The sequence below is a fragment of the Nitrincola schmidtii genome (assembly GCF_008973715.1).
Classification (GTDB): Bacteria; Pseudomonadota; Gammaproteobacteria; order Pseudomonadales; family Balneatricaceae; genus Nitrincola; species Nitrincola schmidtii.
This window is the reverse complement of sequence record NZ_WBOL01000013.1, coordinates 57,672-103,084: the sequence shown is the minus strand read 5'-3', so window position 1 is coordinate 103,084 and position 45,413 is coordinate 57,672. Positions and strand designations below refer to the sequence as shown.

General features: G+C 44.0%; 36 protein-coding genes. 18 read left to right on the top strand and 18 right to left on the bottom strand.

Annotation, left to right across the window (positions count from 1 at the left end; genetic code table 11):
• Positions 1-152 precede the first annotated feature (152 nt).
• A complete protein-coding gene (gdhA, locus tag F7R24_RS11980; protein ID WP_151671494.1) occupies positions 153-1,505 on the bottom strand; it encodes an NADP-specific glutamate dehydrogenase in 1,353 nt (450 codons plus the stop codon).
• A 579-nt stretch (positions 1,506-2,084) separates the two neighbouring features.
• On the opposite strand from gdhA, the gene nrdA reads away from it, so the two are divergent.
• The 3 genes from nrdA to yfaE are packed head-to-tail and all read left to right on the top strand — an operon-like array spanning position 2,085 to position 5,787.
• Positions 2,085-4,349 carry a class 1a ribonucleoside-diphosphate reductase subunit alpha gene (gene nrdA, locus F7R24_RS11975; RefSeq protein WP_151671493.1) on the top strand — a complete coding sequence of 755 codons (2,265 nt, stop codon included), beginning with the start codon at positions 2,085-2,087 and terminating at the stop codon, positions 4,347-4,349.
• A 35-nt stretch (positions 4,350-4,384) separates the two neighbouring features.
• Positions 4,385-5,515: a class Ia ribonucleoside-diphosphate reductase subunit beta gene (gene nrdB, locus F7R24_RS11970; RefSeq protein ID WP_151671492.1), complete on the top strand. Its 1,131-nt coding sequence runs from the start codon at positions 4,385-4,387 to the stop codon at positions 5,513-5,515.
• Between the two features lie 8 nt (positions 5,516-5,523).
• Entirely contained in the window at positions 5,524-5,787 is a 264-nt protein-coding gene (yfaE, locus tag F7R24_RS11965) for a class I ribonucleotide reductase maintenance protein YfaE (protein ID WP_151671491.1), read from the top strand.
• A gap of 329 nt (positions 5,788-6,116) precedes the next feature.
• Here yfaE and nth read toward each other — a convergent pair whose 3' ends face one another.
• The 14 genes from nth to F7R24_RS11895 all read right to left on the bottom strand — a co-directional run bounded on the left by nth (position 6,117) and on the right by F7R24_RS11895 (position 22,993).
• Positions 6,117-6,749, bottom strand: a complete 633-nt coding sequence (gene nth / locus F7R24_RS11960; protein ID WP_151671490.1) for an endonuclease III — start codon at positions 6,747-6,749, stop codon at positions 6,117-6,119.
• Between the two features lie 57 nt (positions 6,750-6,806).
• Positions 6,807-7,754, bottom strand: coding sequence for a sensor domain-containing diguanylate cyclase (locus tag F7R24_RS11955; protein ID WP_151671489.1), 948 nt, complete (start codon positions 7,752-7,754; stop codon positions 6,807-6,809).
• Entirely contained in the window at positions 7,751-8,752 is a 1,002-nt protein-coding gene (locus F7R24_RS11950; protein WP_151671488.1) for a response regulator, read from the bottom strand. The genes F7R24_RS11955 and F7R24_RS11950 overlap by 4 nt, the downstream gene beginning before the upstream one ends.
• A gap of 115 nt (positions 8,753-8,867) precedes the next feature.
• A complete protein-coding gene (locus F7R24_RS11945; protein ID WP_168926826.1) occupies positions 8,868-10,994 on the bottom strand; it encodes a mechanosensitive ion channel domain-containing protein in 2,127 nt (708 codons plus the stop codon).
• Positions 10,995-11,143: 149 nt separating this feature from the next.
• On the bottom strand, positions 11,144-11,848 hold the full coding sequence (locus tag F7R24_RS11940) for an electron transport complex subunit E (RefSeq protein WP_151671486.1): 705 nt from the start codon (positions 11,846-11,848) through the stop codon (positions 11,144-11,146).
• 11 nt (positions 11,849-11,859) lie between these two features.
• Entirely contained in the window at positions 11,860-12,591 is a 732-nt protein-coding gene (gene rsxG / locus F7R24_RS11935; RefSeq protein WP_151671485.1) for an electron transport complex subunit RsxG, read from the bottom strand.
• A 1-nt stretch (position 12,592) separates the two neighbouring features.
• The gene (locus F7R24_RS11930) at positions 12,593-13,651 is read right to left on the bottom strand and encodes an RnfABCDGE type electron transport complex subunit D (RefSeq protein ID WP_151671484.1); all 1,059 of its coding nucleotides are present in this window, start codon (positions 13,649-13,651) and stop codon (positions 12,593-12,595) included.
• Positions 13,642-15,348, bottom strand: coding sequence for an electron transport complex subunit RsxC (gene rsxC / locus F7R24_RS11925; RefSeq protein WP_151671483.1), 1,707 nt, complete (start codon positions 15,346-15,348; stop codon positions 13,642-13,644). The genes F7R24_RS11930 and rsxC overlap by 10 nt, the downstream gene beginning before the upstream one ends.
• Positions 15,345-15,944 carry an electron transport complex subunit RsxB gene (gene rsxB, locus F7R24_RS11920; RefSeq protein WP_151671482.1) on the bottom strand — a complete coding sequence of 200 codons (600 nt, stop codon included), beginning with the start codon at positions 15,942-15,944 and terminating at the stop codon, positions 15,345-15,347. The genes rsxC and rsxB overlap by 4 nt, the downstream gene beginning before the upstream one ends.
• A gap of 13 nt (positions 15,945-15,957) precedes the next feature.
• Positions 15,958-16,539, bottom strand: coding sequence for an electron transport complex subunit RsxA (gene rsxA, locus F7R24_RS11915; protein ID WP_151671481.1), 582 nt, complete (start codon positions 16,537-16,539; stop codon positions 15,958-15,960).
• Between the two features lie 220 nt (positions 16,540-16,759).
• A complete protein-coding gene (cysN, locus tag F7R24_RS11910) occupies positions 16,760-18,445 on the bottom strand; it encodes a sulfate adenylyltransferase subunit CysN (RefSeq protein ID WP_151671480.1) in 1,686 nt (561 codons plus the stop codon).
• Between the two features lie 100 nt (positions 18,446-18,545).
• Complete coding sequence (gene cysD, locus F7R24_RS11905) at positions 18,546-19,463, bottom strand: sulfate adenylyltransferase subunit CysD (RefSeq protein WP_420812985.1); 918 nt, start codon at positions 19,461-19,463, stop codon at positions 18,546-18,548.
• Between the two features lie 139 nt (positions 19,464-19,602).
• Positions 19,603-20,367, bottom strand: coding sequence for a uroporphyrinogen-III C-methyltransferase (gene cobA / locus F7R24_RS11900; protein ID WP_151671479.1), 765 nt, complete (start codon positions 20,365-20,367; stop codon positions 19,603-19,605).
• Positions 20,354-22,993 (bottom strand): nitrate reductase, encoded by a 2,640-nt coding sequence (locus F7R24_RS11895; RefSeq protein ID WP_151671478.1) that lies wholly within the window; start codon positions 22,991-22,993, stop codon positions 20,354-20,356. Before F7R24_RS11895 ends, cobA begins: the two co-directional genes overlap by 14 nt.
• 339 nt (positions 22,994-23,332) lie before the next feature.
• Here F7R24_RS11895 and F7R24_RS11890 point away from each other — a divergent pair, with 339 nt between their 5' ends.
• The 14 genes from F7R24_RS11890 to F7R24_RS11825 all read left to right on the top strand — a co-directional run bounded on the left by F7R24_RS11890 (position 23,333) and on the right by F7R24_RS11825 (position 38,321).
• Complete coding sequence (locus F7R24_RS11890) at positions 23,333-24,598, top strand: nitrate- and nitrite sensing domain-containing protein (protein WP_151671477.1); 1,266 nt, start codon at positions 23,333-23,335, stop codon at positions 24,596-24,598.
• Positions 24,599-24,907: 309 nt separating this feature from the next.
• Positions 24,908-26,257: a CmpA/NrtA family ABC transporter substrate-binding protein gene (locus F7R24_RS11885; protein ID WP_151671476.1), complete on the top strand. Its 1,350-nt coding sequence runs from the start codon at positions 24,908-24,910 to the stop codon at positions 26,255-26,257.
• A gap of 25 nt (positions 26,258-26,282) precedes the next feature.
• Positions 26,283-27,155, top strand: a complete 873-nt coding sequence (ntrB, locus tag F7R24_RS11880) for a nitrate ABC transporter permease (RefSeq protein WP_151671475.1) — start codon at positions 26,283-26,285, stop codon at positions 27,153-27,155.
• Between the two features lie 39 nt (positions 27,156-27,194).
• Entirely contained in the window at positions 27,195-28,052 is an 858-nt protein-coding gene (locus F7R24_RS11875) for an ABC transporter ATP-binding protein (protein ID WP_151671474.1), read from the top strand.
• 38 nt (positions 28,053-28,090) lie between these two features.
• Positions 28,091-30,610, top strand: a complete 2,520-nt coding sequence (gene nirB / locus F7R24_RS11870; protein ID WP_151671473.1) for a nitrite reductase large subunit NirB — start codon at positions 28,091-28,093, stop codon at positions 30,608-30,610.
• A complete protein-coding gene (gene nirD, locus F7R24_RS11865) occupies positions 30,607-30,972 on the top strand; it encodes a nitrite reductase small subunit NirD (protein ID WP_151671472.1) in 366 nt (121 codons plus the stop codon). Before nirB ends, nirD begins: the two co-directional genes overlap by 4 nt.
• Positions 30,973-31,111: 139 nt before the next feature.
• Positions 31,112-32,770, top strand: a complete 1,659-nt coding sequence (locus F7R24_RS11860; protein WP_151671471.1) for a nitrite/sulfite reductase — start codon at positions 31,112-31,114, stop codon at positions 32,768-32,770.
• The gene (locus tag F7R24_RS11855) at positions 32,754-33,275 is read left to right on the top strand and encodes a DUF934 domain-containing protein (RefSeq protein ID WP_151671470.1); all 522 of its coding nucleotides are present in this window, start codon (positions 32,754-32,756) and stop codon (positions 33,273-33,275) included. Before F7R24_RS11860 ends, F7R24_RS11855 begins: the two co-directional genes overlap by 17 nt.
• A 4-nt stretch (positions 33,276-33,279) precedes the next feature.
• On the top strand, positions 33,280-34,038 hold the full coding sequence (locus F7R24_RS11850; RefSeq protein ID WP_151671469.1) for a phosphoadenylyl-sulfate reductase: 759 nt from the start codon (positions 33,280-33,282) through the stop codon (positions 34,036-34,038).
• A 39-nt stretch (positions 34,039-34,077) separates the two neighbouring features.
• On the top strand, positions 34,078-35,478 hold the full coding sequence (gene cysG / locus F7R24_RS11845) for a siroheme synthase CysG (protein WP_151671468.1): 1,401 nt from the start codon (positions 34,078-34,080) through the stop codon (positions 35,476-35,478).
• A gap of 66 nt (positions 35,479-35,544) precedes the next feature.
• Positions 35,545-35,796 carry a GIY-YIG nuclease family protein gene (locus tag F7R24_RS11840; protein ID WP_151671467.1) on the top strand — a complete coding sequence of 84 codons (252 nt, stop codon included), beginning with the start codon at positions 35,545-35,547 and terminating at the stop codon, positions 35,794-35,796.
• A gap of 100 nt (positions 35,797-35,896) precedes the next feature.
• Entirely contained in the window at positions 35,897-36,604 is a 708-nt protein-coding gene (locus tag F7R24_RS11835) for an MlaA family lipoprotein (RefSeq protein WP_151671466.1), read from the top strand.
• A 68-nt stretch (positions 36,605-36,672) separates the two neighbouring features.
• Complete coding sequence (locus F7R24_RS11830; protein ID WP_151671465.1) at positions 36,673-37,833, top strand: PP2C family protein-serine/threonine phosphatase; 1,161 nt, start codon at positions 36,673-36,675, stop codon at positions 37,831-37,833.
• Positions 37,834-37,835: 2 nt separating this feature from the next.
• Positions 37,836-38,321 (top strand): STAS domain-containing protein, encoded by a 486-nt coding sequence (locus tag F7R24_RS11825; protein WP_151671464.1) that lies wholly within the window; start codon positions 37,836-37,838, stop codon positions 38,319-38,321.
• Positions 38,322-38,330: 9 nt separating this feature from the next.
• Here F7R24_RS11825 and tal read toward each other — a convergent pair whose 3' ends face one another.
• Together tal and dusA are read right to left on the bottom strand one after the other, a co-directional pair.
• Positions 38,331-39,284 (bottom strand): transaldolase, encoded by a 954-nt coding sequence (tal, locus tag F7R24_RS11820; protein ID WP_151671463.1) that lies wholly within the window; start codon positions 39,282-39,284, stop codon positions 38,331-38,333.
• The gene (gene dusA / locus F7R24_RS11815; protein ID WP_151671462.1) at positions 39,285-40,325 is read right to left on the bottom strand and encodes a tRNA dihydrouridine(20/20a) synthase DusA; all 1,041 of its coding nucleotides are present in this window, start codon (positions 40,323-40,325) and stop codon (positions 39,285-39,287) included.
• A 597-nt stretch (positions 40,326-40,922) separates the two neighbouring features.
• Between dusA and F7R24_RS11810 the strand changes: the two genes are divergently transcribed.
• The gene (locus F7R24_RS11810) at positions 40,923-42,287 is read left to right on the top strand and encodes a GGDEF domain-containing protein (RefSeq protein WP_151671461.1); all 1,365 of its coding nucleotides are present in this window, start codon (positions 40,923-40,925) and stop codon (positions 42,285-42,287) included.
• 369 nt (positions 42,288-42,656) lie between these two features.
• On the opposite strand, the gene F7R24_RS11805 is transcribed toward F7R24_RS11810, so the two are convergent.
• Positions 42,657-45,227 (bottom strand): putative bifunctional diguanylate cyclase/phosphodiesterase, encoded by a 2,571-nt coding sequence (locus tag F7R24_RS11805; protein ID WP_206057540.1) that lies wholly within the window; start codon positions 45,225-45,227, stop codon positions 42,657-42,659.
• Positions 45,228-45,413: the final 186 nt, after the last annotated feature.

Genomic DNA, 45,413 nt, shown 5'->3' with positions numbered 1-45,413 from the left:
TATCGAAGGTAAGGACGGGTATCTTAGTCCCTGAATTGGGATAGTGGGTAGCATGAGCCGTGTACGAGGCCCGTACGCACGGTTCTGTGAGAGGGATGAGGAGGTAACTCCTCACCCTACTCGATTTTCAGTGGAAGCTGAGTCTAACAGGATTAGACCAGTCCTTGATCAATCATGGCATCCGCTACTTTGCGGAAACCAGCGATATTTGCACCCAAGACTAAGTTGCTTGGTTGGTTAAACTCTTTCGCTGTATTACTGCTACGGGTGTAGATACCCAACATGATGTCTTTCAAGCGGTGGTCTACTTCTTCAAATGTCCACTGAGTCATACTAGCATTTTGTGCCATTTCTAATTGGCTGGTAGCAACGCCACCGGCGTTGGCTGCTTTACCCGGTCCATAGCAAATCCCTGCTTCTAAGAAGAGATCAACAGCAGCAGCCGTTGAAGGCATGTTTGCCCCTTCACTGATGCAGTTAACGCCATGCTCAAGAAGAGTGCGCGCATCGGCTTCGGTTAATTCATTTTGCGTTGCACTCGGGAAGGCTGCTTGCGCAGGGAAACGCCAAACAGCATGACCATCTGCAGGGTATTCTTCGGTAGCAATATAACGTGCAGTCGGATGACTATCTAAGTACTCTTTCAAAGAGCCGCGTCTAACTTCTTTGATCTCTTTGAGAAGCGCAAGATCAATACCTTGCTCATGATAAAGTGTGCCTTGAGAGTCCGAACAGGTTACGGGTAGTGCGCCAAGTTCATAGAGTTTTTCGATGGTATAAATGGCGACATTGCCTGCACCTGAAACTAAACAGACCTTGTTCTTTAATGAGTCGCCACGATCTTGCAACATGTTTTCAGCAAAGTAGACTGCACCATAGCCGGTTGCTTCTTTACGGGCTAATGAACCACCCCAATTCAGTCCTTTACCCGTTAAAACGCCTTCATAACTTTTTGTCAGGCGTTTGTATTGACCAAACATATAGCCAATTTCACGCGCACCTACACCGATATCACCTGCAGGCACGTCGATAGTGTCACCGATATGACGATGCAGTTCAGTCATATAGGCTTGGCAAAAACGCATCACCTCCATATCTGAACGACCCTTAGGGTTAAAATCAGAACCGCCTTTGCCACCCCCGATAGGAAGGCCTGTCAGAGCGTTCTTAAAGATCTGTTCGAAGCCCAGGAATTTGATGATGCCCGCATTAACACTGTGATGAAAACGCAAACCACCCTTGTAAGGTCCAAGCGCTGAGTTGAACTGAACACGATAGCCTTTGTTAACTTGAACCTTTCCTTCGTCATCATGCCAAACAACTCGGAAGAAGATCTGACGTTCTGGTTCAACTAAGCGCTCAACAATTCCTTGCTCTCGGTAATGTTTGTCCTTGTCGAGTAACGGGCGGATTGAATCAAGGACTTCTTCAGCCGCCTGATAAAACTCTGTTTGAGCAGGACTGCTTTTTTGCAGTCGAACCAAGGTGTCATGTACGTATGGCATGATATTTTCCTTCAAAATAGACCTAAAGGCACAAAAATGTGACATATCTTACTGTTTACGCACCAAACTTGGGAGAATTTGTTGTTGTTGACAATTTGAAATAACGGATTATTTTTGCATGTATAACATAACTATATGAAATATATTGTTTTTACTGTGTATTAGACTTTTGTATAGAATCGGTTTTTTGATTTATCTTGGTGCATGCGGCGCACAATGATGGATCCCTGAGGTAAATGTAACGATTTAAGTACAGTTAAATTACCTCGCCTTGTTAAAGATCAAAGTTGATGCAATCCCTGTTCATTTAGAATGAATAAATATCACGTAGATTTTTTCACTCAGTAAATAGAAAAATTTAACCAACGAATCCGCGTGGAGTGCTTGTTTCAGCCCTACTAAGCAGTCGCTCTACACCTCATGGAAAACAAAATCAAGAGTTGAAATTGTTTTTAAAATAACTATATTTGGTGTCATATTGAAGTGCACACACTACATATTGTGTTTTCAGGCTAAAATCTAACCAGCTGTTTTAGTCTGTTAATCCTACAAATATTTGATATACGGAAGAGCGGTGTTATGCAGAAAAATCTGATGGTAACCAAACGAAACGGACGCCAAGAGCCCATAGATCTGGAAAAAATTCACCGAGTTATTATCTGGGCTGCCGAAGGGTTACAGAACGTGTCCGTATCCCAGGTTGAACTCAGCGCTCATATACAGTTTTACGAAGGGATCAAAACTTCCGACATTCATGAAACTTTGATTAAGTCTGCTGCTGATTTAATATCAGAAGAAGCTCCAGACTATCAGTACCTTGCTGCCCGTCTTGCAATCTTTCATCTGCGTAAACGTGCATTTGGCAAATTTGAAGCGCCAGATCTCTTTGAGCATGTGACGCGAATGGTTGCTGACAGCCGCTATGATAAGCACCTTGTTGAAGATTATAGCAAAGAAGAGTTCGATGAGCTTAATGCTCATATTGATCACAATCGTGATATGAACTTCAGTTATGCCGCGGTAAAGCAACTAGAAGGTAAATACTTAGTTCAAAATCGTGTGACCGGTCAGGTATATGAATCCCCTCAGATCCTTTACATGTTGGTCTCTGCTTGCTTATTTGCCAGTTATCCAAGAGATACGCGCTTAGATTTTGTTAAGCGCTTTTATGATGCTACTTCATTATTTAAGTTATCTTTGCCAACGCCAATCATGGCAGGTGTGCGGACGCCAACGCGTCAATTTAGTTCTTGTGTACTGATTGAATCGGACGATAGCCTTGATTCAATCAATGCTACAGCAGCTGCGATTGTTAAGTATGTTTCTCAGCGTGCGGGTATCGGTATCAACGCCGGACGTATTCGTGCATTAGGTAGCCCAATTCGCAATGGCGAAGCTTTCCACACCGGTTGCATACCTTTTTACAAGCATTTCCAAACGGCAGTTAAATCCTGCTCTCAGGGCGGCGTTCGTGGTGGTGCCGCTACCTTGTTTTATCCGATCTGGCACTTAGAAGTTGAATCACTGCTGGTATTGAAAAACAACCGTGGCGTTGAAGAAAACCGTGTTCGTCATATCGATTATGGTGTTCAGATCAATAAATTGATGTATCAACGTCTGATCAAAGGTGAAAACATTACCCTGTTTAGCCCGCATGAAGTACCAGGCTTGTACGATGCGTTCTTTGCTGATCAGGATGAGTTTGAACGACTATACCTTCAATATGAAAAGCAAGATGGGATTCGTAAACAGTCTATTAAGGCGGTTGAACTCTTTGGTATTTTGGCTGCTGAACGTGCGTCAACAGGCCGTATCTATATCCAAAACGTTGATCACTGTAATACACACAGTCCCTTTGACCCAGCGGTTGCCCCGGTTCGTCAATCTAATCTGTGTCTAGAGATTGCGCTGCCTACTAAACCACTGAATGATATCAATGACCCCGAAGGTGAGATTGCACTGTGTACGCTCTCTGCCTTTAACCTAGGTGCATTGCAGTCACTCGATGAACTTGAAGAATTAGCCGAGCTAATCGTGCGTGCATTGGATAGTTTGTTGGATTATCAGGACTATCCAATACTTGCCGCTAAACTAGCAACGGTCAATCGTCGTACCTTAGGGGTAGGGGTAACTAACTTAGCTTACTACTTAGCTAAAAATGGTGTTCGTTACTCTGATGGTTCAGCGAATGGGTTAGTACATCGTACCTTTGAGGCCATTCAGTATTTCTTACTTAAGGCATCAAATCAGTTAGCTAAAGAGATGGGTGCCTGTCCTAAGTTTAACGAAACGACCTATGCAAAGGGTATTTTACCCATCGATACCTACAAGCGTGATGTTGATAACTACTGTGAAGAGCCGTTGCACTACTTCTGGGAAACACTCCGAGAAGATATTCGTGAATTTGGTTTACGCAACTCAACATTAACGGCACTGATGCCTTGCGAAACCTCGTCACAAATCACTAACTCTACCAATGGTATTGAACCACCAAGAGGGTATGTTTCTGTTAAGTCGAGTAAAGACGGTGTAATGAAGCAAGTGGTACCAGAGTATCTTGAATTGCGTAATCAGTACGAGTTGCTATGGGATATACCCAGTAATGAAGGTTACTTACAGTTAGTGGGCATCATGCAAAAGTTTGTGGATCAAGCGATTTCGGCCAACACAAATTACGACCCAACTCGTTTCCCAGGTGATAAAGTACCTATGAAACAGTTGCTTAAAGATTTGCTTACAGCCTATAAGTATGGCCTGAAAACCCTTTACTATCACAACACCCGTGATGGTGCTTCAGATCAGCAGGATGATGCTGGTTGTGAAGGCGGAGCCTGTAAGCTTTAAGATATTTGGGATAATCAGGAAATAGAGTAAAACGTATGTCCTACTCAACGTTCACTACCAGTGATCATGATGCAACACTTGAACCGATGTTCTTTGGCCGTAGTGTCAATGTGGCGCGTTATGATCGTCAGAAATATCCTATTTTTGAGAAGCTAATTGAGAAGCAACTGTCTTTTTTTTGGCGCCCTGAAGAGGTAGACTTAACTAAAGACCGTAAAGACTTTGCGGATATGCCAGAACATGAAAAGCATATCTTTTTAAGTAACCTAAAGTACCAAACATTGCTGGATTCTGTTCAAGGTCGATCACCGAACATTGCCTTCTTACCGGTGGTTTCATTGCCTGAACTAGAAACGTGGTTTGAAACTTGGGCATTTAGTGAGACGATTCATAGTCGTTCTTATACACACATTATTCGTAATATCATCACAGAGCCGTCAAAGGTTTTTGATGAAATCGTGACGAATCCTGAAATTGTTCGTCGCGCTGAAACAGTGACTCGTCTCTACGATGAGTTTATTGAATTAGTCACCGTTTATTCGCTTTATGGACCGGGAGAACGGGTGGTAGAGGGTCGCACGCTGGATGCGACTCTCTATAACCTCAAGAAAAAGCTTTATCTGACGTTGGTTTCCGTCAATGTCCTTGAAGCGATTCGTTTCTATGTCAGTTTTGCTTGTTCGTTTGCTTTTGCCGAACGTGCAATTATGGAAGGTAATGCAAAAATCATCCGTTTAATTGCGCGTGATGAGGCACTTCATTTAACAGGCACACAGCAGATGATTAATATTTTAGCATCAGGTAAAGATGATCCTGACTTTAAAAAGATCGCTGTTGAGTGTCGTCAAGACGTGATCGAAATCTTCCGCGAAGCGGCACAGCAGGAAAAGGATTGGGCGGTTTATCTATTCAGCCAAGGATCGATGATCGGCTTAAACGCGCGCATTCTGGGTGACTATGTCGAATACATCACTAATGTCAGAATGAAGGCACTGGGTCTTGAGGATCTTTTTCCAACTAGACAGAACCCACTACCGTGGATGAATGCTTGGTTAATCAGTGACAACGTTCAAGTTGCTCCGCAAGAGTCAGAAATCAGTTCTTACTTAGTGGGTCAGATTGATAATGACGTTGAAACTGAAGACTTTGATGGTTTCGATCTGTAAGGATTAGCATGTCGGGCATACCTAGAATAAAGGTAAACAATTTCCATACCTTTTATTATCAGTATGAGTTTTCGTTGTTGGATTCACTTGAAGCTCAATCCATACCCGCACCTTATAATTGCCGCGGAGGATACTGCGGCACCTGTAAGGTACGTCTGTTGGATGGAAGCGTTGAGCAGGTGCAAGACGCTTTGGTTGACTTAAAAGAGGATGAGATTCTCACATGCTGCTGTCGACCAGCATCACATATTGAAATTGAATTACCGGACTGAGTCAGTCTCAGTCCATTCTTCTCACTTACCTATCTCTCTCTCTTCTCGTTAAGCGCTTGTCTGCCCCGATTTAGGGCAAAAATCAACCCTCTTTTTTAAACTTTTGCACAACTAAAGTGCTTGACATCATTTCTTTGATTCAGATCAATGCAAATAGTGATGTCACAGTATTGACTTAAATAAGTCATTGAATATAAAGATATTATTTGATTTGGTTGTTTTTGATTCAATTTGCTGGAGGCCACGTACTACGCTGAGTGCCGCCATTGATCCAAAAACTAATCACAGTTTTATCCACAGATCTTGTGGGTAAGGTGTCTTGTGTATAACTATTCAGTTTTCTGTTTAAATTCACACAAGTCTTCAATAATGCAAGCATTACATCTCGGTTTTCTGGCGACACACACATATCTTCCATGAAGAATTAACCAATGATGTGCATCGAGTAAGAATTCCTTTGGTACTAGCCTCATTAAACGTTTCTCAACTGCTAGCACATCTTTGCCTTTGGCAATATGGGTTCGGTTAGACACTCGGAATATATGCGTGTCAACGGCCATGGCAGGCTGCCTAAAAGCAGTGTTAAGAACTACGTTAGCGGTCTTTCTGCCGACACCCGGAAGCTTTTCCAGTTCTTCTCGCGTTCTGGGGACTTCACTTTGATGTTTTTCAATTAGCAAAGCACAGGTCTTGATCACATTCTCCGCTTTGGTATTGAATAAGCCAATGGTTCGAATGTGTTGTTTTACACCATCCACGCCTAAGGCTAATAAAGTCTCAGGGGTGTTGGCGATAGGGAAGAGTTGTCGAGTAGCCTTATTGACACTGACATCGGTTGCTTGAGCCGAGAGCATCACGGCAATCAGAAGTTCAAAGGGTGAGTTGTATTCTAATTCTGTTTTAGGTTCTGGATTTTGATCTCGAAGACGAGAAAAAATTTGATAACGTCTTTCAGCGTTCATGATCAGCTCGGAGAATAAATAACTTAAAGGGGTTAATTAACGTATCCTTCAAAAGGACTAAACCGTAACGAATTGATTACGTCCTGTTTGCTTCGCTTGATACAGGGCTTGGTCTGCTTTTTCTAACCAGTGTTGGTAGGAAAGATAAACGCTGTCTGCTGCTGCGATCCCAAGGCTGATAGTCACTAAGAGCTGTTCATTGGCGTAAGCAATAGGATGAGTTTCAATTTTGTAACGAAGGCGTTCAGCTAAAATTTCAGCATTAGCAGCCGGAGTATTCGGAAGGATAATGCCAAACTCCTCGCCGCCAAAACGACCAGCAATATCAGTAGAACGAATCATCTGTTGAATCACTTTGGCTAAATGAACGAGCACGGCATCTCCGGCTAGGTGTCCATAGGTATCATTTACCTGCTTAAAATGATCAATATCTAGCATGATAAGACTGGTAGGATGTTGTGTCCTTACAAAACGTTCATATTCTTGCTCTAAGCAGTGTTCCCAATAGCCACGATTATTAAGTTTGGTGAGTCTGTCTGTACGACTAAGATGACTCAACTCATGATTGGCAGCAGTGAGTGCTTGGTGACTGACGGCTTCATCCGTGACATCGTAAACAATAATGGCAACTTGTTTGGTAACACCAGACTCATCATTAAGCGGCAATAACGTAATGTTTTGATACATCATGGATGCGGTGCCGGTAATGGGTCGGTAGCTCTTAAATTGAAAGAGTCTTGGACGCTCTTCCCAAGTGATAAAAGAGGGGTTATGTAACGAAATAGTGGTGTTTAGTTTGCGACGAAACCATTGTGTATTTAATTCTGGAAAATGGGAAAAAAATGAAGATCCCAAAATTCGTTTGGGCATAATGCCAGAATGATTGGACATAAACTGATTCCAGAAAGTCACAGTGAAGTCACTTTCCAAAATAATTAATCCAACATCCAGCCCTTTTAGTAATGCAAGTTGAGCTTGAAATGAGGGTGTATTCTGAGGACTCATAAGAATCCCTCTAGCTGTTCAGTCAGTCGCGGAATTGAGTCTTCGGTAAATAGCAGTAATAGATCACAATGGGTGTTCTTGTCACCAAACTGATAATCAATTTCAATGCAGAGTAATTTCTGATCGGCCACTGGGCTTTGATCTAACTTGGGAGGTTCACAGTGAAACCCAAGAATTCGAGGAGTCCCACGGCTTAGAGAGAGTTTAAGCAGCCCGCTAATGTTCGCAAAAAAAGCGCCCGTTAAAACATTGGCGATATCCATCAGCACTTCTCGATTTGCTGTTTCACTGAGGTTATCTGGATCGTAATCAAGCAGTGCAGCCAATTCCGTAATTGAAGATTCTTGGAACACCAGCAAAGCTTCCCCAGAGACACCCGCGCCAGCAAAGCCTTGGCTAACCGTAGTGACGGGTTCATTACCCGTTGCTGCATTCAATGTCATCATTAGTTCCGGAAAGCTAATATGATCAACTCTAGGAACGGGAAGGTGGATAAAAGTATGTAACATGCTAGCAAGCTGACTGGCTGTTCTTCCCATGGCAATGTTGGCTATTTCACGAACATTATCGATCAAATTGATCTGAGTGGGCGAAGATTTAGAAACAGAACCTTGTTGCGGTTCAAGTTCTGATAGTAGGCCGTAGTCGCGTAATGAATTATGTAACAAGGAAGCACTGATTGGCTTTGCGATAAAGCCAATAGCGCCTAACGCTAGCACTTTTTCTCTGGCAGAGACTTGCACGTCACCAGAAACAACGATGGTAATGCAAGGAAGGTCATCACGTTTAATGCGCTCAAGCACTTCATAACCATCCATGATCGGCATGGTTAGATCAAGAAATAATAAGTGGCCTTTACCTTGTCTGATCGCTTCAAGTGCTTTGAGTCCATGTTCAGCGAAGGTTATATCAACATTCCAGTGTTCGAGTGCTCGACTCATCTGATTTCGCGCTAATTGAGAATCATCGCAAATAATAACTGGAATGGGCGCTGACACAGGGTAGGCTCCGTTAAAGAGTGAGTCACGTTAAAAGGTTGATAACTGAATCCTGAAGAGTAAATAAAAACAAGCCGTTATGCAATTAACAATAACGGCTTGTTTTGCGTCGCTTTTAAGCCTCGTCGAAATCACTGCCTGTATTGGCATTGCTGCGTGATGCATCAGGCTGTTTCGATAGACCCAGCTCCGCTTGCCTTGAGGCGGGAGTGCTGACTAGATTTAAAGGAGCGGGTGGTGCTGAGCCATCTTTATTTTGACCAAAGTAAATGGTTGTATGCGGGAATGGGATTTCAATTCCTGCCGCATCCAAATGTCGTTTCACTAAACGATTATAGGCTCTACCCACAGACCATTGCGAACCAGGTAATGTTTTGATTCTAATGCGAATATTTACCGAGTTATCGGCAAGTTCAACGACCCCTTGAACTTCAATATCGTCCATAATGTTATCGCGTTGGTCTGGATCGCTCATCAGTTCATCAAAGGCGGCACGAAGATGTACGATCACTTCATCGGTATCTTCACGGTAAGCGACACCATAATCACCGACATGATAACCATAGCCGCGCATATAGTTAGATACACTGGTGATGGATGAGAAAGGGATTAAGTGATAGGTGCCAAAACGATCACGAAGTCCTAATGAGCGTATGGTTAGGTTTTCGGCAGTGCCGGTAATGCCGTCAGCGGTCACAACATCGCCTGCATTTATTGCATTTTCAAGCTGAAGGAATATGCCAGTAATGACATCTTTGACAAGCGTTTGCGCACCAAAACCTATAGCCAGACCGACTACACCTGCACCCGCTATGAGTGGCCCTATATTGAGGCCAATTTCAGCAAGAGTGATCATCACGGTAAAGACAATCAAGGTAATCATCACTGCGTTGCTCAGTAGTTTGAGCAGTGTTTGTTGACGAGCACTAGCAGCTCCTCGGCCAGTCGCTGGATTAATCTGATGTTCAACCCAGCTTGCAAAAGCGATCCATAAAAGTTTAGCAATCAATAAGATGATACCTACAGATAACACTTTGCCAAGAAGTTGAGTACCTGTGTCTGAGGTAACCCATTCAGAAAAGTTAAACAGTGACCAAGCATCAAGCACAAAGGCAAATACCACAAGGATGATGAATAAACGTATCACTTTCAGTGTGGTTGGAATGAACTCATTCAGTCGACCTTCAAGCGCGGGAAAGCGCAATTTCAGATCATCGGATACTTTGAGTTGTCTTGAGATAAGCTGACTTAAAAACGCGGAAATCAGCAGTCCGGCAACGATAGCGACCAGTGTTTGCAGACTTGCTTGAAGCATCACAGGAAGAGCGTCTTCCGGACGAATGGCGGTAACCAGTACAAGTGCCGCGAAGTAGGTAATGGCCAGCAAATGCCAGCTTCTAGAAAGCATATTCAGTAACACAGAGGTAAACGCAAAATCATTCTCTTCAGCCTGTTTGCCAATGTTTACCGCTACTCGCTTTTTGTTCTGCATGATGATGGTGAAAGCATAGATAAACGCAATGACCATGATCAATAAGCTAATAAAGTGACCTAATGCGGGCGCGAGATGAAGACTGATCATGGGTACCACAAACAGCATGCCGTAACCGATGAAGCTACTCACGCGAGCAAGCCAGGTATTCCAGTAAGCTGCCGTTTCGCCACACATCGGTACCAAGCGTAAATTTTCATAGCGAGAAGAGAAAAAGAGCCTCACGATAGCTTTGAAAAGCTCAATAACCAAGAAGGCATTCAAAAAAAGTGACTGGGTGGTCTTCATCTCACTCATCTCACCGACAACAAAGAGAGCAATGCTATAGCCTATAATCCACGCTAGGCCGATGATAAGGATGTCTATAACGAAAGCAAAAAAAACAAACAAGAGTCGAGATAGTAATTTAGCCGCTCCAGGTGCCTGTGTTGCTCGGTTATCCGCAAAGTTAAATGCGGGAATTGCAAGTTTTCTTAAAAGAAAAAATGATACGAATGCTGCCAAGATAACAAAAACAAGTTCCAATGCCAGAGGAGCTAACGCTTGCCAATCTACGGTTTTTAAACCAGATGCTGCTTCAGCAGCGAAGACAACTTGAGAAGTCAGTTGCTGAGCGAAATCTTGAGTAGCCTCTGCTATTTGAGCGACGAGACTGTCCTCAGCAGTACTGCCTTCGACTGCTTCTGTTGCAGTGGACGCAGACCGTAATTCGTCGATCAATTGCTGGCGAGTTTCCGGATTTTCCAGCATATCTGCTAGGATTTGCGATGTGCTGGGTGTCGGATTTGTGCTTTCAGCGAAGCTGTAAGGTGAGAATAAAAGCGTGATTAAGATGGCGAAATAGAAAAAAGAGATTTTAAATTTACGGGTTAAACAACAAGTCATAATATCCTACAGTGTTACGTAATTCTGACGCGCTTACTGGCAGTGGTGACTGCTTGGCTGTCTTTTATTAATTCTTTTCGATGTTTTATTTTAGCATCTATGAGATTTTTTGCAGCTATCAGTAACCCCATACCCACAAACGCACCAGGAGGAAGAGCTGCAAAGAGAAATCCACGATAATCTTCGACTAAGGTGATTTTCCATGCACGAGCAGCTTCTCCAAAAATAAGATGCATGTTACTGAATAGCGTGCCAGCGCCCAGAACTTCACGCATGGCACCTAAAATAATCAACACAAGGGTAAAGCCAATTCCCATCATTAAACCATCAAGTACCGCGGCAGGAACCGGATTTCTGGATGCAAAAGCATCGGCTCTACCCATGATGGCGCAGTTAGTCACAATCAGTGGAATAAAAATACCTAAAATTAAGAAAAGCTCGTAAGTGTAAGCTTGCATTAACAATTCTATCGCGGTGACAAAAGCGGCAATGATCATCACAAAGATGGGGAGGCGGACCGCTTCAGGCACTTGGCGTCTAAATAAGGATACGGTTAGGTTAGAACCAATTAACACCACCGTTGTGGCAATACCTAGGCCAATGGCGTTAACCACACTGCCTGTTACAGCTAACAGTGGGCAAAGCCCTAAGAGTTGAACCAAGGCAGGGTTGTTATGCCATAAACCATCTAGACTGATTTTGCGATATTCAGTGTTCATTGGCTTCTCTTTTAAGTTTCGGGGTTTTCAGTTCTGAGGTTTTCAGTTCCGGGACTTTCAGTTTCAACGCTGTCAGTTTGAAAGCTCTCAGTTTCGTCGTCAGTTTGTTCAGCGCTAGCGGTCTGAGTAACAGGTCGCAATATTTGCGCTTTCCTTAATTCAAAGTAACTCAGCGTCGCGGCAACTTGTCGAACCACAGCACGAGGTGTAATAGTTGCACCGGTAAATTGATCGAAGTCACCGCCATCTTTGCGAACATTCCAACGTTTATCTGCTTCACCTAACCATTGCAGGCCGTTAAAGTCCAAAATCCAATCGGACTTTTCAATATCAATTTTATCACCGAGTCCCGGCGTTTCTCGATGGCCGGTGACACGAACACCTGCAATGCTGCCATCTCGCCAGATGCCTACCAGCATGTGAATATCACCACTGTAGCCTTCTGTAGCGGTGACCGGAATAATAACAGCCTGAACTTCGCCATCAAGGATGCTTTGAAAAATCGGTATGGGTTCACGATAGCCGAGTTCTGGGGCTGGTACCATGATAATTTGCTGGTGCAAGTTAGCATCTAAGGACTGAGGCAATATTTGATATAAGGTGCGTGCTTGGTGGGCTTCTTGGTTTTCTATGATGCGGTCAGCAGTGATCACTTGTGTGGCTGCAATCAGTCCAGCAGTCACGGCTGCAAACAGACTAATGCCTAGGGTGTTTTTGCGTATGCTATGCAGTAATCCTTCCACTTTACTTACCTCCACCTATGCCGCGATTAGCACGAGCATGGCCATAGCTGCGAGGTTGTGTGTAATGGTCGATAAACGGAGCAGATAAATTCATTAACAATATTGCAAAAGCGGCTGCATCTGGGTAACTGCCCCAGGTACGGATAATATAAATCAGCGCACCAACGCCGATGCCAAAGATCACTTTACCTTTATTGCTGGTGGCACCCGAAACTGGATCGGTTGCGATAAAAAAAGCACACATCATCGTAGCGCCAACACCGATATGTAAAAATGGATCAGCAAAGTTAGATGGATCACCGGCATAAAAAAGACTGGATAGCAGGAATAGGGTAGTGATCATGGCAAAGGGGGCATGCCAGGTGAAGACCTTGCGATAGATCAAAAAGATACCGCCCATTAACCAAGCTGCACTAATGCCGTACCAAGCAAATACACCCTGACTTAATACAGGGTTGTTCCTCCAAACCTCCTCGGTAGTCATCCCGCCTCGATGTTTTAACACTTCTAGCGGTGTCGCACCGGTATAGGCATCGATCATGCCGTGATTAATGCTGCTGAAAATGATGACCAAGCTGTCAGTGAAACTTGCTAAAACACTCCAATTGTCACCAATCAGTACAAATGGAGCGTTCCATTGCGTCATTTCTGCAGGAAAGGAGATGAGTAATAGAGCATAGGCGACCATCGCTGGATTAAAAGGGTTGTTGCCTAAACCGCCATACAAATGTTTAGCGATAACAATGGCGGTAAATGTGCCGATAACCACCACCCACCAAGGGGCAAATGGCGGAATCGCCAACGCGATCAGAACAGCAGTGACCAGTGCACTGCCATCGCGTAAGAAAAATAGCATGGGGCGTTTACGCATCCATAGGCAGGCAGCTTCAAACGCCAGCGCAGAGGTGCAGGCTAACAACACTTGAATCAGACTTCCCCAGCCAAAAAAGATTGTCAGTGCGATTAATGCGGGTAGGGTAGCAATTAAAACCAAGCGCATGACACGATCAGTCGCGTTGGCTTTTGATACGTGAGGTGAGCTTAAGTGTATCAAGGACATGATTGTTCAGTTCCTGTGGCTTGTTGCCAAGCACTCTCGGCAGCCGTAGCTTTTTCTTCGAGTTGAGCGACGGTTTCCTTTAACTTTTCAGTGCCGTCTAATCCTTTTTCTTCAGCGTTTTTAAGAGCTTCACGTGCTTTCTTTAGTTTAGTTCGAGCGATAGAAGCGGCAGATTTTAACTTTTTCAATTCAGCTTCAGGATCGGGTGTATCACTGGGAGTCGCGTCTGCTTCAGCTTTTTTGCGTGCTTGTTCTTTTGCTGCTGCTTCCGCGCGTTCTTTTCGACGCTGCTCTTTCTCAAGCTCTTCTCTTACCAGGCGAGCTTGTCTGGCTTCGAAACGCTCACGGGCTTGCGCTGCTTTTTGCTGTTCGGCTTCTTCATTGCGTATTTCTGACTTGGCAAAGCGATAGTGCTGTACCAGTGGAATATTGCTGGGACATACATAAGCACAAGCGCCACATTCAATACAGTCAAATAGATTATGATGACGTGCTTTCTCGAATTCTCGACCTTTTGCAAACCAATAAAGCTGCTGCGGTAGTAAAGAAGCGGGGCATACCTGTTCACACATGCCACAACGAATACAGGGCTGTGCCGGCGGTGCGGGTGGCATCTCTTCCAGTGTAGCCGCAATGATGCAGTTGGTTGTTTTTATTACTGGTATGCGATCATCTTCGATCGAAATACCCATCATCGGTCCGCCCATGACCAAGCGAAACATTTTCGAGCGATCAACCTCGGCCGCTTCGAGCAAAACAGAGAAAGGAGTGCCAATCAGCGCTTCATAATTTTGGCGATGACCCAAGGCGAATCCAGTGAGCGTCACCAGTCGTGAAATCAGTGGTTTACCGTGAATCACGGCACGATAGATGGCAGCAGCCGTTCCCACGTTTTGACAAACGATACCGACATCGGCAGGAATTGAACCACTGGGTACTTCTATCCCCGTCAGTAACTGAATTAATTGTTTTTCGCCACCAGAAGGATAGCGGGTAGGAACCACCACCAGTTCTATTGGCAGATTTCGCTCTCGGATCGCATCACGTAAGGCTTTAATAGCATTAGGTTTATTATCCTCTATGCCGATTAAAATTTTACTTGGTTGCAACAGGTGAGCAATGATTTCTACCCCAGTTAAAATGTCATTAGGGCGTTCACGCATCAAGGCATCATCGGCGGTGATGTAAGGTTCACATTCAGCGGCATTGATGATTAGGGTGTTAACAATATGATCTTTACCTAGGTTTAGTTTAATGTCGGTTGGGAATCCCGCCCCACCTAAACCTGCTATACCGGCATCACGGATATGCTTCAATAATTCTTTCTTATCGATGCTGCGATAATCTTCAATCGGATGACGTTCACACCATTGTTCTTGGCCATCGGTCTCTATAACGATACAGGATGATTCTAGACCTGAAGCATGTGGAACAGGTTGTAGCCCAATGTAAGAAATGATGCCAGAGCTGGGCGCATGAATGGCGGCACTGATATGACCGGTAGGTTCGGCTATTTTTTGACCTTTGAGAACCTGATCACCGACCTCGACAAGCGGTGTGGCTGCTTTACCGATATGCTGTTGTAACGGCAAAATCAACCGAGCAGGGACGGGCGCTTGGCGAATCGGAGCACCCAGGGATTGGCGCTTATTTTCAGGTGGATGAATACCGCCGTGAAAGTTGTAAATACGAGTCATTCCGTACCTTCCTGCAAAAGATGTCCTCTTCCGCGATCTGTCCATATCAAATTAGGGTCTGACACGGGTGCCGGCCACTTCCAATTGTTAGGCGTGACTGGAACAGGAATCATATCAATACAGTCAACAGGGCAGGGTTCAACGCAGAGATCACAGCCCGTACATTCACTGACAATGACCGTGTGCATCTGTTTGGCAGCACCCAGTATGGCATCAACAGGGCAGGCTTGAATGCATTTAGTACAGCCAATGCACTCATCTTCACGAATGTACGCAACAGTTTTGGGCTTCTCTTCACCGTGCTCTGCATCCAGAGGAACCACTTCTCTGTCTAACAGATCTGCGAGTGCTTCAATGGTGCTTTGACCACCGGGAGGACATTTATTGATCGCATCTCCATTCGAAATGGCTTCTGCATAGGGACGACAACCGGGATAGCCACATTGACCACATTGCGTTTGTGGAAGTAGTCCATCAATTTGCTCAACAATAGGGTCACCTTCCACTTTAAAGCGAACAGCAGCAAAGCCAAGAATCACACCAAAGACGATGGCTAATGACAATAGAATCAAGATGGCCGTGAGTATAATCGTCATACGAGCATCACCCTCAGACTCGAACCAGTCCGGTGAAACCCATAAAGGCCAGTGACATTAATCCCGCAGTTACCATGCCGATTGCTGCTCCCCGAAAAGTGACCGGCACATCTGCAACGGCAATGCGTTCTCGTAATGCAGAAAATAGAATTAGTGCCATGGAAAAACCTACGGCGGCACCAAAACCATAGACAATGGATTCAACAAAATTATTTTGTTTTTGAATATTCAGTAGGGCAACACCCAGTACTGCACAGTTAGTGGTGATCAACGGGAGAAAAATCCCGAGTAGCTTGTGTAGCAATGGGCTGGTTTTATGCACGACCATTTCGGTAAATTGCACTACCACGGCGATCACCAAGATAAAAGAGATAGTTCTTAGCCAAGTAATGTCGAAGGGTAGCAGTAGGTACTGATAGACTAGGTAGCTACAGACAGAAGCAAGAGTGAGAACAAAGGTGGTCGCTAGCGACATCCCCATGGCCGTTTCGAGTTTGTTAGACACGCCCATAAAAGGGCACAGTCCTAAGAACTGTACCAGTACAAAGTTATTGACCAGTACGGTACTGATCAAAATAAGTAGAAATTCATTCATGTCTGTTGTCAGATAGCCTTTTAACCAAGAGTCGTGAAGCACACAGTTCTGAAACAATCAGTGAAATAGCAGCTGCTGAAATATTCGTCTTAGTTTAACGGATTAACCCCGTCAGGGTATAGTCACAGAGTGTTGATCTAGCGCAACACTCTGTTAATTTTTTATACAAAATATCTTTCCCATCAAATATATATGGTTATTTGTATAATATTGAATATAACTAATATAGAGACTGTTCGATCGATTTAAATAGTCTTTTCATCAACTCTTCGATACGTTCTGATGACTGATCTAGATCGACTAAAATCGATCCGGAAATCTCAACATGAGCATCTGTTAAGAGTGTAATGCCTCGATCAGCTAGCCAAGTTAACCACTCATCCAGATTCGATTGGCAAAGCGGTTGGTCAGTATCTTTGTTAATAACCCATGCCACACGTCCTCGCTCAAAGAGTGCTTTTTCTAAGCTGTAAAGCAAGGTATGGCGATCCTTGCTTGAGCCTCCAGTTATTTGTACTACCTGACCTTTTTGCCCTAGCCTCTGCTCCCATAGTTCAGTAGAGAGATTAGGTATGTCCGTTAATGCAAGGGCTTGAGTGTGATCATCCTGATGTCTAATCATACCAGCAGCAACCGTACGGTTGGTCAAACGATCAACCAGAATAAAAGCACCTGTGGTTTTGTGTTCAGCATAATCATCCGCTACCACAGGGCGCTGTAAGCTGACTTCTACTAAACCAATTTCATTCAACTCCAGTCTTCCCGCTGGAGATTGAGCCAAGGTATTCACATTGATTTGGTGATAAATGCGAGTAATTCGTCCCGGTTGGCGGCTTGTCGCTAATTTGACTTCATATTCCCTAGCTGGGTTTAAGGGTTGTTCATCCATCCAAACAAGATGAGCTTTGAAGCTTTGTATCGGTGTAGGAACTTGATCAGAATGAACGATTAGATCCCCACGCGAGATATCAATTTCATCTTCGAGCGTTAGAGTGACGGCCATGGGTGCGAAGGCTCGCTGCAGCTCGCCATCCCAAGTCACAATAGAGCTGACGCGACTCTGTTTTCCAGAGGGAAGAACAGTAATAGAATCACCGATGGCAACAACGCCAGAGGCCAGCGTGCCACAATAGCCTCTAAAGTTAAGGTGAGGGCGGTTAACATATTGAACTGGAAAACGCAGTTGCTCGAAGTTTTCATCTTCTGCAATTTCGATAGATTCCAGTTGTGCCATTAAGGGCAAGCCAGTATACCAAGGCATGTTAACTGAAGGGTTGACCACATTGTCGCCATTCAGTGCGGAAATGGGCGCGAACTGCACGTCAGGTAAATTCAATGATGATGTAAAAGCAAGATAGTCGGCTTTGATCTGCTCGAAGCGCTCTTGGCTGTAATCGACAAGGTCCATTTTGTTGATCGCAACCAGCGTGTGACGAATGCCCAGTAGTGAGACAATAAAACTATGTCGACGTGTTTGAACCTGAACACCATGGCGAGCATCAATCAAAATAATGGCTAAGTCGCAATTAGAAGCACCGGTAGCCATATTTCGAGTGTATTGTTCATGCCCTGGGGTGTCGGCAATGATAAATTTTCGTTTAGCTGTAGAAAAATAGCGATAGGCAACATCGATGGTAATGCCTTGTTCTCGTTCAGCTTGTAAGCCGTCAACCAGTAATGCTAGATCGATCGCATCTCCTGTTGTGCCTACTTTTTTACTGTCGTTAGTGATCGCAGCCAATTGATCTTCATAGATCATTTTCGAGTCATGCAGTAGGCGACCAATTAAGGTAGATTTACCATCATCGACACTGCCACACGTCAGTAATTTTAGCAGTTGTTTGTTTTCATGTTGATGCAGATAAGCGCTAATGTCGCTGGCAATCAGTTCGCTTTGGTGACTCATGTTTTTGTCCCTTGTTCAGTCTGTAAATCGCTTCAAAACTAATCTGAAGTGTCTTATTCAGAAGTGGTTTTGTAGAAGTGGCTTATTAAAAATGGCTAAGTCAGAAATAACCTTCAATTTTCTTCTGCTCCATCGACCCAGAACTATCATGGTCAATCGCTCGACCTTGGCGTTCTGAGGTGGTGGCCAACAACATCTCTTGAATGATTTCCTCGAGAGTGTCAGCTTCTGACTCAACCGCACCCGTGAGGGGGTAGCAGCCTAGTGTTCTAAAGCGAACCGATTTCATGACGGGTGTTTCTTCTGGGCGTAATGGCATGCGCTCATCATCTACCATGATCAGCATGCCGTCGCGATTGACAACGGGACGTACGGCGGAATAGTAAAGTGGTACTATGTCTATGTTTTCTAAATAGATGTATTGCCAGATATCCAGTTCAGTCCAGTTAGACAAAGGAAAAACACGAATACTTTCTCCCTTATCTACGCGAGTATTAAATAGATTCCAGAGTTCGGGACGTTGATTCTTAGGGTCCCAGCGGTGGTTTTTGTCGCGAAACGAGAAGATACGTTCTTTAGCGCGAGATTTTTCTTCATCTCGACGAGCACCGCCAAAGGCCGCATCAAACTTGTATTGATTCAACGCTTGCTTTAGCGCTTGAGTTTTCATGATGTCAGTGTGCTTTTGCGAACCATGATCAAAGGGATTGATCCCCATCGCCACGCCTTCAGAGTTGATATGAACAATCAAGTCCATCCCCGCTTCACGAGCCATGTGATCACGAAACTGAATCATCTCCCGGAATTTCCATGTGGTATCTACATGCAATAATGGAAAGGGTGGTGTGCCTGGATAAAAGGCCTTGCGTGCCAGATGCAGCATCACCGAAGAGTCTTTGCCTATAGAGTAGAGCATCACAGGGTTATCAAATTCAGCTGCAACTTCACGGATGATATGAATACTCTCCGCTTCAAGCTGTTTTAGATGAGTTAATCGATTTTCTGCTATGTCCACCATCTCTATGCACTTCCATTAGTCTAGCGTTTGATTCGAGTGGGTGATTATGGATGAGTGTTTATAAAATAAAAAAGAATATATATGAATTTTTATATTCTATATGGTTATATATTCTTTAAATTGCAGCAAGCATTGGAAGTTACGCAGCTCTCATAATCGCATCCATCTGTTGAGTTGCCACCACTTGTCCGACGAAAATTAATGTTGGTGCTTCTAAGTGATTCTGCTTAATCGATACTGTTAAATTAGCTAAATCTGTACGTATGCTACGTTGATTTTTCTGAGTGCCTCGTTCTACCAATAACACAGGCCAGTCGGGTGGTAAGCCATGGCGTTGTAATTCCATACTGATGATAGGTGCTTTGGATAGTCCCATATAAAAAACCAGGGTTTCGTCGCGGCGTACAAGATCAGCCCATGAGGTTTCCCGATCATCACAGGTGTGTGCAGTGATAAAGCGCACACTGGTTGCGATATTTCGTTCAGTGAGTGAAAAATAACAGCTGGCAGCACAGCCAGCCGCCGCGGTAATGCCTGGAACCAGTGTAAATGAGATCCCTGCTTGTTGGAGTGCCTGCATTTCTTCGGTGACTCTGCCAAACACCAGCGGATCACCGCCTTTTAAGCGAACTACCTGTTTTCCCAATCGGGCATGCTTGATCAATAAATGACAGATGGCATCTTGTGACATGCTGTGTTGACCCTTACGCTTTCCAACGTAAATTTTTGGAATGCTGGGTGGAATTTCAGCAAGTAGCTCTTCGCTGACCAGTGCATCGTAGATCAGTACATCCGCTTCCAAAATCAATCTCCATCCTTTTCTCGTGATCAATTCAGGGTCACCAGGGCCAGCACCGACTAATGAAACAACGCCATTAGCTTGATTGATATTATTGAGTAACATCTTCAGCCTCCTGCGCTAACAGCGCCTTGAGTTCAGGTATACAGGAGCCACAGTTGGTCCCGCATTGCAGAGTTTTGCCCAGCATTTCAATGCTATCGCAACCAGTTTGAATAGATTTTCTGATGCTATAGTCATCCACTTGAAAGCAACTACAGATCAACTCTGCAGGTGTGGTACTAGGATCGCTTTTCAGTAGATTAAGTTTTTGAGAGTCAGTCAGAGTCGAGCGAGCAAACTGCCGGTCCAGGTCTTTAAATTCGGGGAAAATATTGAAGGGTGAAACCAACAGAAGCCACAAAAGCCTGCCGTTTTCTAATGCGTAGGCATGCAGTGTGCCCGTAGGATTACTCTCTAACTGCATATCTGCCTTTTTACCGAGATGCTTTAAGCACCAGTCGTTCCAGTTTGTTGGTAAAAGGGTATCGGCTAATACATAGCCCATCGAGTTTTCCTGTGGCACACGTGCCCAGTAACCGCGCAAATTTACCGGTAATGCTTTTGTTGTTAACAACCTTGCTTGCCAAGCTGTCTTATATTTTGACAGTTTGACCGCACCCTGTTTGGACTCAGGTTGGCCTGAAATAGGATCGGCTACCGATTGAATCAGACTATTACAACGACCTTCACTGCTAAAAGACTCTGTCCAATGCATAGGTACAAAAGCCTCTCCAAATCTTTGTGCTTTGGTGACGCGAACTCTGCCAGTAAAGTGCCCTTGACTGTTCGTAAGCGTTGCCAAATCCATATCCTCTAGATTATGCATGCGGGCATTCTCCGGATGGAGTTCAATAAAAGGTTCGTAGCGATGACGAAACAAGCTAGCTGCTCTACCCGTTCGAGTCATTGTGTGCCATTGGTCGCGAATTCGTCCGGTATTAAGACGTAAGGGCTGATCCTGAGTTAAACATTGAATCGGATCTTGTGAACAGATGGGTATTAGTCGAGCCTTGCCTGATGGGGTATAAAATTGTCCATCACAAAACAAACGTTGTGTACCATAAGGAGTAGCAGTATTGACAGGCCATTGAATAGGCTCCAGATGATCATATTCAACCTTGCTTAATTTGCTTAACTCACTGATATCAAAGCAACGACTGCCAGTATTTTCATATCCTGATAATGCGGCGTGTTCAGCAAAAATATCGGCAGGATCCTGGTAGTCGAAGGCATCAGCAAAACCCAAACGTTTCGCTACATCACAGATAATTTGCCAATCATGTCGAGCTTCTCCAGGAGGCGGTAACAGACCGCGTTGCCGCGAGATGCAGCGTTCTGAATTGGTGACAGTCCCGTTTTTTTCACTCCAGCTAGAAGCTGGCAAGCAGATGTCGGCTAATTTAAGTGTATCTGTTTCAGCCATAGATTCGGACACAATGACCAGATCACAGCGTTTTAATGCCCTGCGTATGAGATGTGTATCCGGTAAACTGACCAGAGGGTTAGTGGCCATAATCCAAATGATTTTAATCTCACCTTGGTCTATGGCTTTAAACATATCCAGTGCTTTAAGACCAGGCTCCTTGGCCATGTTTGTTGCATTCCAAAAGCGCTTCACTCGGTCAACATTGTCTTCGTTGAAGTCCATGTGCGCGGCCAATTGATTGGCAAGGCCACCCACTTCACGACCACCCATGGCATTGGGTTGCCCCGTCAGAGAAAAGGGAGTACTGCCAGGTTTGCCGATTCGACCCGTTGCTAAGTGGCAATTGATTAAGCTGTTGACCTTATCAGTACCGGAGCTAGATTGATTCACGCCTTGTGAAAATAAAGAAACGGTGCGAGGTGTTATTGCAAACCATTGAAAAAACTCACTCAGATCATGCTGCTTTAGATCGGTTTTCTCTGCAGCTATCGCAAGGTTGGGTATGTCAGTTTTAGCAGAAGATAGGGCTTCTGCAAACCCTTCAGTATGTTCCGCGATAAATTCCTCATTGAGATGGCCTTGATCGGCTAAGAAGACTAACAGGGCATTAAAGAGTGCTGCGTCGCTCCCGGGCCGAAGGGGTAAATGAAGATCAGCGATATCGCAGCTAGCTGTTTTTCTAGGGTCGATAACCACGACACGAAGTGCTGGATTGGTTTGCTTAGCAGCTTGGATGCGTTGGTAGAGAATAGGATGATTCCATGCCGCATTTGATCCTACCAGTAGAATCAAATCTGCATTTTCCAGATCTTCATAGCAACCTGGAACTGCATCTGCCCCGAACGCACGCTTGTGGCCTGCAACGGTTGAGGCCATGCATAAACGTGAATTAGTATCGACCTGAGCAGAACCAATAAAACCTTTCATTAACTTATTGGCGACATAGTAGTCTTCCGTCAGTAATTGACCTGATAGGTACATGGCAACACTATTGGGTCCATATTGATCAACGGTTTTGCGTATTTGCGTAGCGACGGTATTAAGAGCAGTATCCCAGTCTGTGGCACGACCTTCGATACTGGGCATGAGCAAACGAGAGTTGGTAGTGGTTGTTTTGTGCAGTGTCGACCCCTTAATGCATAAGCGTCCATAATTAGCTGGATGCTCAAGATCACCAGCGACATTGAGTAGGTAATGGTTATTTAATTCGGCAGTGACCCCACAACCGACACCACAATAGGGACAGGTAGTTCGATGTTTCATAGGCGTTATCCCCAAAAAAAAGCCCGCACCTATCACTTCTGCAGTAAGCAGAGTAATGGTGCGGGCGCCGTTGCCACGATGAGTAGTGATGATTTTTTGAATGGGTTCTTAAATCATCTGAGAAAATCTATACAAAACAATAAGCAAAAATTATGCCTATATACTTTTCATTAATAAAAACAATATATAAGTATTTTTTCAATCCTCTCGTGATGTTGTCTATGCCCTAACGTGGTGCAGTTAATTCGAGTCATTCTGTTGCCGTGTCTTGTATTTGGGCGAATAGCTATTGGAATAAAACTTGCAGTAATTCAGTAAATCACGATTTCGGAGTGCATCATGCCTTCAAGCAGTGCAAAAGATTTTTTATTAGCATCGAAACGCTGTGAAATTGCTAATTTAGAAGAGTTATTAATGACGGGTGAGTTGGTACGCAGTATTAGCCAGCTAGTTCATATGCTACAGCGAGAAAGAGGCTTGACCAATGTGTTCATTGCTTCAGAAGGAAATCGCTTTGGGCTGCAGAGGTTGGAACAAATAGAACATTGTAAGCAACAGGAATTGTTATTACGTCAGCGTTTTGCAGCCCTAGATCTGGGCAATTGTCATCAATCCGGAAGTGTGCGTTTGTATACACGCATAGCCTATGTCATACATGGCCTAGACTCTTTGTTCGATATTCGTGAGCGGGCGGTAAACTTGCGCATAAAAGTAAAAGAGTTTACCCGACTGATGAGCGATTTAATTGCTGGACTATTGTCTGTTGTATTTGAAGCGGCAGACACGGCAACAGATCCCGATATTACTCGCGCATTGGTGGCTATGTTCAACTTTATGCAGGGTAAAGAACTGGCGGGGCAAGAGCGTGCTTGGGGAGCGAGTGGCTTCGCAGCAGGACATTTTGAACTAGAAGATCAGCAAAAACTTCATCATTTGATTGAGGCCCAAGCGCGATGTTTCGAGACTTTTGCTGATCATAGTAGTCCGGGACCTTTGGCTAGATGGGAAGCTTTAATGGTTCATGAATGTTCTTCTGAATTAAACAGACTGCGCAAAATCGTTGCTAGATCAAATGCTAGCGAGCTAGTTCCGTCAGCTTTCAGTGAGCTATGGTATGAAGTAGCAACCTGTCGAATTGACTCACTAAAAGAAATAGAGGAGTTGCTTGCTTCTGATTTGTTGTCACTATGCCAGCTAAAGTTAGATGGAGCAAAATGCGATCTAAGAAATCATCATTACCTACTCAACTGCCTTAATTCAGAAACGTTAAATGCTTCTCTCAGTTTTCTTAGGGAGTCTGCACATGGCTATGATGCTAGCAAACTGGATGAAATGCCTCCAATGGGTCGTTCAGTATATGAACTACTTAAAGTGCAATCCTTGCGCTTACAGGAGGTGAGTGATGAGTTGCAGCAAGCACGCCAAGCACTAGTAGAGCGAAAAATCATAGAAAGGGCTAAGGGATTACTCATAGATTATCAAGGGTTAACTGAAGAGCAAGCTTATCGACAGATTCGTCAATCTGCGATGGAACAAAACTTACGTTTATTGGATGTTGCCGAGATTATTATCGAGCGTACAAATATGTTGTTGCGCAAAAAATAAAGATGAATATCTCATTTATTATCGTTTTTATGACTTTTTTCAGTGCATGGCGCACAATTAATGTGCAATTTTTACAAGATAATTTCTGTCAATACTTCTCTGTTTAATATAAATAACTGTTTTTAATTGTATTTATTTTTCTGGCATGCATTCTGCTTTAACTTAATCAAAGTAAATATTTTTCTAGCTTCTTTCATAGATGTTAGATGAATAAATCAGACTACTGGACAACGGCGTCCACCTCTAATTCGTTTCACGACGAGTTGATTGAGGTGAACGCCGTTTTTTTTTGATTATTTGGAGTGAATGATGAAAACGAAAGAATCTAAACAAATATTAGTTGCAGAATCTAACTCTAACTTAGAGCTGATTAATCCGAATCGCCGTCGCTTTATGGGAGGGTTGGCTGCCGTTGCTGGCGCTGCCTCATTAGGTGGGATGCTACCTATGGCAATGAGTCGTGCTAATGCATCAACACTCGGCACGCTCGAAACGACCTCAGCTAAACTCGGATTCATTGCATTGACGGATGCAGCACCATTATTTGTAGCGTTGGAGAAAGGATTCTTTGCTAAGCATGGTATGACAGATGTTGAAGTGCTGAAACAATCCTCATGGGGAACAACACGAGATAATTTGGTATTAGGCTCTCGCAGAAATGGTATTGATGGGGCGCATATATTAACCCCTATGCCATACCTTATTTCCTCTGGTGCGATGACTGCCAATAACATTCCAACACCTATGTATATTCTTGCACGGCTCAATTTGGCTGGGCAATGTATCTCTGTAGGTCAAGAATATAATGATCTTAAAGTAGGCATGGACACGAAAGTTTTCGGCGAAGCCTTAGCAGCGAAAAGAGCTGGCGGAAATGCTATCAACGCCGCAATGACTTTTCCTGGTGGAACACATGATATGTGGATGCGTTATTGGTTAGCTGCTGGGGGTATTGACCCTGATAGAGATATTTCGACAATCGTTGTTCCTCCCGCACAAATGGTAGCTAACATGCGTGTTGGCAGTATGGATACCTTTTGTGTATGTGAACCTTGGAATCAACAGTTAGTGAATCAGGGTATAGGTTATACCGCTAATACCACAGGAGAGATTTGGCATAATCATCCAGAAAAAGCATTTGCGATGCGTGCTGATTATGTAGATGCAAATCCTAATTCAACTAAAGCATTGTTAAAAGCGATTATGGAAGCGCAAATTTATTGCGAGCAATTCGAAAATCGTCGTGAAGTGGCTGAAATTTGTTCTCGTCGCCGATATATTCACGCCCCTTTTGCTGACATAGTCGATCGTATGGAAGGTAATTTTGATTACGGAAATGGCAAAGTGATCGAAAACCATCCGGATCAGATGCGTTATTGGAAAGATCAAGCTTCATATCCGTTTAAAAGTCACGACTTATGGTTCCTCACGGAGAATAAACGTTGGGGATATTTACCAACTACGTTGGATTCTTCTGCCCTTGTAGATCAAGTGAATCGTGAAGACCTATGGCGTGTTGCTGCTTTAGAGCTAGGCGTTGATGCCAGTGATATTCCTGAAAGTACCTCTCGTGGTATCGAAACATTTTTTGATGGAAAAGTATTCGATCCTGAAAATCCACAAGCCTATCTCGATAGCATGGCAATAACACGTATTTAAACCGTGTTATTGCAGGAGAATAAAGATGAAAGTTAATACTCAAAACGCAACGGGAACCTTAATGGACAATCAGAAAGTTCACTTTCTCCATAAGGCTTCTCTTCAATCTAAACGCATGGGGCAGAGTTTCGTTACCAATGTTCTACCTGCACTCATTATAGCTTTTTTATTCATCATTATCTGGGAATGGATGACGTCCTCCCCGGGCGCGGCTCTGCCTTCACCGTCCAGAGTCGTTTCCGATACATGGGAGTTGATCGTGAACCCCTTTTACAATCATGGCGGAACGGATGTTGGTATGGGGTGGCAGATTCTGGCTAGTTTGGAGCGTGTCGCATACGGCTATACTTTAGCGGTTATTGCTGGTATCAGCTTGGGCGTTTTGGTAGGTCAGTCGACTTGGGCAATGCGAGGACTAGATCCGATCTTTCAGATATTAAGAACCGTCCCCCCGTTGGCATGGCTTCCAATATCACTGGCTGCGTTTCAAGACAGTAATCCTTCAGCAATATTTGTGATTTTTATTACAGCTATTTGGCCAATCATTATCAATACATCAGTCGGCGTTAGAAATATTCCGGAAGACTATCGCAACGTATCCAGAGTGCTTTCTTTAAATGGTTATGAGTATTTTGTGAAAATTATGCTTCCCGCTGCAGCGCCTTATATTTTTACCGGCTTACGAATTGGTATTGGTTTATCTTGGCTAGCTATTGTCGCGGCAGAAATGCTTATTGGTGGCGTAGGAATTGGTTTCTTTATATGGGATGCCTGGAATGCATCGATGATCAGCGACATTGTATTAGCGCTGGTGTATGTCGGTATTGTTGGGTTTTTGTTGGATAGGTTGATTGGATTTATATCTACATTAGTTACTCGCGGAACTTCAGCGCAGTAATTGAATTACTGAATTAACAGATCATGAGAGGTGATCATCATGTCTAAGCATTACTTGGCAATTGAAGGCGTCAACAAAACCTTTGGTACAGGCAATAAATCGACTTGCGTACTAAAAGACATCAACTTGTTTATAGAAAAAGGTGAGTATATTTCTATCATCGGTCACTCAGGATGCGGGAAATCAACAGTATTAAATATTGTCGCTGGTCTCTTATCTTCAAGTAGCGGTGGAGTAATACTTGATGGTAAGGAAGTTAATTCCCCTGGACCAGATCGAAGTGTTGTATTTCAAAATCACTCACTGCTTCCTTGGCTCACCGTTTATGAAAACGTTGCCATCGCTGTTAATAAAACTTTTCGAAAAACTAAGACGGCTGCTCAGAGACATGAATGGATTTTACGCAGTCTGGAAATGGTACATATGTCTCATGCCCTTGATAAGCGGCCAGCAGAAATTTCAGGAGGAATGAAACAGCGTGTTGGCATTGCTCGCGCACTTGCCATGGAGCCAAAAGTACTTTTGTTAGATGAGCCTTTTGGTGCGTTAGATGCACTTACTCGAGCTCATCTTCAAGATGAGGTGATGAAAATTCAGGCTGAAATTAACAGCACCATCATCATGATTACCCATGATGTGGATGAAGCTGTGTTGCTATCAGATCGAATTGTGATGATGACAAACGGACCTGACGCAACCATCGGTGAGATCTTAGACATCGATCTACCTAAGCCTAGAAATCGGATAGATCTAGCAGATGATCCTAAGTACAACCGATATCGTCGCGAAGTTCTGCGCTTTCTATATGAAAAACAGCGCAAAGTAGAAACGCTTACCCCAGCACGTAAGACTCAAAATCTTAAAATAGAAACTGACGCGAAAGCGGTGAATGCATAGCACTATCCTCACTCGTCATAGCTCATAGAGGCGATACAATGAAAAAGCAACTTGTGGTTATCGGTAATGGTATGGTCGGCCACCACTTTGCAGAGCAGTTGATGTCATCCGCTGCTGCAACAGAATACGAACTGCGAATTTTCGCTGAAGAACCTTGTCGTGCTTATGACCGTGTTCATCTGTCTGAATATTTTGATCACCCAAGCAAAACTCACTTGCAGTTAGGTGATGAAGATTTTTACAGCAAACATCAGATTCAATTACATCTTGCAGAACCCGTTACTAAGATTGATCGCGATGTTAAAAAAGTAATATCGAATAGTGGAGAGTATGTCTATGACATACTGGTGTTCGCTACGGGCTCTTATCCTTTTGTTCCTCCTATTCCGGGTAATGACCAACCGCACTGTCTGGTTTATAGAACTCTAGAAGATCTCGATGCAATACAAGCCAGTGCAGACGGAGCTGCTCATGGTGTTGTCGTGGGTGGGGGGTTGCTTGGGCTTGAGGCTGCTCATGCTCTGAAAAAGCTCGGATTGGAATCTCATGTGGTTGAGTTTGCACCTCGTTTAATGCCGGTGCAGCTTGATACCGAAGCGGGAACATTACTGCGTCGTAAAATAGAAGATCTAGATGTTGGTGTTCATACCAGCAAGGCAACTGAGCAGATTATTGAGGGACAAGATAAACGCTTGAGAATGTGCTTTAACGATGGCAGCTATTTAGAAACGGATCTTATCGTTTTTTCTGCAGGAATTAGACCACAGGACAAACTTGCGGCTGAGGCAGGCCTCACGATAGGACAGCGTGGAGGAATTCTAGTCGATAGCCACTGTTGTAGCAGTGATCCTCATATCTATGCCATTGGTGAATGTGCAGTTTGGAATCATCAGCAATTTGGTTTAGTGGCACCCGGTTATACCATGGCTAGGGCAGCTTTAGCACATATTCTAGATGATAGGAGTACCCAGTTTAGCGGTGCTGATATGTCTACCAAACTAAAATTACTGGGTGTCGATGTTGGCTCTATTGGAGATGCTCATGGGACATCACCGGGTGCTTTAAATTATCGCTATGCTGATGAATTAACAGGGGTATACCGAAAGCTAGTGGTATCGGAGGATGGTAAACATCTTCTCGGAGCAATCTTAATAGGTGACAATAGCTTTTACGATACCTTGTTGCAGTACGCGCTTAATGGCATAGAGCTACCATCATCACCTGAGATGCTTATTTTGCCATCAAGTACAGGTGAAGCTGTTTCTTTAAGCAGTTCTGCTTTACCCACAGAGGCAACCATTTGCTCATGTCATAATGTGACGAAAGGCAATATATGTGAAGCCATCGATCAAGGAGCCATCTCTTTAGCTGATATCAAGTCAACGACGAAAGCGGCAACAGGCTGCGGTGGATGTGCAGCAATGGCTAAAAGCATCTTGGATAGTGAGCTTGAAAAACGAGGCGTTCATGTTGATAAATCACTTTGTGAACATTTTCATTTTACCCGCCAAGAGTTATTCCATGTAGTTAAAGTAGAAGAGATTAAAACCTTCGACGCGCTAATAGAGCGTCACGGAAAAGGAGGAGGGTGTGAAATCTGCAAACCTGCCGTTGCATCCATCCTTGCAAGCGTATGGAATGAACATATTCATGAACCAGCCCATGTCGCCCTTCAAGATACTAATGATACCTTTATGGCAAATATGCAAAAGAATGGAACCTATTCTGTTGTGCCTCGAATTCCCGGCGGTGAAATTACACCAGCAATGCTCATTAGCATTGGTGAAGTGGGAAAAAAATATAATCTCTATACCAAGATTACCGGTGGTCAACGCATAGATCTGTTTGGTGCTACCTTAGATGAATTACCTAAAATTTGGGAAGAACTTATCGCTGCTGGATTTGAAACAGGCCATGCCTATGGTAAGTCTTTAAGAACGGTAAAGTCCTGTATCGGTGATACCTGGTGTCGATACGGTGTGCAAGACAGTATGAGCATGGCGATTCGTTTAGAAAACAGATACAAGGGGCTGCGCTCACCTCATAAAGTCAAAATGGCGGTGTCGGGTTGTACTCGAGAATGTGCTGAAGCACAAAGTAAGGATATAGGCGTGATAGCCACCGAAAAAGGATGGAATCTTTTTGTCTGTGGGAACGGCGGTATGAAGCCTCGTCATGCTGACTTGTTTGCAACCGATCTTGATGACGAGACATTGATTCGTTACATAGATCGTGTGCTGATGTTTTATGTTTACACAGCTGATCGTCTGCAGCGCACTTCAGTATGGATGGAGAGTTTGGACGGTGGGCTAGAATATCTTCGCCAAGTAGTCATCGAAGATCGTTTAGGTTTAGCAAAGGAGTTGGAGTCTCGCATGCAGCACGTTGTAAACACTTATCAGTGTGAGTGGAAAAGTGCGTTACAAGACCCTACGAAACGCAAGCGATTTCGAAGTTATGTCAATGCAGACGAACCTCGCCGAGCGCGAATTGAGATGATTGAAGAGCGAGGCCAGATGATACCTGCTCGTCAGATAGCTGAGGAGGAATATTCATGAATTCATTAGCAAAGACAATTCCCGAATGGCTTGAGGTTTGTCACCTAGACGATCTGGTGATGGGTTCCGGTGTGGCTGTTCTTGTCAAAGGAAAGGCGGTAGCGATTTTTGCTATAGGGTCTAATGATTTCAAACTCTATGCTATTTCCCATAAAGATCCTTTTTCAAATGCAGATGTGTTAGCTCATGGGATCGTCTGTGAAGGTAATGGCGTTTGGACTGTGGCCTCACCGATTTATAAGCAACATTTTCGTCTAGATACTGGGGAATGTTTGGAAGATCCTACGGTGACGGTCAACACTTGGCCTATTCGTCTACGAGGTAATCTTGTAGAAATTAATACCTCGGATGAGGTTTCATGAATGGCTAGAGATTATTCAATGGATTGTGGTTATATAAAAATTCATAATTAGTATTTTAAGTTATATGTGTTTCAGGTTAGACTGCGCTCATCTGTCAATACCATCGCCTGAGTTGCAGGTGAAAAGGAAACGTTAAGCGATGTATCAATACAACAAGGTCGATCAAAAAATTGTTGATGAGCGTGTCGAGCAATTTCGTGATCAGACACGACGCTTTTTAGCAGGCGAACTGTCTGAGGATGAGTTTCTTGCCTTGCGTTTAATGAATGGACTCTATATTCAGCGTCAAGCACCGATGCTGCGTGTAGCCATTCCTTATGGGCTCATGTCTGCCAACCAGCTTCGTAAACTGGCGCATATTGCGCGCACTTTCGATAAAGGTTATGGACACTTTACCACGCGGACCAATATCCAGTTTAACTGGCCTAAGCTCGAAGAAGTTCCTGATATCTTGGCGGAATTAGCGCAGGTGCAGATGCACGCGATCCAGACGTCGGGTAACTGTATTCGTAATACCACGACTGATCATTTTGCCGGTATCACTGCCGATGAGATTGAAGATCCGCGTCCTTGGTGTGAAATTATTCGTCAATGGTCGACCTTGCACCCAGAGTTTGCTTATCTTCCGCGCAAATTCAAAATTGCTGTCACCGGTAGTTCAGAAGATCGAGCCGCCAGTCAGGTTCACGATATTGGCTTACATTTAGTCACTAATGAACAGGACGAGATAGGTTTTGAAGTACTCGTAGGTGGTGGGCTAGGTCGTACACCGGTCATAGGTAAGGTGATTCGTGAGTTTTTGCCTAAGCACGATTTGTTGTCCTATTTAGATGCGATTTTACGCGTTTATAACCTAAAAGGCCGTCGTGATAACAAATACAAAGCACGCATCAAGATTTTAGTGGAATCGATGGGTATTGATGCCTTTCGTGATCTGGTTGAAGCTGAATGGCAATTCACGAAAGATACAGAACTGCGTTTAACCGATGACGAAATCAACCGTGTAAAAGGCTTTTTCCAACCTCATCCCTATGAAAGTCTAGAAGCTGAATCGCCTGCATTAATCCAGCAGTTGCAATCTGATGTCGATTTTAAGGTGTGGTTCACTCGCAATACTCGTGCTCATAAAGTGACAGGTTACCGCTCTGTTGTGGTTTCTTTAAAGCCACATTTAGGTGCCCCAGGCGATATTACTGATTTGCAAATGGATATCGTTGCAGACCTTGCTGATCAATATAGCTTCTCAGAGATACGGTCTACTCACGATCAAAACCTAGTACTAGGGGATGTTCGTCAAGATGATCTTTATGAAGTCTGGAAATCACTGGCAGAACATAATCTGGCAAGGGCAAATATCAATACCTTGACCGATATGATTGTTTGCCCAGGGTTTGATTTCTGTTCTTTGGCCAATGCCAAAACATTGAATATTGCTGATGCGATTAATGCAGAATTTGATGACTTGGATTACCTCTACGATCTCGGTGATATCCAGCTGAATATGTCAGGTTGTATCAATGCCTGTGGTCATCATCACGTAGGGCATATTGGTATCTTGGGAGTCGATAAGAAAGGCGAAGATTGGTACCAGATCACCCTAGGTGGTTCCGGTCGTGAAGACGCTTCGCTTGGAAAAGTACTTGGCAAAGCGGTTGCCGCAGATGAGGTTCCAAGTGTGCTGCGTAAGTTATTGGAAACCTATGTAGAGCAGCGTACGGATGAAGAGCGTTTTCTAGATACCGTTCGTCGTGTTGGCTTGGATCCATTTAAGGAGAAGGTGTATGCCGCTGCTCATTGATCGTCAATTAACTGAAAATAAATGGGTGTTGATTAACCCAGAAGAAGGTCAACAGGCCAGTGATCTGGTTGCTGGAGTTGAGAATCTCCTTATTCCTTATGCCCTGATGGAAGAATTTGCGATCCTTAACCTGGATGCGATGGGTCCTCAAAGGATGGGTATTCAACTGAACGGTGATGATGATATCAGCGATCTGGCAACGTGGTTGCCGCAGTTGTCTTTAATCGCCATTGAATTCCCAATCTTTCGTGATGGTCGTGGCTTTAGTTTGGCCCGTCAAATACGCCGATTAGGCTATCAAGGTGAGTTGCGTGCTGTCGGTCATTTTGGTCGCGATCAGCTAGGCTATCTAGAGCGTTGTGGCTTCAACGCATTTGATCTGGCTGATGAGAAGCACAGCGATGATGTATTTAAGGCGTTTGATGAAATCAGCTATCACTATCAAGGTGCCGCTGATGACCCGCGTCCTATTTATCGCCAAGAAATCAATACTGAGCTGAGTTAAGTGTATGTCTGAACAAGTAACCCCTCAATCGCCAGTAAAAGAGCCTCACTCTTTAGCGCTGAGTGTAAAGATAGAGCAGGTCATAGCACAGCTCAGCGAAGCGCAAACCTTGTATCAAGGTAATCTTGTGTTGGCAAACAGTTTGGGCGCAGAAGACATGGTGTTGACGGATCTACTAGCGCGCTTTCTTCCAGAGGTTCCTCAGTTTGTATTGGATACGGGACGTTTGCCTGAAGAAACCTTGACGCTGTTGCACACACTTTCTGATCGTTATCCTCATCTGTTGGTTCAGGTGTATTACCCTGAATCCTCTGCCGTTGAGGCCTATGTTCGTGATCATGGTATCAATGCCTTTTATCAATCTCAGTCACTGCGTAAAGCCTGCTGCTTTGTGCGTAAGCTTGAACCCCTTAAGCGTGCATTGGCTGATCGACAGGCCTGGATTACGGGCTTACGTCGGGAACAGTCTGTTACTCGTGATGCTGTCGAATTTTCGGAGTGGGATGAGTCAAATGGTTTACAAAAGCTGAATCCTTTAGCGGATTGGACTGATAAAGAGGTCTGGGCTTATATTCATCATTATGATGTTCCTTACAATGCTTTACATGATCAACATTACCCTAGTATCGGTTGCGCGCCTTGTACTCGTGCGATTAGTGTGGGGGAAGATCTGCGTGCTGGACGTTGGTGGTGGGAAAACCCTGAAAGCCGTGAATGCGGTTTGCATGCTGCTTCTAGCATTCCGTTACGACAAGAATCCTAATCCTTAAGCCTTCATATAACTTACCTTTCGAGCAGCCAGATGGAATATTTACCCCTCTTTTTTGACTTAAAACAGCGAGATGTCCTGCTGGTGGGTGGTGGCGATGTGGCGCTTCGAAAGGCGCGCTTATTAAGCCGAGCTGGCGCTCGATTAACGGTCGTTTCGCACGCGATAGATCCAGAACTTGCTGAATTGTTAGAGCAACATCAGGGGGAAGCAATCCTAGGTGATTACCATGCCGATCTACTGCAGGGTAAAACCTTGGTGTTAGCCGCAACAGATGATGAGCCACTGAATGAACGCGTCCATCATGATGCTGTGGCTGTCAATATCCCTGTGAATGTGGTCGATAATCCGCCGTTATGTACGTTCATTTTTCCAGCGATTGTCGATCGCTCACCGATCGTCATAGGTATCAGCTCTGGTGGACAATCTCCGGTGTTGGCGCGCATTTTACGTTCAAAATTAGAAAGCCAAATACCCGTCAGCTTCAGTCGATTAGGTCAGTTAGTCGGACGTTTACGCGATCAAGTCAAAGCACGCTTTAGTTCTGTTAATGAACGTCGCGTATTTTGGGAAAAAGTACTGAATGGTCAAGTGGCTGAAAAGGTCTTTGCGGGAAGAGATGCAGAAGCGGAAGCTCTCCTGTTGGAACAGATAAAAGAGGGTTCAGCTGAAAACCACACAGGTGAAGTCTATTTAGTGGGGGCCGGGCCGGGTGATCCTGACTTATTAACCTTCAAGGCTTTACGCTTAATGCAGCAGGCTGATGTGGTACTTTATGATCGATTGGTATCCGATGAAGTTCTTGAGCTCTGTCGCCGTGATGCTGACATGATCTATGTCGGTAAAAAACGTGATAATCATGCAGTTCCTCAACATGACATCAATCAGCTGTTAATTGATCATGCTAAAGCCGGTCGTCGAGTGGTTCGACTGAAAGGTGGAGATCCGTTTATTTTCGGTCGGGGAGGGGAAGAGTTAGAACAACTCAAGGCAGCTGGAATTCCGTTTCAGGTAGTCCCTGGCATTACCGCCGCCAGCGCTTGTTCTACCTATGGTGGTATTCCTCTGACACATCGTAATTATGCACAATCTGTTAAGTTTGTGACGGGGCAGCTGAAAAACAGAACAACCGACCTCAATTTTGCAGAAATGATTACTCCCAATCAGACCATCGTGTTTTATATGGGGTTGCATACCTTAGAACTGCTTGTGCAAGGTCTTATTCAGCATGGCAAGCCTGCAAATACCTTAATTGCCATCGTGTCTCAGGGTACCTCAACAGAGCAGCGCGTCATTACGGGTACCTTAGATACTATTGTCGAACTTCAACATCAAGCACAGCTTGAAGCGCCTGCCATTATCATTGTCGGTGAGGTGGTTGCGCTTCACTCTCAACTCAGTTGGTTTGGCAGCACTGATTTGTTGGCAGGTTAAACTGTTAGCAAAGGTCGTTTAACCAGCAGCGTATAAGGAAGCCCATGCTTGTGGCATCATAGACTCATGAGCAACTGGTATGTTTACATGCTCCGCTGTGCGGATAACTCGCTTTATACAGGCATCACCACTGATGTCGTTCGCCGCGTGGACGAGCATAATGGTTCAGATCGCCTTGCCGCCCGCTATACTCGTGCCCGTAGACCCGTCATTTTGGTTTGGAAAGAGCCTCATTTAAATAGAAGTAGCGCTTCAAAACGTGAAGCTGCATTGAAAAAAATGAGTCGTTCCATGAAAGAGAAGCTTCTCAACCAATGAATTATACCAATTATCACCGGATTCTGCTTTATTCGCAGCGCATCAATGACTACAATAGATTGAATTAACTTTGCACTTCTGGCAGAAGAAAGGAAATAAAATGCTGTCTAAATCCTTGAAAAAAGTTGTTATTACCCTAAGTGTTGCATTATCACTTTCGGCGACAATGGTACATGCTCAAAGCGAAAACGATCCTTGGGAAGGCTTTAACCGAGCGGTATTTAACTTCAACGAAGGTCTAGATCGCGCTGTTCTGAAGCCTGTAACTCAAGGCTATCGTTATGTAACACCACAAATTGCACAAACCGGTGTTAACAACTTCTTTGAAAACCTGAAAGATGTTCGCACCATGTTCAATAACCTTTTTCAAGGTAAAGTTCATAATGCGCTTGAGGATTTCTCTCGTATTACTTTTAACACGACCTTTGGTTTGGGTGGCTTGATCGACGTCGCTACCCCAATGGGAATCGCCAAAAACAACGAAGACTTTGGCCAAACTCTAGGTTATTGGGGCGTTTCTTCAGGTCCATATGTGGTACTTCCTTTGTTTGGACCCAGTACTGTTCGTGATACTGTGGGTATGGTTCCAGATTGGTATATTGACCCACTTTACTATGTCGATGATAATTCAACACGTGTACCCTTGCGTGTACTTCGTGTAATCGATACGCGTTCACAGCTACTTGATGCAGAGCGCATCATCAGTGGTGACCGCTATAGTTTTATTCGTGATGCGTATTTGCAGCGTCGTGAATTTTTAATCAATGACGGTGAAATGAACGTTACGTTTGACGAATCAGATTTTTAATCTTTTTTGTTGATTGTTTTTCAAATAGGCCGGCTCATGAATCCGAAGCATCAAAGGTTTAATGATTTATGAGTCGTGCATTTCAGAATATTCTTTTGGCCTCATCGTCGACTGAAACCATTGATAGATTATTCGAAATTTGTGAGATGTGTGATGAGCCTAACATCAAAGTGGTACTGGTTCGTGACACACAATCCGCTAAAGAAGCGCTTGAAAGTTTAACTCTTTCACTCGCAATTCTTGACCTTAATACCCTTGGGCTTGAAGAGCTAAAGCTGTTTTCTAAATACCTCAGCCCAAAGCCAGTGGTTGCGTTGATTTCTGAAGACAGTTCGGTCGCAATGCGCATTGCACTTAGAGCAGGTGCCGATGACGTTTTTTTGCGCTCAGAGCTTTATGAAAATACTCATGCCTTCATAACCTCTATGCGTCGTCAAATTCGCCGCGCCACTCACATAGAAGATGCCAACACACTGCGTGACTCTCTAGAGCGTAGTTTGGATGAGTTAAGGGCAGACCATCATGCTGCACAGCACGTGCAACAAAATTTATTGCCAGAGCCCGAACAGTACATTAACGGTGTTAGATTTGAATATACCTTGACTCCGTCCTTGTTACTCAGCGGTGATTTTGTTGATGCTATAAAAATTAACGATGATTTGAGTATGTTTTACCTAGCCGATGTTTCTGGTCATGGAGCATCATCAGCGCTTGTCACTGTGTTACTCAAAAATCTAACGGGTCGATTACTGCGTAACTACAGACGAAACTCAAGTTTTGATCTGCTTTCGCCGATGGCTACCTTACATAGAGTGAATCAGGAAATACTGTTGACTCGAATGGGTAAGCACATGACGATGTTTATTGGTTTACTTGATACCAAGACTTCAAGATTAACTTATGCGGTGGGTGGTCATCATCCCATGCCTGTCATGTGTACATCCGGTAATGCTGAATTTTTGCAAGGTCGTGGTATGCCTGTGGGTATGTTTGAAAAACCCGTGTTTGAAGAACGTCAAATCGATCTGCCCGAAGAGTTTACATTAACGCTGTTTTCCGATGGAATTCTGGAAACGATCGTTGAACCTTCTCTAGCAGACAAGGAAGCTTTGCTACTGAGAACCTTGAAAAATGGATTTATTTCATCTGGAGATTTAACTGCACAGTTGGAATTTGGTGCAGAATCACATCCGGATGATGTAGCCATTATGACAGTATCCCGAGCCTGAACATGAGTGATGGTGAAATTTTTTATGCCTGTCAGGATGGGCATTATGTGCTTAAGTTTGTTGGAGAAGTGCGCTTAACGCTCTGCTCTACGATAGATAAACACCTTGAGTTGTGCCTTTCCAATGAGCTGATCAAAGATACGCTTATAGATCTGACAGAAACGACCAATATCGATAGTACTTCTTTGGGATTAGTAGCAAAGCTGGCAATTAAATGCAGCGAGAGAGACATGCCTAAACCGACGCTGGTTTCCACGAATCCCGATATCACCCAAATTCTATTGGCGATGGGTTTCGATCAGGTGTTTTTGTTACTGGATTTTTTACCCACCAGTGTAACAGATCTGAAACAAGTGCCATTTGTGGCTGAATCAGAAGACGATGTTCGTAAGCGAATTATCCATGCTCACAAAGTGTTGATTGATTTAAACGAAAGTAACCGAAGTGCTTTCAAGGATCTCGTCGAGACCCTTGAAAACTGTTCTTGAAAGCAGCTATTAAAGCTGACTTAGCAGTGTTTCCAGTTTCACCTGATCAGCGGCAAAGTTTCGAATACCCTCTGCAAGCTTCTCGGTGGCCATAGCATCTTCGTTCATCTGCCAACGAAACGCTGACTCATCGATCACTTCTTTGATATCTTCTGAAGAGACGGAACTAGGGTCAAGACGACGTACTAGCTTTTCTTCAGATTCTGCTAGCTCTTGCATGAGTGCAGGGCTGATCGTTAAACGATCACAGCCTGCTAGAGAACGAATTTCGCCGATATTACGGAAACTGGCTCCCATGACCACAGTATCAAAGCCGTTCGCCTTGTAATAACGATAGATGCGGCTAACGGACAGTACGCCAGGGTCTAGCTCACCAGAGAAATCCTGATCAGGATGACGCGCTTTATACCAATCTAAAATCCGTCCAACGAAAGGCGAGATAAGGAATGCACCCGCATCAGCACAGGCTTTGGCTTGGCTAAAGCCAAATAGTAAAGTCAGATTACACTGAATACCTTCCTTCTCCAAAATTTCTGCTGCTTTGATACCTTCCCAAGTGGACGCGATTTTAATTAATACCCGTTCACGACCGATACCTAGCTTTTCATACATGGCAATGAGTTGACGTGCTTTTGCTAGGGTCGCTTGGGTATTAAAGGAGAGTCGAGCATCTACCTCGGTAGAGATGCGCCCCGGAATCATCTGACTAATTTCATTACCCACCAGAACAGCCAGTTGATCGGTCATATTTTGCAATAGTTCAGCGTTGCTACCGCCAAATACCTGAGCTTGTTGTTTCGCTTGCTGAAGCAGATGAGCATATTTTGGGTCTTGAGCTGCTTTCAACATCAGTGATGGGTTAGTGGTAGCATCGACGGGTTTGAAGCGAGCAATGGCGTCAATATCCCCAGTATCAGCCACGACGCTGGTCATTTGCTTAAGTTGTTCTAACTGATCCATCATTTAATCCTTTCCTAAAACAAAGTTGAGTGCTTGTTGAAATACCTCTGGACCGGCCATTTTTTTATGACCATTCTCACTGATGTGGCGACGGAACTGCTTACCGCCACGCTGACCATGAAACAATCCTAACAGGTGTTTAGTAATGGCATATAAAGGCGCACCTTGTGCCACTTGCGCTTCGATATAAGGTATAAACGCTTCCGCTATCGCTTCTCGAGTTGCGATAGGATGCGGGTCATTAAAATAACGCGTATCGACCTGACTTAACAAAGGATAGGGGTTTTGATAAGCCTCACGACCAATCATCACACCATCTACCTTTTGCAAATGTTCATCACATTCTTCCAGGGTTTTGATACCACCGTTGATAATGATTTCTAACTCTGGAAACGTCTGTTTAACCTCGTAAACACGATCATAACAGAGTGGCGGTATTTCGCGATTCTGCTTTGGGTTTAATCCCTGCAAAATGGCTTTGCGAGCATGCACAATAAACGTCTTGCAGCCACTTTGGCGCACTTGATCGATAAAATTAAGCAGATACTCTTGGCTATCTAACTCGTCGATACCTAATCGATGCTTAACGGTCACCGGAATAGAGACAGCGTTCTGCATGCTGGCTAGACACTCCGCAACCAGTTGAGGATGTCCCATTAAGCAGGCGCCAATCATATTGTTTTGAACACGATCACTGGGGCAACCGACATTAAGGTTGACCTCGTCATAGCCATGATCTTCAGCCATGCGAGCGCATAAGGCTAGATCGTCTGGATTGCTGCCACCTAGCTGAAGAGCGACAGGGTGTTCATCATCGGTGTAGCGCAAAAAACGTTCACGATGACCGTGTATTAATGCACCTGTCGTCACCATTTCCGTATAAAGCAAGGCATGACGAGACATGAGCCGATGAAAAGAACGACAGTGGCTGTCAGTCCAATCCATCATGGGAGCAACGGAAAAGCGTCTTGCTATCGAGACTTCTGTGACTACAGGCTTAATGCCTATGGTTTCTATGTTTTCAACTGTCTGACTAATATTCATTTGAAGGAGGAAGGCTCAAATCCACATAATGCTTTAAGGGTTAGGATTATACAGTGGGACCAATTCATTTGCGAAAAAACGTGACTCTGAAATTGATGCCCTAGTTCTATGCGGTTTTAAACTAAGAGCTTAGGGTAAATGATTAACTGATAATTTTTATCTATTAATTACAGATACTTTAACTGTATTCGAGAGCCTATGTAGTACTAATTGATACAGTTGTCCTAGTTAAAAATCACTTTATTTTTCTGTGAAATTGAGACAGTATGAAATATGCCCAAATCTTAATGTGTCGTAATGTGCAACGTAAATAACAAGAATAACAAAGGCTTCCTAATTGAAATGAAACAAAACCTACCTGCCACCCAAGTTGATGAGGGTTAATCGGATACGCCAAAATCCTATCAACTAAGCGCCTCAAGGGCGTTATCGCTTATGTCAATGACGACTTTATAAACATAAGCGGTTTCAGGGACGATAAGTTTTTTTGCAAAAACCCTAACATGGTTAGGCATCCGGATACGCCGCCCGCTGCATTTGAAGATGGTTGGTCTAGCATGAAGTTGGATCATCGTCGTATGACTCTGAGAGTAAATAATGATGGAAGATAAAAACCGGATTGATGCTTTGTATGGGCAGATCGAACACGAGGTGCGCAAGCAGATTCGGGTAATCATTGAACGTGAGAAGGTAGCCCTAGCAGAAGGGTTTTATGTTGTGATGCTAAGCGACCCAGATTCCAAGCCGTTTCTGGAGGCGGCCACTGTGCAGCAGCGTCTCAAGCCCAGCATGGCTGTCTGGCTGGAACAGTTGCTTTGCAGTGAGGATAGTGCCGCACTGACACAATTCATCGCCATGCAACGCCATGTGGGGGAGGTGCATGCCCGTGCCCAGATCCCAGTTAACTTGGTATTGCGTGGCATGCAATGGCTCAAACAGACGATTAACCAGCATTTACAACAATCTAGTTTGCAGCGTGATGAGCTGATTAGTGCCGTGTTGCATGTGTACCAGCTGTTTGATATCGCCTTTGAGGTGATGAGCGTCTCCTACGTCTGTTCTCATGATATGGGCGTTCGTGCGGATGAAGCCTTCAAGCTGTTCGTCTCGGGATATAACATGGCCGCCGAACGGGAGCGGCAGTTGGGGGCTTTGCTGGAATGGGAGAGCCGCTTATTTCGTGAGTCGGCGATTGAGCTTCCCCTGCGTGAGGTGGTGTATTTGCGTGCTTCTTCGTTTGGGCTATGGCTTAACCATAAGGCCAGTCTGGTGTTTGATGAGCAACGTGAGCTTAGTGCCCTAAACCAATCTATTGAGTGTATCGACACAACTCTCATTCCACAGCTTGTCGCTGCTCAGGCGGTCGAGATGTCGAATGATAGTAGGCGCATTTTGCTGCGAACTATTCAACACGAAATCGAACAGATTAAGTTTTTGCTAGGGGATATGTTCGATCGCGCAAACGATATGGAGGTGGGGCGTGATGTACTAACCCAGTTGTTCAATCGGCGCTATTTACCCTCCATTCTCAAACGTGAAATTGAATTGTCGCGACGCAAGGGATTCAGTTTTGCCGTGGTGATGCTGGATGTGGATCACTTCAAGAAGGTAAATGACAATTACGGCCATGATGGAGGTGATCTGGTGCTCCAACAGGTTGCCAGACTAATGACCAACCGAGTGCGTTCTAGCGATTTTGTATTTCGTTATGGTGGTGAGGAGTTTTTGCTATTGCTTACCGAGGTAGATGAGGGGCAAGCGCGCAAGGTGGCAGAAAAACTTTGTACCAGTATCGCTGAAACGCGCGTGATGCTGTTGACTGGAAAGACCATTACAGTAACTGCCAGTCTCGGGGTCGCCCTGAGTGATGGCCATCCCGATTACGAACGCATTATCCAACGTGCTGATGCAGCCCTTTATGAGGCTAAAAATTCGGGGCGTAACCGTGTGGTGTTAGCATAGCATCGGCTGCTCTAGTGATCCGCACTGAACAACAAACTAAGGTTCTCATCAATGGGTGAAGTGAAATACCGGTAAACTGAAGAGTATTTTAGATGCACAAGTCTAATTTATGAGCAAAAAATACAATAAGTCAGTATTTTGGATTATGCTTAAGTAAATACACGGAGGTCAGGATGCTTAGTCAGCACAATGCCTTATCAGGGTACCTTACATTGTTACAGTTAATTCGCCGATTTCTAGGGGTTCGTGCGACCACTAGACTTCACGGATTGTTAGGAAAATGTCCTAAATGTTTTTAACCACCCCAAAGCTTAAAACACGAATCGTAGTATTAACGACTTTGGTGTTTGTAGTTGTCGTTACTTTAGATTAACAAAGACGATCGCTTGGGCGTCCTATGTAATAACCTTGCCCATAATCAACACCCAGTTCGCGAATTGCAGTCATAATTTCTTCACCTTCAACGAACTCAGCGACTGTTTTGATTCCCAAGCTTTGAGCTAAGATTACAATGCTTTTCACGAAGGCCATATCCTTGTCATCAATCAACATGTTACGTATAAATTCTCCCTCAATTTTTATGATATCGATGGGGAAATGTTTAATGTAATGAAAAGATGAGAAGCCCGAGCCAAAGTCATCAATAGCAAAGTTAAATCCTTCCAGCTTCAAATCTTGAACAAAGCGCTCTAATAAAGCCATGTTACTGACGGTTTCACGCTCTGTCAGCTCAAAGACAATGCGACTAGGCTCGATTGAGTGTTCCATCGCTAATTGCCTAACTCTTGAGATGAACTCACTAATAATCAATGATTTTGGTGAAAGGTTGATAAACAACATACCTTCATATTGCTGTTCATGCATTTGTTTGAACGCTTTTTCGATCAGTAAATAGTCCATTTTGTGAACAACACCAATCGACTCAGCAATATCAATAAACTCTCCCGCTGGAACGATTCGATCACCTAAATCGATACGCATCAAAAGCTCATGAATCTGTACAGCTCCCGTTTCAAGAGAAACAATCGGCTGGAAATAAGGAATGATTCGCTGCTCTTCTAGTGCATTTAGAACCATTTGATTTTTTTCACCAACGGCTTTGAATACCTCTGCCATTTCATTTTCATCAGGAATGGCGATCTGATTTTTCCCCATACGTTTGGCTTTGTACATCATGTTATCTGCGACCAGGAACATATCTCTCGGATCGTTTGCATGACGGGGATAGACCGCGATACCAATAGATGTTGTGGCTCGAACAGTGCTGCCATCAGGGGAGTTCAAAGCAAACTTTTCTAACAAGCCAGCAATACGGTTTGCCACGGTGAAGGCTTGTTCTTCACCGGTTTCAGGTAGAATTATGGTGAACTCATCACCACCGTAGCGAGAAACAAAATCTCCTGGACGGACAGCTTTTTCCAAAATTTTAGCGAAGGCATGTAGGAATTGATCACCAAAGGCATGTCCGTATCGATCATTGACGTTTTTAAAGTTATCCAGATCCAGCATTAACAAACTGAACTCTTCATTGTGACGGGTTGAGCGCCCAACCTCATAACCAAGCAGTTCATTGAACATACGTTGATTATGCAGCGTAGTTAAAGGATCTCTGGTTGCGTAATACTCCAAGTCCTTTGTGTATTTATAAATGGCTTTAACTGAACCAACAAGATTTAGCAGCGTTGTCAAAATACTATCTATGACAATGTGACGAACAGGGTCCTTAGCCATATCGGATTGCACACCTATTCCAACAACACCGCCAATCTTCGGCGTATCAAGCAATAAAGATTTGGTTTGCAAATCTATGTCATAGGCACTTAACTCAATGTCATTTTTTTGCTCATCATCTGTTTGGGCTACATGATGAACGATGTTCAGTATCGCTGCGCCACTGTGATAATGAGTATTGCTTCCTATTTGCTTGGTAACAACAGCTTCAAACTGAGACTTCGTTTTCTCGGATACATCGTTATACCAAAACACTTCAAGTTCGTAACCCTCTTCATCGACCTGAAAAATGGTTACCAATGAGTAAGCTTTGATAATGGTGTTAATATCGATCAACAGATCTTTGATAAAGTCTCGCCAATCCTTAACAACTTCTGAGGTAATAATGAATTTGCTGAGAAGACGTATTTCAAACTCAAGAATATCCTTATCAACAGCGACATCTTTCAAACGCTCCATCAGAATATTGATTTGCTTATAGGTGTTGTTGAACTCCTCAAAGTAAAAATCAACATCATTGACGTTTAATTGTTTAAAGTCTGTCACTGTATTGACTGAACGAAGACGATCACCAAACTCTGCTGTGGAATCATTGATTTTGCGTGATGCAAACACTGAAATCATGGTCGCTATCAGGAAAGTGAACAATCCAAACAGCATAAAAAGAATTACATGATCCGAACGTAATTCTGCATTGATCGATTGCTTGTTCTGCCTGAGTGCTATGACGCCTAACACATCACCCTCATTAACATTAACGTGGCAGCTCAAACATTCTGATCGGGCTTCAACAGGAAAAAGCCTTCGAATGTAGTTACCCTCGTCCAAAATTTGCTTTCCAGCGCCTTCAAATAGACGAAGAACATCGGCATCAGGTTGTCGCTGAGCTACCTCGCCATAGAGCCGTACTACTTTTTCACCTCGATAGAGTGCAATCTCAAACGGGCTGTTCTGATAGGCAGATTGTGTGGCATCTACAAATGCTTCCATCTCTTCACGTGTCCATCCCTGGCTCATGATCATAAACATCGTACTAAAAGTATGATTTGCAATCGCCTCTGAGGTTTGCTGCGCTTGTTTGTCGATTACGTTTTCATAAAGCAAGGAGGCAGCAATAGTGACTGCGAAAAAAACAGCGAATGTAACTAAGGTGATTGCGCCAAAGACAAAACCAGGGAGTGTTTTTAAGAAGCGAATGATTTTGTTCAATCCATTCTCTCAAGAATTTATAGTTATATTTCCGTTTAAAATATGTGGTTACATCAAATTTGTCAATCCAACATGAGTGCTAGTCACGTTCGATAGATAGCTGAAAGTATGGTATGAAATTGATAAAAATCAACGTGCTATGTTGGATTGATGAGTTTCAAAAAAGGTTTGCTGAGATGTGTATAG

What these genes read in the sequence shown, in the direction of transcription:
- yfaE (WP_151671491.1), top strand. Translation starts at nt 5,524, where the DNA reads ATGTCGGGCATACCTAGAATAAAGGTAAACAATTTCCATACCTTTTAT.
- rsxA (WP_151671481.1), bottom strand. Translation starts at nt 16,539, where the DNA reads ATGAATGAATTTCTACTTATTTTGATCAGTACCGTACTGGTCAATAAC.
- F7R24_RS11840 (WP_151671467.1), top strand. Translation starts at nt 35,545, where the DNA reads ATGAGCAACTGGTATGTTTACATGCTCCGCTGTGCGGATAACTCGCTT.
- F7R24_RS11890 (WP_151671477.1), top strand. Translation starts at nt 23,333, where the DNA reads ATGCCTTCAAGCAGTGCAAAAGATTTTTTATTAGCATCGAAACGCTGT.
- F7R24_RS11885 (WP_151671476.1), top strand. Translation starts at nt 24,908, where the DNA reads ATGAAAACGAAAGAATCTAAACAAATATTAGTTGCAGAATCTAACTCT.
- nrdB (WP_151671492.1), top strand. Translation starts at nt 4,385, where the DNA reads ATGTCCTACTCAACGTTCACTACCAGTGATCATGATGCAACACTTGAA.
- F7R24_RS11930 (WP_151671484.1), bottom strand. Translation starts at nt 13,651, where the DNA reads ATGTCCTTGATACACTTAAGCTCACCTCACGTATCAAAAGCCAACGCG.
- F7R24_RS11895 (WP_151671478.1), bottom strand. Translation starts at nt 22,993, where the DNA reads ATGAAACATCGAACTACCTGTCCCTATTGTGGTGTCGGTTGTGGGGTC.
- F7R24_RS11835 (WP_151671466.1), top strand. Translation starts at nt 35,897, where the DNA reads ATGCTGTCTAAATCCTTGAAAAAAGTTGTTATTACCCTAAGTGTTGCA.
- dusA (WP_151671462.1), bottom strand. Translation starts at nt 40,325, where the DNA reads ATGAATATTAGTCAGACAGTTGAAAACATAGAAACCATAGGCATTAAG.
- cysN (WP_151671480.1), bottom strand. Translation starts at nt 18,445, where the DNA reads ATGAGTCACCAAAGCGAACTGATTGCCAGCGACATTAGCGCTTATCTG.
- F7R24_RS11855 (WP_151671470.1), top strand. Translation starts at nt 32,754, where the DNA reads ATGCCGCTGCTCATTGATCGTCAATTAACTGAAAATAAATGGGTGTTG.
- F7R24_RS11945 (WP_168926826.1), bottom strand. Translation starts at nt 10,994, where the DNA reads ATGCTGGAAAATCCGGAAACTCGCCAGCAATTGATCGACGAATTACGG.
- cysD (WP_420812985.1), bottom strand. Translation starts at nt 19,463, where the DNA reads ATGGTGGACATAGCAGAAAATCGATTAACTCATCTAAAACAGCTTGAA.
- rsxC (WP_151671483.1), bottom strand. Translation starts at nt 15,348, where the DNA reads ATGACTCGTATTTACAACTTTCACGGCGGTATTCATCCACCTGAAAAT.
- nrdA (WP_151671493.1), top strand. Translation starts at nt 2,085, where the DNA reads ATGCAGAAAAATCTGATGGTAACCAAACGAAACGGACGCCAAGAGCCC.
- F7R24_RS11830 (WP_151671465.1), top strand. Translation starts at nt 36,673, where the DNA reads ATGAGTCGTGCATTTCAGAATATTCTTTTGGCCTCATCGTCGACTGAA.
- nirD (WP_151671472.1), top strand. Translation starts at nt 30,607, where the DNA reads ATGAATTCATTAGCAAAGACAATTCCCGAATGGCTTGAGGTTTGTCAC.
- F7R24_RS11955 (WP_151671489.1), bottom strand. Translation starts at nt 7,754, where the DNA reads ATGAGTCCTCAGAATACACCCTCATTTCAAGCTCAACTTGCATTACTA.
- F7R24_RS11940 (WP_151671486.1), bottom strand. Translation starts at nt 11,848, where the DNA reads ATGAACACTGAATATCGCAAAATCAGTCTAGATGGTTTATGGCATAAC.
- cysG (WP_151671468.1), top strand. Translation starts at nt 34,078, where the DNA reads ATGGAATATTTACCCCTCTTTTTTGACTTAAAACAGCGAGATGTCCTG.
- F7R24_RS11825 (WP_151671464.1), top strand. Translation starts at nt 37,836, where the DNA reads ATGAGTGATGGTGAAATTTTTTATGCCTGTCAGGATGGGCATTATGTG.
- F7R24_RS11810 (WP_151671461.1), top strand. Translation starts at nt 40,923, where the DNA reads ATGATGGAAGATAAAAACCGGATTGATGCTTTGTATGGGCAGATCGAA.
- F7R24_RS11875 (WP_151671474.1), top strand. Translation starts at nt 27,195, where the DNA reads ATGTCTAAGCATTACTTGGCAATTGAAGGCGTCAACAAAACCTTTGGT.
- rsxB (WP_151671482.1), bottom strand. Translation starts at nt 15,944, where the DNA reads ATGACGATTATACTCACGGCCATCTTGATTCTATTGTCATTAGCCATC.
- nirB (WP_151671473.1), top strand. Translation starts at nt 28,091, where the DNA reads ATGAAAAAGCAACTTGTGGTTATCGGTAATGGTATGGTCGGCCACCAC.
- F7R24_RS11860 (WP_151671471.1), top strand. Translation starts at nt 31,112, where the DNA reads ATGTATCAATACAACAAGGTCGATCAAAAAATTGTTGATGAGCGTGTC.
- tal (WP_151671463.1), bottom strand. Translation starts at nt 39,284, where the DNA reads ATGATGGATCAGTTAGAACAACTTAAGCAAATGACCAGCGTCGTGGCT.
- gdhA (WP_151671494.1), bottom strand. Translation starts at nt 1,505, where the DNA reads ATGCCATACGTACATGACACCTTGGTTCGACTGCAAAAAAGCAGTCCT.
- cobA (WP_151671479.1), bottom strand. Translation starts at nt 20,367, where the DNA reads ATGTTACTCAATAATATCAATCAAGCTAATGGCGTTGTTTCATTAGTC.
- ntrB (WP_151671475.1), top strand. Translation starts at nt 26,283, where the DNA reads ATGAAAGTTAATACTCAAAACGCAACGGGAACCTTAATGGACAATCAG.
- nth (WP_151671490.1), bottom strand. Translation starts at nt 6,749, where the DNA reads ATGAACGCTGAAAGACGTTATCAAATTTTTTCTCGTCTTCGAGATCAA.
- F7R24_RS11850 (WP_151671469.1), top strand. Translation starts at nt 33,280, where the DNA reads ATGTCTGAACAAGTAACCCCTCAATCGCCAGTAAAAGAGCCTCACTCT.